At 74.1% G+C, this 56,706-nt stretch carries 53 protein-coding genes, 3 tRNA genes and 2 pseudogenes (2 of these 58 cut by a window edge); 23 read left to right on the forward strand and 35 right to left on the reverse strand.

What is annotated here, in order from left to right:
- Positions 1-1,232 carry the 5' portion of a DAK2 domain-containing protein gene (fakA, locus tag IEY96_RS06795; protein WP_189193931.1) on the reverse strand. It extends 391 nt beyond the left edge of the window, so 1,232 of the gene's 1,623 nt are visible here — the first part of the coding sequence; the start codon lies at positions 1,230-1,232; the stop codon falls past the left edge of the window.
- A 236-nt stretch (positions 1,233-1,468) separates the two neighbouring features.
- Between fakA and rpmB the strand changes: the two genes are divergently transcribed.
- Together rpmB and IEY96_RS06805 are read left to right on the forward strand one after the other, a co-directional pair.
- Entirely contained in the window at positions 1,469-1,660 is a 192-nt protein-coding gene (gene rpmB, locus IEY96_RS06800) for a 50S ribosomal protein L28 (protein ID WP_013284551.1), read from the forward strand.
- Positions 1,661-1,846: 186 nt separating this feature from the next.
- Positions 1,847-3,103 (forward strand): ATP-grasp domain-containing protein, encoded by a 1,257-nt coding sequence (locus IEY96_RS06805; protein ID WP_189193932.1) that lies wholly within the window; start codon positions 1,847-1,849, stop codon positions 3,101-3,103.
- A 6-nt stretch (positions 3,104-3,109) separates the two neighbouring features.
- Here the strand turns inward: IEY96_RS06805 and IEY96_RS06810 are convergent, their stop codons facing one another.
- Both IEY96_RS06810 and IEY96_RS06815 read right to left on the reverse strand, forming a co-directional pair.
- A complete protein-coding gene (locus tag IEY96_RS06810; RefSeq protein WP_189193933.1) occupies positions 3,110-3,577 on the reverse strand; it encodes a GNAT family N-acetyltransferase in 468 nt (155 codons plus the stop codon).
- Positions 3,578-3,640: 63 nt separating this feature from the next.
- A complete protein-coding gene (locus IEY96_RS06815) occupies positions 3,641-4,588 on the reverse strand; it encodes a thiamine-phosphate kinase (protein ID WP_189193934.1) in 948 nt (315 codons plus the stop codon).
- A gap of 164 nt (positions 4,589-4,752) precedes the next feature.
- On the opposite strand from IEY96_RS06815, the gene IEY96_RS06820 reads away from it, so the two are divergent.
- Both IEY96_RS06820 and IEY96_RS06825 read left to right on the forward strand, forming a co-directional pair.
- On the forward strand, positions 4,753-4,986 hold the full coding sequence (locus IEY96_RS06820) for an Lrp/AsnC ligand binding domain-containing protein (protein ID WP_013284547.1): 234 nt from the start codon (positions 4,753-4,755) through the stop codon (positions 4,984-4,986).
- On the forward strand, positions 4,987-5,601 hold the full coding sequence (locus IEY96_RS06825; protein WP_189193935.1) for a DUF3515 family protein: 615 nt from the start codon (positions 4,987-4,989) through the stop codon (positions 5,599-5,601).
- 31 nt (positions 5,602-5,632) lie between these two features.
- Here the strand turns inward: IEY96_RS06825 and IEY96_RS06830 are convergent, their stop codons facing one another.
- Together IEY96_RS06830 and IEY96_RS06835 are read right to left on the reverse strand one after the other, a co-directional pair.
- Complete coding sequence (locus IEY96_RS06830) at positions 5,633-6,727, reverse strand: D-alanine--D-alanine ligase family protein (protein WP_189193936.1); 1,095 nt, start codon at positions 6,725-6,727, stop codon at positions 5,633-5,635.
- Between the two features lie 311 nt (positions 6,728-7,038).
- Positions 7,039-7,269, reverse strand: a complete 231-nt coding sequence (locus IEY96_RS06835) for a hypothetical protein (protein WP_189193937.1) — start codon at positions 7,267-7,269, stop codon at positions 7,039-7,041.
- Positions 7,270-7,537: 268 nt separating this feature from the next.
- Between IEY96_RS06835 and IEY96_RS06840 the strand changes: the two genes are divergently transcribed.
- Together IEY96_RS06840 and IEY96_RS06845 are read left to right on the forward strand one after the other, a co-directional pair.
- Positions 7,538-8,383, forward strand: coding sequence for a helix-turn-helix domain-containing protein (locus tag IEY96_RS06840; RefSeq protein ID WP_189193938.1), 846 nt, complete (start codon positions 7,538-7,540; stop codon positions 8,381-8,383).
- 5 nt (positions 8,384-8,388) lie between these two features.
- Positions 8,389-8,589, forward strand: coding sequence for a DUF397 domain-containing protein (locus IEY96_RS06845; RefSeq protein WP_189193939.1), 201 nt, complete (start codon positions 8,389-8,391; stop codon positions 8,587-8,589).
- Between the two features lie 14 nt (positions 8,590-8,603).
- On the opposite strand, the gene IEY96_RS06850 is transcribed toward IEY96_RS06845, so the two are convergent.
- The 5 genes from IEY96_RS06850 to IEY96_RS06870 form a co-directional block, all read right to left on the reverse strand.
- Positions 8,604-9,656 (reverse strand): ROK family protein, encoded by a 1,053-nt coding sequence (locus IEY96_RS06850; RefSeq protein WP_189193940.1) that lies wholly within the window; start codon positions 9,654-9,656, stop codon positions 8,604-8,606.
- A gap of 111 nt (positions 9,657-9,767) precedes the next feature.
- A complete protein-coding gene (locus IEY96_RS06855) occupies positions 9,768-10,559 on the reverse strand; it encodes a putative protein N(5)-glutamine methyltransferase (protein ID WP_189193941.1) in 792 nt (263 codons plus the stop codon).
- A 172-nt stretch (positions 10,560-10,731) separates the two neighbouring features.
- Positions 10,732-11,841 carry a cystathionine gamma-lyase gene (locus IEY96_RS06860; RefSeq protein WP_189193942.1) on the reverse strand — a complete coding sequence of 370 codons (1,110 nt, stop codon included), beginning with the start codon at positions 11,839-11,841 and terminating at the stop codon, positions 10,732-10,734.
- Positions 11,842-11,848: 7 nt separating this feature from the next.
- Positions 11,849-12,856, reverse strand: coding sequence for an NAD(P)H-dependent glycerol-3-phosphate dehydrogenase (locus tag IEY96_RS06865; protein WP_189193943.1), 1,008 nt, complete (start codon positions 12,854-12,856; stop codon positions 11,849-11,851).
- Positions 12,853-13,578, reverse strand: a complete 726-nt coding sequence (locus IEY96_RS06870) for a lysophospholipid acyltransferase family protein (protein WP_189193944.1) — start codon at positions 13,576-13,578, stop codon at positions 12,853-12,855. The genes IEY96_RS06865 and IEY96_RS06870 overlap by 4 nt, the downstream gene beginning before the upstream one ends.
- Positions 13,579-13,689: 111 nt before the next feature.
- On the opposite strand from IEY96_RS06870, the pseudogene cofC reads away from it, so the two are divergent.
- The 3 genes and pseudogenes from cofC to IEY96_RS06885 all read left to right on the forward strand — a co-directional run.
- Positions 13,690-14,322 (forward strand): annotated as a pseudogene (cofC, locus tag IEY96_RS06875) (2-phospho-L-lactate guanylyltransferase); the annotation flags it as partial.
- A gap of 264 nt (positions 14,323-14,586) precedes the next feature.
- Positions 14,587-16,875, forward strand: a complete 2,289-nt coding sequence (locus IEY96_RS06880; RefSeq protein WP_189193946.1) for an RNA degradosome polyphosphate kinase — start codon at positions 14,587-14,589, stop codon at positions 16,873-16,875.
- Positions 16,876-16,915: 40 nt separating this feature from the next.
- A complete protein-coding gene (locus IEY96_RS06885; protein ID WP_189193947.1) occupies positions 16,916-17,797 on the forward strand; it encodes an NUDIX hydrolase in 882 nt (293 codons plus the stop codon).
- Positions 17,798-17,870: 73 nt separating this feature from the next.
- Here the strand turns inward: IEY96_RS06885 and IEY96_RS06890 are convergent, their stop codons facing one another.
- The 4 genes from IEY96_RS06890 to leuC form a co-directional block, all read right to left on the reverse strand.
- Positions 17,871-19,838, reverse strand: a complete 1,968-nt coding sequence (locus IEY96_RS06890) for an endonuclease/exonuclease/phosphatase family protein (RefSeq protein ID WP_189193948.1) — start codon at positions 19,836-19,838, stop codon at positions 17,871-17,873.
- A gap of 132 nt (positions 19,839-19,970) precedes the next feature.
- A complete protein-coding gene (locus IEY96_RS06895) occupies positions 19,971-20,579 on the reverse strand; it encodes an HU family DNA-binding protein (protein ID WP_189194262.1) in 609 nt (202 codons plus the stop codon).
- 160 nt (positions 20,580-20,739) lie between these two features.
- On the reverse strand, positions 20,740-21,327 hold the full coding sequence (leuD, locus tag IEY96_RS06900) for a 3-isopropylmalate dehydratase small subunit (protein ID WP_091312584.1): 588 nt from the start codon (positions 21,325-21,327) through the stop codon (positions 20,740-20,742).
- 15 nt (positions 21,328-21,342) lie between these two features.
- Positions 21,343-22,785, reverse strand: a complete 1,443-nt coding sequence (leuC, locus tag IEY96_RS06905; protein ID WP_189193949.1) for a 3-isopropylmalate dehydratase large subunit — start codon at positions 22,783-22,785, stop codon at positions 21,343-21,345.
- A 49-nt stretch (positions 22,786-22,834) separates the two neighbouring features.
- On the opposite strand from leuC, the gene IEY96_RS06910 reads away from it, so the two are divergent.
- Positions 22,835-23,521 carry an IclR family transcriptional regulator gene (locus IEY96_RS06910; protein ID WP_013284529.1) on the forward strand — a complete coding sequence of 229 codons (687 nt, stop codon included), beginning with the start codon at positions 22,835-22,837 and terminating at the stop codon, positions 23,519-23,521.
- A 154-nt stretch (positions 23,522-23,675) separates the two neighbouring features.
- On the opposite strand, the gene IEY96_RS06915 is transcribed toward IEY96_RS06910, so the two are convergent.
- The 4 genes from IEY96_RS06915 to IEY96_RS06930 all read right to left on the reverse strand — a co-directional run bounded on the left by IEY96_RS06915 (position 23,676) and on the right by IEY96_RS06930 (position 25,095).
- Positions 23,676-23,751 (reverse strand) — tRNA-Glu (locus IEY96_RS06915).
- 153 nt (positions 23,752-23,904) lie between these two features.
- Positions 23,905-23,977 (reverse strand) — tRNA-Glu (locus IEY96_RS06920).
- 136 nt (positions 23,978-24,113) lie between these two features.
- Positions 24,114-24,185 (reverse strand) — tRNA-Gln (locus tag IEY96_RS06925).
- Positions 24,186-24,291: 106 nt separating this feature from the next.
- Positions 24,292-25,095, reverse strand: a complete 804-nt coding sequence (locus IEY96_RS06930) for a fumarylacetoacetate hydrolase family protein (protein ID WP_189193950.1) — start codon at positions 25,093-25,095, stop codon at positions 24,292-24,294.
- Positions 25,096-25,263: 168 nt separating this feature from the next.
- On the opposite strand from IEY96_RS06930, the gene IEY96_RS06935 reads away from it, so the two are divergent.
- Both IEY96_RS06935 and IEY96_RS06940 read left to right on the forward strand, forming a co-directional pair.
- Positions 25,264-26,655 (forward strand): hypothetical protein, encoded by a 1,392-nt coding sequence (locus IEY96_RS06935; RefSeq protein ID WP_189193951.1) that lies wholly within the window; start codon positions 25,264-25,266, stop codon positions 26,653-26,655.
- 34 nt (positions 26,656-26,689) lie between these two features.
- On the forward strand, positions 26,690-27,574 hold the full coding sequence (locus tag IEY96_RS06940; protein ID WP_189193952.1) for a 3-methyladenine DNA glycosylase: 885 nt from the start codon (positions 26,690-26,692) through the stop codon (positions 27,572-27,574).
- A gap of 9 nt (positions 27,575-27,583) precedes the next feature.
- On the opposite strand, the gene IEY96_RS06945 is transcribed toward IEY96_RS06940, so the two are convergent.
- Positions 27,584-28,159, reverse strand: a complete 576-nt coding sequence (locus tag IEY96_RS06945) for a GNAT family N-acetyltransferase (protein ID WP_229791423.1) — start codon at positions 28,157-28,159, stop codon at positions 27,584-27,586.
- A gap of 118 nt (positions 28,160-28,277) precedes the next feature.
- Here IEY96_RS06945 and IEY96_RS06950 point away from each other — a divergent pair, with 118 nt between their 5' ends.
- A complete protein-coding gene (locus IEY96_RS06950) occupies positions 28,278-30,707 on the forward strand; it encodes a low temperature requirement protein A (protein ID WP_189193953.1) in 2,430 nt (809 codons plus the stop codon).
- A gap of 7 nt (positions 30,708-30,714) precedes the next feature.
- Here the strand turns inward: IEY96_RS06950 and arfB are convergent, their stop codons facing one another.
- From arfB to IEY96_RS06985, 7 genes are all read right to left on the reverse strand, one after another.
- Complete coding sequence (arfB, locus tag IEY96_RS06955) at positions 30,715-31,140, reverse strand: alternative ribosome rescue aminoacyl-tRNA hydrolase ArfB (RefSeq protein ID WP_189193954.1); 426 nt, start codon at positions 31,138-31,140, stop codon at positions 30,715-30,717.
- A gap of 9 nt (positions 31,141-31,149) precedes the next feature.
- On the reverse strand, positions 31,150-31,458 hold the full coding sequence (locus tag IEY96_RS06960) for a hypothetical protein (protein WP_189193955.1): 309 nt from the start codon (positions 31,456-31,458) through the stop codon (positions 31,150-31,152).
- A gap of 127 nt (positions 31,459-31,585) precedes the next feature.
- Positions 31,586-32,446, reverse strand: coding sequence for a S1C family serine protease (locus IEY96_RS06965; RefSeq protein WP_189193956.1), 861 nt, complete (start codon positions 32,444-32,446; stop codon positions 31,586-31,588).
- Positions 32,447-32,491: 45 nt separating this feature from the next.
- Positions 32,492-33,451, reverse strand: a complete 960-nt coding sequence (locus IEY96_RS06970; RefSeq protein ID WP_189193957.1) for a VWA domain-containing protein — start codon at positions 33,449-33,451, stop codon at positions 32,492-32,494.
- A complete protein-coding gene (locus IEY96_RS06975; protein WP_189193958.1) occupies positions 33,448-34,440 on the reverse strand; it encodes a DUF58 domain-containing protein in 993 nt (330 codons plus the stop codon). The genes IEY96_RS06970 and IEY96_RS06975 overlap by 4 nt, the downstream gene beginning before the upstream one ends.
- A complete protein-coding gene (locus IEY96_RS06980; RefSeq protein WP_189193959.1) occupies positions 34,437-35,486 on the reverse strand; it encodes an AAA family ATPase in 1,050 nt (349 codons plus the stop codon). The genes IEY96_RS06975 and IEY96_RS06980 overlap by 4 nt, the downstream gene beginning before the upstream one ends.
- 203 nt (positions 35,487-35,689) lie before the next feature.
- Positions 35,690-36,226, reverse strand: a complete 537-nt coding sequence (locus tag IEY96_RS06985) for a hypothetical protein (protein ID WP_189193960.1) — start codon at positions 36,224-36,226, stop codon at positions 35,690-35,692.
- Positions 36,227-36,636: 410 nt separating this feature from the next.
- Here IEY96_RS06985 and IEY96_RS06990 point away from each other — a divergent pair, with 410 nt between their 5' ends.
- Positions 36,637-37,572 carry an endonuclease/exonuclease/phosphatase family protein gene (locus IEY96_RS06990; protein ID WP_229791463.1) on the forward strand — a complete coding sequence of 312 codons (936 nt, stop codon included), beginning with the start codon at positions 36,637-36,639 and terminating at the stop codon, positions 37,570-37,572.
- A 7-nt stretch (positions 37,573-37,579) separates the two neighbouring features.
- Here the strand turns inward: IEY96_RS06990 and cimA are convergent, their stop codons facing one another.
- On the reverse strand, positions 37,580-39,160 hold the full coding sequence (gene cimA, locus IEY96_RS06995) for a citramalate synthase (RefSeq protein ID WP_189193961.1): 1,581 nt from the start codon (positions 39,158-39,160) through the stop codon (positions 37,580-37,582).
- Positions 39,161-39,468: 308 nt separating this feature from the next.
- On the opposite strand from cimA, the gene IEY96_RS07000 reads away from it, so the two are divergent.
- From IEY96_RS07000 to IEY96_RS07020, 5 genes are all read left to right on the forward strand, one after another.
- On the forward strand, positions 39,469-40,029 hold the full coding sequence (locus IEY96_RS07000; protein ID WP_151463499.1) for a peroxiredoxin: 561 nt from the start codon (positions 39,469-39,471) through the stop codon (positions 40,027-40,029).
- Between the two features lie 2 nt (positions 40,030-40,031).
- On the forward strand, positions 40,032-40,562 hold the full coding sequence (gene ahpD / locus IEY96_RS07005; protein ID WP_189193962.1) for an alkylhydroperoxidase, AhpD family: 531 nt from the start codon (positions 40,032-40,034) through the stop codon (positions 40,560-40,562).
- 88 nt (positions 40,563-40,650) lie between these two features.
- Positions 40,651-41,109 (forward strand): PRC-barrel domain-containing protein, encoded by a 459-nt coding sequence (locus IEY96_RS07010; protein WP_189193963.1) that lies wholly within the window; start codon positions 40,651-40,653, stop codon positions 41,107-41,109.
- A gap of 58 nt (positions 41,110-41,167) precedes the next feature.
- Positions 41,168-41,905, forward strand: coding sequence for a tyrosine-protein phosphatase (locus IEY96_RS07015; RefSeq protein ID WP_189193964.1), 738 nt, complete (start codon positions 41,168-41,170; stop codon positions 41,903-41,905).
- 314 nt (positions 41,906-42,219) lie between these two features.
- Positions 42,220-42,993: a maleylpyruvate isomerase family mycothiol-dependent enzyme gene (locus IEY96_RS07020; protein WP_189193965.1), complete on the forward strand. Its 774-nt coding sequence runs from the start codon at positions 42,220-42,222 to the stop codon at positions 42,991-42,993.
- Between the two features lie 2 nt (positions 42,994-42,995).
- On the opposite strand, the pseudogene IEY96_RS07025 reads toward IEY96_RS07020, so the two are convergent.
- A pseudogene (locus IEY96_RS07025) lies at positions 42,996-43,169 on the reverse strand (helix-turn-helix domain-containing protein); the annotation flags it as partial.
- Between the two features lie 102 nt (positions 43,170-43,271).
- On the opposite strand from IEY96_RS07025, the gene IEY96_RS07030 reads away from it, so the two are divergent.
- A complete protein-coding gene (locus tag IEY96_RS07030) occupies positions 43,272-44,462 on the forward strand; it encodes an NAD(P)/FAD-dependent oxidoreductase (protein ID WP_189193966.1) in 1,191 nt (396 codons plus the stop codon).
- Positions 44,459-45,349 (forward strand): RNA polymerase sigma factor SigJ, encoded by an 891-nt coding sequence (gene sigJ / locus IEY96_RS07035; RefSeq protein ID WP_189193967.1) that lies wholly within the window; start codon positions 44,459-44,461, stop codon positions 45,347-45,349. Before IEY96_RS07030 ends, sigJ begins: the two co-directional genes overlap by 4 nt.
- Positions 45,350-45,465: 116 nt before the next feature.
- Here sigJ and IEY96_RS07040 read toward each other — a convergent pair whose 3' ends face one another.
- Both IEY96_RS07040 and IEY96_RS07045 read right to left on the reverse strand, forming a co-directional pair.
- Positions 45,466-46,563 (reverse strand): branched-chain amino acid aminotransferase, encoded by a 1,098-nt coding sequence (locus IEY96_RS07040; protein WP_189193968.1) that lies wholly within the window; start codon positions 46,561-46,563, stop codon positions 45,466-45,468.
- Positions 46,564-46,769: 206 nt separating this feature from the next.
- Positions 46,770-47,801, reverse strand: coding sequence for a 3-isopropylmalate dehydrogenase (locus IEY96_RS07045; protein WP_189193969.1), 1,032 nt, complete (start codon positions 47,799-47,801; stop codon positions 46,770-46,772).
- Between the two features lie 152 nt (positions 47,802-47,953).
- Between IEY96_RS07045 and IEY96_RS07050 the strand changes: the two genes are divergently transcribed.
- Positions 47,954-48,829, forward strand: a complete 876-nt coding sequence (locus IEY96_RS07050) for an FAD:protein FMN transferase (RefSeq protein ID WP_189193970.1) — start codon at positions 47,954-47,956, stop codon at positions 48,827-48,829.
- Between the two features lie 335 nt (positions 48,830-49,164).
- Positions 49,165-49,521 carry a hypothetical protein gene (locus IEY96_RS07055; RefSeq protein WP_189193971.1) on the forward strand — a complete coding sequence of 119 codons (357 nt, stop codon included), beginning with the start codon at positions 49,165-49,167 and terminating at the stop codon, positions 49,519-49,521.
- A 61-nt stretch (positions 49,522-49,582) separates the two neighbouring features.
- On the opposite strand, the gene serA is transcribed toward IEY96_RS07055, so the two are convergent.
- From serA to IEY96_RS07080, 5 genes are all read right to left on the reverse strand, one after another.
- Positions 49,583-51,181, reverse strand: a complete 1,599-nt coding sequence (gene serA / locus IEY96_RS07060) for a phosphoglycerate dehydrogenase (RefSeq protein WP_189193972.1) — start codon at positions 51,179-51,181, stop codon at positions 49,583-49,585.
- A 374-nt stretch (positions 51,182-51,555) separates the two neighbouring features.
- On the reverse strand, positions 51,556-52,569 hold the full coding sequence (gene ilvC, locus IEY96_RS07065; protein ID WP_189193973.1) for a ketol-acid reductoisomerase: 1,014 nt from the start codon (positions 52,567-52,569) through the stop codon (positions 51,556-51,558).
- A gap of 57 nt (positions 52,570-52,626) precedes the next feature.
- Positions 52,627-53,142 (reverse strand): acetolactate synthase small subunit, encoded by a 516-nt coding sequence (ilvN, locus tag IEY96_RS07070; RefSeq protein ID WP_148797876.1) that lies wholly within the window; start codon positions 53,140-53,142, stop codon positions 52,627-52,629.
- The gene (locus IEY96_RS07075) at positions 53,142-55,028 is read right to left on the reverse strand and encodes an acetolactate synthase large subunit (protein ID WP_189193974.1); all 1,887 of its coding nucleotides are present in this window, start codon (positions 55,026-55,028) and stop codon (positions 53,142-53,144) included. The genes ilvN and IEY96_RS07075 overlap by 1 nt, the downstream gene beginning before the upstream one ends.
- Before the next feature lie 180 nt (positions 55,029-55,208).
- Positions 55,209-56,706: the 3' portion of a putative bifunctional diguanylate cyclase/phosphodiesterase gene (locus IEY96_RS07080; protein ID WP_189193975.1), read on the reverse strand. It continues 953 nt past the right edge of the window; only the last 1,498 of its 2,451 coding nucleotides appear in the window; its start codon lies beyond the right edge, outside the window; its stop codon occupies positions 55,209-55,211.

Here is a 56,706-nt window from a genome sequence, read left to right on the forward strand (position 1 = left end):
GCGAGGGCCTGCACCGGGGAGCGGGTGGGCACCACGCTCACCTTCACCCCGAGCCGGTGCGCCTCCCGGGCGGCCGCGCTCGCCACCGACTGGGTGTTGGGGTCGTTGGGCAGCACCACCACCCGGGCCGCGCCGGTGGCCCGGATCGCGTCGAGCAGCTCGCCGGTGGACGGGTTGGCCGGCACCACGGTGGCGCCCTCGGCGCCGAACAGCTCGGCGATGCCGGCGCCGGTGGCCACCACCACGGCGGCCCGGCCGTCGGGCAGCGGCGCCGGCAGCGGCGCGGCCGGGGCCACCTGGTCGGCGAACCGGGTCACCGTGATCCGGTGCGGCCGGCCGGCAACCACGCCGGCCTCGACGGCCGCCCCGACGTCGTTGACGTGCACGTGCACGTTCCACGTGCCGCCACCCGGGCCGCCGTCGCCGACGATCACCAGGGAGTCGCCGAGGCCGTCCAGCTCCCCCCGCAGCCGCGTGACGGCCTCGTCGGTGGCGTCGAGCAGGTACTGCACCTCGTAGGCGTACGCCGAAGAGCCGGTCTCCCGGACGGCGGTGGCGGGCGGGCGGGCCGCGGGCGGCGCGGGCGCCGGCTGCGGCGCGCTCTCGCCGGTGACCACCTCGACCAGCGCGTCGAGCAGCAGGCAGAGGCCGCGCCCGCCGGCGTCGACCACGCCGGCCCGGGCCAGCACGGGCAACTGCTCGGGGGTACGCGCCAGCGCGCGCGTCGCCTCGCCGGCCGCCGCCCGGGCCACCGTGCGCAGGTCGTCGGTGTCCGCCCGCTCGGCCGCGCGGGCGGCGGCGGCCACCACGCTGAGCAGGGTGCCCTCGACCGGGTGGGCGACCGCGGCGTAGGCGGCGGTCGTGGCGTCGGCCAGCGCGGCGGCGAGCTGCCGGCCGCGGACCGCCGGCGCGGCGGCGAGCGCGTCGGCGAAGCCGCGCAGGATCTGCGAGAGGATCACCCCGGAGTTGCCCCGCGCCCCGAGCAGCGCGCCCCGGGCCATCAGCCGCAGGGCGTGCCCGTGCGGGGTGTGCCCGTCGTCGGGCAGGGTCTCCAGGTCCATGGCGAGGGCCTGCTGGGCCGAGGTGAGGGTGAGCACCAGGTTGGTGCCGGTGTCGCCGTCGGGGACCGGGTAGACGTTGAGGTCGTCGATCTCGCCCTGGTGCCGCTGGAGGGCGGCCAGCCCGCTCGCGCACCAGCGGCGCACCGCGGCGGCGTCGAGGGTCTCCAGCACGTCGGGAAGCCTACTGGCGCGCACTGACACGCGCCGGATCCGGCCGCCTCCGGCCGGCGTGTCCGGTGGCCCCGGGCCGGCGCGGCCCACCGGCGCCCCGGGTACGCTGGGCGGGCTCCGTCGGCCACCCGACCGGGCCGGTTGGGCGTACCGGCCGGTCATCGGGTAACCTGGCCAGGTTGCCCGGGCTGCGCCTGGCGGCGACCCCATGAACGTTTCAATCCCAGGAGTATCCCGTGGCTAGCGTGTGCGACGTCTGTGGCAAGGGGCCGGGCTTCGGCCACAACGTGTCCCACTCGCACCGGCGGACCAACCGCCGCTGGAACCCGAACATCCAGTCGGTGCGTACCCCGGCCGGTGGTGGCACCACCAAGAAGTTGCAGGTCTGCACCTCGTGCATCAAGGCCGGCAAGGTCACCCGCGCCTGACGCGGTAGCACCGCCTTCACAGTTTCGCCGGATGCCGGCGGACCCCTCGGGTCCGCCGGCTTCTGTCGTGTCCCCGGCGCCGCGCTGACGGGTCGCCGACCGGACGGTGTCCGGCCGGGCCGGCCCGGTTAGGGTGCTGCTGCGCCGGCCGTCCGTTCCGGCGCCACGCGTGGGGAGGAACGACCGGTGGAGCTGGACCTGGGGCGGGAGCAGCTGGTGGTGGTCGGCGGGTCGTTCGGCTCGCTGCGCTGGTTCGACCAGGAACTGCCGCCCGGCAGCGTCGTCCTGGTCGAGGAGCCGGACGTGATCCGCCGCCGGGGCCTGGAGCGCTTCACCGCCGAACTGCCGATGATCGCCCGGCTGGTGCCGGCCGAGTACCAGACCGGCTTCGACGCCGACGCCCTGCTCGCCCGGGAGCCCGGCCTCGCCACCGCCCGGCTGGTCCTGCCCGGCCTGGAGTACGCCGTCGGCGCCGTGGCCCGCCTGGCCGACCGGCTCGGCCTGCCCGGCGCCGGGGTGGCCGCCGCGGACGTCTTCTCCGACAAGCACCGGATGCGGCTGCTCGCCGACGCCACCGGCCTGGCCAACCCGGCGTACGAGCTGGTCGACGACCCGGCGCGGGCGGCGGAGTTCGCCCGGGCGCACGGCGGCCGGTGCGTGCTCAAGCCCACCCGCCGCTCCGGCAGCCTGGGTGTGCAACTGGTCACCGACCCGGCGCAGATCGCCGCGCGCTGGGCGGCCAGCGCCACCCCGCCGGAGCCGGCCGAGGCCACCGAGCGCGGCCTGCCCACCGGCGTGCTCGTGGAGGAGCTGCTGGTCGGCTCGGAGCACAGCGTCGAGCTGCTGGTCGCCGAGGGCGAGACGATCTTCGCCAACGTCACGGACAAGCGGATCGCCGGCGGCCGGTACCCGGTGGAGACCGGGCACACCGTGCCGTCCGCGCTGCCGGGGGCGGAGCAGCGGGCGCTGCGGGACGCGGCGGTCCGGCTCGCCGAGGCGGCCGGCTTCCGCAGCGGCATGCTGCACAGCGAGTGGATCCTCGTCGACGGCGTGCCGACGCTTGTCGAGTGCGCCGCCCGGATGCCCGGCGACATGATCACCGCGCTGGTCTCGATCGCCTACGAGTTCGACTTCATCGAGGCGTACCTGCGGGTGCTGCGCGGTGAGCGCCCCACGCTGCCGGCGCGGCCGACCGGCGCGGCGGCCGTCGAGTTCCTGGTCGCCCCGCCCGGCCGGGTCACCGCCGTGGACGGCCGGCGCGGCGCCCTGCGGGTGCCCGGCGTGCTCGACGTGCAGGTCGAGGCGAAGGTCGGGGACCACGTGCCGGAGCTGCTCTCCTCGGCGCACCGCAGCGGGCACCTGCTGGCCTGGGGGGCCACCCCCACCGAGGCGGAGAGCGCCGCCCGCAAGGCCGCCGGCGAGATCCGGATCACCGCCGGCTGACCGGCGTCAGAGCGGGCGGCCGAAGGAGAGGCAGCCCGGGGCGTCCTGGTAGAAGCCGAAGTTCGGGATCCGCTCGTAGCCGGCCGACGTGTACATGGCGATCGCCTCGGGCTGCTTGTCGCCGCACTCCAGGATGATCCGCTTGCGGCCCTGCTCCCGGGCGGAGTGCTCCACCGCCGCGAGCACCGCGCGGGCCACGCCCCGGCCACGGGCGGCCGGCGCCGTGTACATGCGCTTCAGCTCGGCCGTCTCGCCCTCGTCGCCGTGGCTGCGCCAGCCGCCGCAGCCCACCGGCTGCCCGTCGAGGTAGGCGACCAGGAAGGTGCCGGCCGGCGGCTCGAAGTCGGCCGCGTCGACCGGCGTCTCGTCGCCGCTGCCGCCGTACCGCTGGCCGAGGTCGGCCAGGGCCGCCCGGATCAACGCCTGCGACTCGGGCGCGTCGAAGCGCCGCACCCGGATCTCGATCTCGCTCACGGACTGAAGCGTACGACCGGGACCGGGGCCGCCCGGGGCCCGATCCCCGGCATCGGACGCAGATCACTCCGTCCGGCGGAAGTGGTCCCAGCCCGCGGTGCCCGCGTAGGGCGCGCCGTCCACGGTCACCCCGGCGCCCTCGGTCACCCGGCCGACCGGCCGCCAGCCCGCGGGCAGCGTCGCGGTCGCCGGGAAGGTCGCCGCCAGGGCGTGGTCGTCGCCCCCGGCCAGGATCCATGCGTACGGGTCGACGCCGAGGGCCTGCGCCGCGTCGCGCATCTGCCGGGGCACCTCGAACGCCTCCCGGGTCAGGTCGACGGCCACCCCGCTGGCCTTCGCCACGTGCCCCAGGTCGGCCAGCAACCCGTCCGACACGTCGATCATGGCGGTGGCGCCGTTCGCGGCGGCCTCCGGGCCGGCCGCGTACGGCACCTCGGGGCGGCGGAACGCCTCCACGAGCAGCCGGGGGGTGCGGAACCCCCGGGACAGCACGGTGTAGCCGGCGGCCGCCCAGCCGGTCCGACCCGCGAGGGCCACCACGTCCCCCGGGCGGGCCCCGGAGCGGACCACCGGTGGCCGGCCGGCCAGGTCGCCGAGGGCGGTCACCGCGATGGTCAGCGTCGGGCTGGCGGACATGTCCCCGCCGACCACGCTCGCGCCCACCAGGGCCGCCTCGGCGCCCAGCCCGTCGGCCAGCTCCTCGGCCCAGGCCGGGTCGAGGTCGGTCGGCATGCAGAGGGCGACCAGCAGCGCGGTCGGGGTGGCCCCCATGGAGGCGATGTCGGCCAGGTTGGCCGCCGCCGCCCGGTGTCCCACGTCGCGGGCCCCGGACCAGTCCCGGCGGAAGTGCCGCCCCTCCACGAGCACGTCCGTGGAGGCGACCACCCGCCGGTCCGGCGCCGCGACCACCGCCGCGTCGTCTCCGGGGCCGAGCAGGCAGCTCTCCCCCTGGGCCAACCGGGCGGTCACCCGGTCGATCAGCCCGAACTCACCGACATTCGCGACCGTCATGCCGTCCCCTCGTCGCGCTCTTGTAGCTCCGCAGTCCCGCCACCACTACCCCGACGTGTGCTCGCTCACCGCGTCCCGCCGGCGACCGATACAGATCAGGGCCGCTCCGTAGGGTAGTTTCACCCTTCGGGCCGCCCCAGGCGGCGACGGACGGAGGTCGAGTCGTGGTACAGGCGTACATCCTCATCCAGACGGAGGTCGGTCGGGCGCGTGACGTGGCCGGTCTGATCGCGGACCTTGCCGGCGTGGTGCGCGTCGACGCCGTCACCGGGCCCTACGACGTGGTCGTCCTCACCGAGGCGAACACCGTCGACGAGCTCGGCAAACTCATCGTCAGCAAGGTGCAGATGGTGCCCGGCATCACCCGCACCCTCACGTGTTCGGTGGTGCGGCTGTAAGTGGAAGAAGTCACGTCCTCCCCCGCTTCCGACGAGTCCCGCCCGGCGCGTCGCGACCGGTCGAGCCGCAGCGCGGCGCTCTGGGCCACGCTGGTCGCGGTGCCGGTCACCCTGGCGGTGGCCGGCTTCACCTTCGCCAAGCTCGCCCCCGACACCCCGGCCGCCGCGCCGAGCCCGTCGGCGAGCGCCGTGCGGCCGCAGTCGACCGCGCCGGTCGAGCTGCCGGCCCCGGCCCTGGCCGAGCGTCCGGCCACGGTGTGCCGCGCCCTGGTGTCGCAGCTCCCGGCGACCGTCCGCGACCTCGCGCAGCGACCGGTCACCGCGGGCGCCGAGCAGAACGCCGCGTACGGCGACCCGGCGCTCACCGTGGCCTGCGGCGGCACGCCGCCGATCGTGCAGCCCACCGACGAGGTGTGGTCGGTGAACAAGGTCTGCTGGCACGCCGTGCAGGAGGCGGACGCCACCGTGCTGACCACCGTCGACCGGGAGACCCCGGTCCGGGTGCGCGTCCCGAAGCAGTACGAGCAGCCGCTCCAGTGGGTCACGCCGATCTCCGACGCGGTGGTCGCCTCGGTGCCGGCCGCGAAGACCGCCCCGTCCGGCTGCTCCGCCTGACCGTCGCCGGCCGGTCGCGACGCCCGCGGCGTCAGCGGCCGGCGCGGCGCAGCGCGGTGCGGATGAGCCGGTTGACCAGCTTCGGATACTCCAGCCCGCTGGCCGCCCACATCCGGGGGAACATCGAGGTCGGGGTGAAGCCCGGCATGGTGTTGATCTCGTTGAGGTAGACGTCCAGCTCCGGCGTGACGAAGAAGTCGGCCCGGGCCAGGCCCGAACAGTCCAGCGCGGTGAACGCGCGGGTCGCGTACTCCCGCACCTGCCGGGTCACCTGGTCGGGCAGGTTCGCCGGGATGTCGTACTCGCAGGCGTCGTCGATGTACTTGGCCTCGAAGTCGTACCAGTCGTGGCCCGAGACCACGCGCACCTCGGCCAGCACCGACGCCTCCGGGGCCCCGCCGGCCTCGCCCTCCAGCACGCCGCACTCGATCTCGCGGCCCACGATCGCGCCCTCGACCAGCACCTTGGTGTCGATCTCCCGCGCCGTCGCGACCGCCGCGTCGAGCTGCGCCCAGTCGTCGACCTTCGTGATGCCGAACGAGGAACCGGCGCGCGACGGCTTCACGAAGACCGGCAGCCCGAGGCGGTCCTTGTCCTCCTCGGTCAGCGTCATCCCGGCGCGCAGCACCACGTACGGGCCGACCGGGATGCCCTCGGCGGCGCAGAGCTTCTTGGTGAACTCCTTGTCCATGGCGGCCGCCGAGGCGAACACGTTCGCCCCGACGTACGGGATGTCGGCCATCTCCAGCATCCCCTGGATGGTGCCGTCCTCGCCGTACGCGCCGTGCAGCACCGGGAAGACCACGTCCACGTCGGCCAGCGCCACGGGGCCCTGGGTCGGGTCGAGCACCATGAGGCCGCCCACCGCCGGGTCGGCGCGCAGCACCAGCTCGGCGCCGGAGCCGGCGGTGATCTCCGGGAGCTTGCGGTCGGCGATGGCGAGCTGGCCGGGGTCGCCGCTGGCCAGCACCCACTGGCCCTGCCGGGTGATGCCGACCGGCACGACCTCGAACTCGTCGGGGTCGAGGGCGGCCAGCACGCTGCCGGCGCTCACGCAGGAGATGCCGTGCTCCGGGCTGCGGCCGCCGAAGACGATCGCCACGCGGGTCTTGCCTGGGGTGGTCACTGGAGTCACCTCTTCGTTCGCGACTGCGGCTGGCCGTGCTCGCCAGTGGCGCTCACCCGCTGACCTTACTGTGCGTGGCGAGTGCCGGTAGCCGATACCCGGGGAGACGACGCAACGACCGGCATCCGGTCAGTGCTCCATATACAGGGAGTAACCGGACGTGCGCGGGAGTGCAGAGGTGGACGGCGGCGACGTGGTCGCGTGACCGGAGCGGCGCATGCCGTGGTGAGCCCGGGCGGCCGGCGGCGGGACCTGCCACCGGCCGCCCGGCTCCCCCGCCCCCGTCACCGCGTCCCGGGGGCGGGCCCGGTTCAGTTCAGGTGGTCCGCGGTGCGTGGCCGGCGTCCGACCGCGATGACCTTGACCCGTTGCCGGCCGGCGCGGACCATGCCCAGCGCCATGAAGGCGCCGGCGATCCGGTCCGCCGCCTCCCGGTTGTTCGCGCCGACGACCTGCCGGCGACGCTCGGGGCTGGTGCGCTCGTTTCGCCAGGCCCCGTCGAGGGGGCGCACGTCGGTGAGGACCACGAGGAACCGGGTCATCCCCGCCCACCGCCGGGCTGGCAGGCCGTCACCGTCATCGCGTCTCCTCCGCGTCTGGCGTGCCGGTACGGGCACGCGGCGATCGGGTCGTGGGGGAGTAAAACCCGATCGCCGCGCGCCCCATCCCCTCCGGTCGCTCACCACCACCGTCGCCACGACAACCGGTGGTGAGGACGCCGTCACAGATTGACAGGTGGACACGCGTGAATGCAACTCTCATCGGATTTCTCTCATGCCCGTCCTCCCGTTGATGTGCGACCATCGATGCATGGCGCCGAAGACCGCCCGGGCCCGACGGCTCGGCATCGCCCTGCGGACCCACCGGGAGGCCGCCGGCCTCACCCTGGAGTCCGCGGCCGACGAGATCAACAGCACCCGCAGCACGCTGTCCCGCTACGAGAACGCGCAGACGCTGGTCAACCCGGCCACCGTGCGGGCGCTGCTCACCCTCTACGGGGTGGGCCCCGACGAGATCGCCGCGGCGGTGCAGCTCGCGAAGGACGCCCGCAAGCCCGGCTGGTGGGTCTCCTACTCGTACCTGCTCGACCGCCGGACCATCGACTTCATCGCCCTGGAGGCGGAGGCGACCGGGATCGCCAACTTCGAGCCGTCAGTGGTGCCGGGCCTGCTCCAGACCGCCGACTACATCCGCGGGGTGATGCGCGGCGGCCCGCACACGCTCAGCGACGAGCAGGTCGAGCAGCGGGTCAAGCTGCGGCTCGACCGCCAGCAACGGCTCACGGGTGACGATCCGCCGATCCTCGACGCCATCATCGACGAGGGGGCGTTACTGCGCCCGGTCGGGGGCCGGGCGGTGATGGGGGGTCAGTTGCAGCACCTGTTGAAGATGGCCGAGCTGCCCAACATCACCGTGCAGGTGATCCCACTGGCGGCCGGATACCACCGGGGCACGCGGGGGTCGCTGCACATCCTGGAGTTCGCGGATCCGGAGGACCCGATCATCGCCTCGGTGGAGACGGTCGCCGGACAGATGGTGCTGGACCGGCCGGGCGACCTGCGTACCTGCACCAAGATCATGGAGCACCTGCGGACCGTGGCGCTGAGCCCGGCGGCCAGCCGGGACGAGCTCCTCCGCCTGCTGAACGAGAGGTAGAAGCGATGAACGGCACGAACAGCGGCCGCCCCGTGGCGACCGGTTGGCGCAAGAGCAGCCACAGCGGCGATGAGGGCGCGTGCGTCGAGATGGCGCTGCTGCCGGAGGAGGTCGCGGTCCGCGACTCCAAGGACCCGGCCGGCCCGGTGCTGGTCTTCCCCCCGGCCGCCTGGGCCGCCTTCACCCACGCCCCGCCGCGCCCCTGACCGGGCGCCGCGGCTCAGCCGACGACCAGCGGGCCGGCGGCGGCCCCACCGCGGACCGCCTCCAGCGCCGCGATGGCCACCCCGCGCGCCCCGGCCATGTCCCGGTCCGGCACCAGGGCGAAGGTCGCCACCGCACGCTGCTCGGCGCGGAGCACGGTGTGCTCCCGCACGGTCGCCAGGAACCAGTCGCGGAACTCCGGCGCGGCCTCCACCACCCCGCCGCCCACGAAGTACGCGTGCGGGTCGGTGAAGTTGGCCGCGATGGTGAACAGCCGCCCCAGGGCCATGGCCTGCTGGGTGAAGACCTCGCGGGCCAGCGGGTCGCCCCGCTCGCCGTATCCGCGGACCAGCTTCGCCGCGCGGGCCGGCTCCTCGGCCGCCAGCGGATGCCCCGGGAACCGGCCCAGCCAGTACGGCAGCAGGTTGTTCTCGATGGCGGTGAGCGAGGCGACGCTCTCCGCGTCCCCGGCGAAACCGCAGGCGCAGACCGGCACCGCCTGGCCGGGCGCGAGCAGCCCGTCGAGCGGGATGTGCACATGCCCGAACTCGCCCGCCATGCCTGCCGCGCCGCCGACCACCCGGCCGCCCTCCACCACGCCGCCCCCGAGCCCGGTGCCGACGATCGCGGCGACCGAGGAGCGGTCCATCGCGTCGGCGCCGAAGTGCACGTGGTGCGCGTAGAGGGCCGCCGCGTTGCCGTCGTTGGCGTAGACCACCGGCAGGCCGAGCCGGTGCTCCAGCGCGCCGCGCACGTCGTAGCCGCGCCAGGCCGGCTGGGAGAAGTTGGTCGAGCCGCGCGAGGAGATCACCCCGGTGGCGCTGGCCGGGCCGGGGGTGTCCAGCCCGACCGCGCGGACCAGCTCGCGGGGCACCCCGGTCAGCGCCAGCACGCCGTCCAGCGCCCGGGCCAGCGCCTCGATCGCCGCCTCCGGCCCGGCCCGCACCTCGCTCGGGATCTCCACCAGCCCGTCCACCAGGAACCGGCCGTCGACCGTCAGCACGGTGGCGTTGTTGCTCGTGCCGCCGTTGTCCAGACCCACCACCACCGGCACACCCGCGCTGCCCACCGCCACCGCCTCCCGCCGAGCCTGATCCGAGGCTAGTGGGCGGTACGGCGTCCCGCCACGGTCGCGCCGCCCCCGCCCGGTCCGGGGGCCCGGCGGGGTCAGGCGCGCGGCTCAGCCGGGCCGGCGGGCGGTGACGGCGGTGGCCTCCCACTCGTCGTCGTGCACGACGGTCGGGGCCAGGCCGGCGTCGGCCAGGACCGCGCAGAGCGCCTCGGCCTGGCCGGCGCTCACCTCCACCGCCAGGTGTCCGCCGGGGGCCAGCCACTCGGCCGCGCCGGCGGCCACCCGGCGCAGCACGGCCAGCCCGTCCGCGCCGCCGTCCAGGGCCACCGGGGCCTCGTACAGCCGCGCCTCCGCCGGCATCATCGCCACGGCGTCGCTCGGCACGTACGGGGCGTTCGCCACCACCAGGTCCAGCCGCCCCCGCCACCGGGTGGGCAGGGGCGCGAACAGGTCGCCCTCGTAGACCGGAACGCCCAGCGGGTCGAGGTTGCGGCGGGCACACGCCACGGCCGCCGGGTCGATGTCGGCGGCGGCCAGCCAGCGGGGCGCCAGCCGCCCGTGCAGCACCAGAGCGGCGGCGCCCGAGCCGCAGCAGAGGTCCAGCACGGCGGGCGACGGGCCGGCCACCGCCGCGGCGGCGGCGGCCAGCAGGGCGGTCCGCCCGCGGGGCACGAACACCCCGGGGTCGACGGCGACCCGCAGGCCGCAGAACTCGGCCCAGCCGAGCAGGTGCTCCAGCGGCAGGCCGGCGACGCGGCGGTCGACGAGGTCGGCCAGCGCCTCGGCCGAGCCGGCGGCGGCGATCAGCAGCTCCGCCTCGTCCTCGGCGAAGACACAGCCGGCGGCGCGCAGCCGGCCGACGAGGGCGGGACGGTCGGGAGTGAACAGGGTGGGTGTCATGGCAGGCCTTTCGGGAACGCTCGTCGGCGCTCCCGGCGTCGCCTAACCCTGGTGCGACGCGGACTCGGAGGGAGCGCCGGTCCTCTGCTGGTGGATCGGTCTCACCTCCTCGAATCGGGGCCCGCGCGGGCCGCTGCTGCCCGTCACCCTATCGGAAGCGGGCACGCCGGTGTCAGGCCGCGTCCAGCGCGGCGGTCACGTCGGCCACCAGATCCGCGGTGTCCTCGATGCCGCAGGAGAGCCGGACGAAGCCGGGCGGGGTGTCGTCCCCCCACTGGGCCCGCCGGTCGGCCGTGGTGTGCAGCCCGCCGAACGAGGTCGCGGCGGCCACCAGGCGGGACGCGTCGAGGAACCGGGCCACCCGGTCGGCGTCACCCAGGTCGAACGAGAGCACGCCAGGCATCCGTCGCATCTGGACCGAGGCCACCGGGTGGGCCGGGTCGGTCGGCAGCCCGGGCCAGCGCACGCCGGTGACGTCGGCGCGGCCGGCGAGCAGCCGGGCCAGCGCCTCGGCGTTGGCGGTCTGCCGGGCCAGCCGCAGGTCCACGGTCGCCAGCGAGCGGTGCGCCAACCAGCAGTCGAACGCCCCGGGCACCCCGCCCGTGGTGGTCCGCCATGCGGTCACCGGGTCGAGAAGCTCGGCGGAGCGGGTCGCCACGTAGCCGAGGAGCAGGTCGGAGTGGCCGGTGAGGGCCTTGGTGCCGGAGGCGACCACCACGTCGGCGCCGAGGTCCAGCGGCCGCTGCCCGAGCGGGGTGGCGGTGGTGTTGTCGACCGCCACGAGGGCCCCGGCGGCGTGCGCCGCGGCGGCCAGCGCCGGCACGTCGGCCACGTCCAGGCCGGGGTTCGCCGGGGTCTCCAGCAGCACCAGCCGGACGCCCTCGAACGACGGGTACGGCCCGGCGGTCGGCACGAAGCCCACCCGCACCCCGATGCCCTCGAGGGTGGCGGTGGCGAAGGCCCGCACCGGGAAGTAGCCGTCGGCGGGGAGCAGCACGGTGTCCCCGGGGCGCAGCAGGGCCAGCAGCAGCCCGGTGATGGCCGCCTGGCCGCTGGCGAAGACCCGGCAGTCGCCGCCCTCCAGCTCGCCGACGGCGGCCTCCAGCAGCCGCCGGGTGGGGTTGTCCGGGCGCCCGTACCCGTTGGGGGTCGCCTCCGGCCCCCGCCACGGGTCCAGGTGGTACGGCGCCGCGAAGACCGGCCCGGGCAGGAAGGGCTGTCCCGGTTCCGGCGCGGGCAGCCCGGCGTGCACGCTGCGCGTGCCGTCCCCCCACTCGGTCATCGCCACCTCACTCGTACGATTCGGGCTTCGCGGTCCGGCTCATCAGGGCGTCCACGGCGAGCCGCGGGTCCATCCCCTCGTGGCAGATCCGCTCGATCTGCTCGGTGATCGGCATCTCCACCCCGTGCGCCCGGGCCAGGTCCCGGATGGCCAGGCAGCTCTTCACGCCCTCGGCGGTCTGCCGGGTGGCCGCCTGGGCCTGCTCCAGGGTCTCCCCCCGGCCCAGGTGCTCGCCGAAGGTGCGGTTGCGGGCCAGCGGCGAGGAGCAGGAGGCGACCAGGTCGCCCATGCCGGCCAGCCCGGCGAAGGTGATCGGGTCGGCGCCCAGCGCCACGCCCAGCCGGGCGGTCTCGGCCAGGCCGCGGGTCATCAGCATGGCCCGGGTGTTGTCGCCGAAGCCCATGGCGGTGGCGATGCCGTACGACAGCGCGATGACGTTCTTCACCGCCCCGCCCAGCTCGCACCCGATCACGTCGTCGTTGGTGTACGGCCGGAAGTACGGCGTCCGGATCGACGCCTGGACCAGCGCGGTCCGGCGGCTGTCGGTGCCGGCCACCACGGTCGCGGCCGGCTGTTCGGCGGCGATCTCCGGGGCCAGGTTGGGCCCGGAGACGACCACCACCCGGTCGGCCGGCACCCGGGCGGTCTCCATGATCACCTGGCTCATCCGCTTGGTGGTGCCCAGCTCGATGCCCTTCATGAGGGAGACCAGCGTGGCGTCGGAGTCCAGGTACGGGGTCCACCCGGCGAGGTTGGCGCGCAGCGTCTGCGACGGCACCGAGAGCACCACCACCTCGGCGCCGGCGATCGCCTCCTCGGCGTCCCTGGTCGCGGTGACCCGGTCGGGCAGCCGCACGTCCGGCAGGTAGTCCGGGTTGTGGCGCCCGGTCCGGATGGCCTCGGCCACCGAGGCGCGCCGGGCCAGGATGGTCACGTCCCGGCCGGCGTCGGCGAGGATCTTGGCGAACGCGGTGCCCCACGAGCCCGCTCCCAGCACCGCCACGTGCCCGGTCACTCGGTCACCTCGGGGGTACGCGTCCGGGCCGGCCGCTCCCAGAGCGGTGGTGGCGTGCCGCCGCGGATCTCGGCGACCAGGTCACGGATCCGCAGCATGATCGTGTCGGTCATCTCCTCCAGGATCGCCCGGGTCGGCGTGGCGCCCGCCCACCGGCTCAGGTCGATCGGCGGCCCGGCGACCACCGTCACCGGCGTACGCGGGCGCAGGCCGATGCGGGCGGTCCGCGGGTCGAACATCCGCTCCGGGCCGACCATGGCGACGGGGATCACCGGGGCGCCGGTGGCCAGCGCCAGCCGGGCCGCGCCGGTCTTGCCCTTCATCGGCCACAGGTCCGGCTCCCGGGTGGTGGTCCCCTCCGGGTAGATCACCACCGCGCCCCCCTCGTTCAACGCGGCGACCAGCTTGTCCAGCGACTTGACCGCCTCGACGGTGCCGCGCTCCACCGGGATCTGCTTGCAGCGGTGCAGGATCCAGCCGATCACCGGCACCTTGAACACACTGGCCTTGCCGAGGTACTGCGGCCAGCGCCCCGAGTCGTAGATGAAGTGGGCGGACACCAGCGGGTCCGCGTGTGAGATGTGGTTGGGCACGATGATGATGCCGCCGTCGCGGCGCAGGTGCTCCATGCCGCGCCAGGTGCGCCGCGTCCAGACGGTCAACACCGGCTTCACCAGCACCACGGCGAACCGTTGCCAGAATCCCAGCCTCCGCGGTGCCACCCTGCCTCCTCGTTCCACCCCACGCGCGCGCACGCCCCGGGACGAAATCATGCCTGCTCGCCCCCGGTCCGGCCAGTGAGGGTACCGCCGCCCGACTGGCAGGATTGTCACGTGCCTGAGCCGACCTGGACCGTGGTGGTGCCGGTGAAGCGCCTCGGGGTGGCGAAGAGCCGCCTGCGCGGGGCGCTGCCCGGCGTACCCCACGAGGAGCTGGCGCTGGCCCTGGCGGCCGACACGGTCGGGGCGGTGCGAGCCTGCCCGGCGGTGGCCCGGGTGCTGGTGGTGACCGACGACCCGCGGGTGGCGGCGGAGGCCACGGCGGCCGGGGCGGAGGTCGCGCCGGACCCGGCGGCCGGGTTGAACGCGGCCTTCCGGCACGGCGCGGCCGTTGCCGGCCCGCGCGCCCCGGTGGCCGGCCTGACCGCCGACCTGCCGGCGCTGCGCCCGGCCGAGCTGGCCGCGGCGCTGCGGGCCGTCCCCGCCGACGGGGTACGCGGCTTCGTGGCCGACGCCCCCGGCAGCGGCACGGTCCTGCTCGCCGCGCCGCCCGGAGTGCCCCTGGCCCCCCGCTTCGGCCCCGGCTCGGCGGCGGCGCACGCGGCGAGCGGGGCGCTGCCGCTGCCCGGCGGCTGGCCCACCCTGCGCCGGGACGTGGACACCGCGGCGGACCTGGCCGCCGCCGCCCGGCTCGGGGCCGGCCTGCGCACCGCCGCGCTGCTGGCCCGGGCCGGCGGGGACGTCGGGTACGGTGCTGGCATGCAGGGCACGGTGGCCACCTACGACGCGTCGACCCGCAGCGGGGTGCTGCTCCTCGACGACGGCACCGAGCTGGCGTTCCCGGCCCGCGCCTTCGACGCCTCCGGGCTGCGGCTGCTCCGGCTCGGGCAGCGGGTCCGCATCGAGCGGGACGCCGCCGGCGAGGTCGTCCGGGTGACATTGCCGACCATGGCGTGACCAACCTGCCCCGAGTTCATTTTCCGTTCACCGTTGTCGGGGAATCATGAGGTGGTGAGCACCCCTCGCGAGCACCCCGACGGTCCCCGACACGTCCTCGACCCCGACACGCCCCGCAACGGCGCGTCCACGCGCGGCGCCGACGGCCGGTTCCGCCGCGTACGCCCGCCCGAGGAGAGCGTCAGCCCCGACCCCGCCGCGGCGGCCTCCGCCGGGCTGGAGGAGTCGCTTGACCCGGTCGAGGGGCCGGGCCCTCAGGTGGAGCCGCCCGCGGCCCTGCCGCTGCCCGAGGACCGGTTCTTCAACCGGGAGATCTCCTGGCTCGACTTCAACGCGCGGGTGCTGGCGCTGGCCGAGGACCCCCGCACCCCGCTGCTGGAGCGGGCGAAGTTCCTGGCCATCTTCGCCAGCAACCTGGACGAGTTCTACATGGTGCGGGTGGCCGGGCTGAAGCGCCGGCTCTCCGCCGGCCTTCCGGTACGCGGCGGCGACCGGCTGCCGCTGCGGACCCAGCTGGAGCTGATCACCGAGAAGACCGCCGACCTGGTCTCCCGGCACGCCGCCTGCTTCGTCGACGACGTGCTGCCGAAGCTCGCCGAGGAGGACATCCGGATCCTGCGCTGGAGCGACCTCGACGACGCCGAGCGGGAACGGCTGCGCACCTGGTTCCGGGAGCACATCTTCCCGGTGCTCACCCCGCTCGCCGTGGACCCGGCGCACCCGTTCCCCTACATCTCGGGCCGGTCGCTGAACCTGGCCGTCTCGGTGCGCGACCCGGACGGCGGCTCGGAGCTGTTCGCCCGCGTGAAGGTGCCGAACAACGTGCCCCGGTTCGTGCGGGTGGCCCGCGACCAGCCGGGGGTGCGCTTCCTGCCGGTGGAGGACCTCATCTCGGTGCACCTCGGGCAGCTCTTCTCCGGCATGCAGGTGGTCGAGTGCCACCTGTTCCGGGTGACCCGCAACGCCGAGGTGGAGGTCGACGAGGACCGCGACGAGGACCTGCTCCAGGCCCTGGAACGGGAGCTGGCCCGGCGCCGGTTCGGCCCGCCGGTGCGGCTGGAGGTGGCCGCCTCCATCTCCGACCACATGCTGGAGCTGCTCGTCCGCGAGCTGGACATGGACGGCCACGACGTGCTCCGGGTCCGCGGCCTGCTCGACCTCTCCGCGCTCTGGCAGGTGTACGGCGAGGCCGACCGCCCGGACCTCAAGGACCCGCCGTTCGTGCCGGCCACCCACCCCCGGCTCGCCGAGGGCGAGGTGCCGCGCAGCGTCTTCGCCACCCTGCGGGACGGGGACGTGCTGGTGCACCACCCGTACCACTCGTTCGCGACCAGCGTGCAGCGCTTCATCGAGCAGGCCGCCGCCGACCCCGACGTGCTGGCCATCAAGCAGACCCTCTACCGCACCAGCGGCGACTCTCCCATCGTCGACGCGCTCGTCGACGCGGCCGCCGCCGGCAAGCAGGTGGTGGTGCTCGTCGAGCTGAAGGCGCGCTTCGACGAGGTGGCCAACATCGGCTGGGCACGCACCCTGGAGCGGGCCGGCTGCCACGTGGTCTACGGCCTGGTCGGCCTGAAGACGCACTGCAAGACCGCGCTGGTGGTACGCCAGGAGGGCAACCAGATCCGCCGCTACTGCCACATCGGCACCGGCAACTACCACCCGAAGACCGCCCGGCTCTACGAGGACTTCGGCATGCTCACCGCCGACCCGGAGATCGGCGCCGACCTCACCGACCTGTTCAACGTGCTCACCGGCTACAGCCGGCAGACCGCGTACCGGCGGCTGCTGGTGGCCCCGCAGGGCATCCGCAGCGGCCTGGTCGAGCGGATCGAGCGGGAGATCGAGCACGTCCGGCTGGGCATGCCGGGGCTGGTGCAGTTCAAGGTGAACGCGCTGGTCGACGAGGAGATCACCGACGCGCTCTACCGGGCGTCCCGGGCCGGGGTGCACGTGGACCTGCTGATCCGGGGCATGTGCACGCTGCGGCCCGGGGTGCCGGGGCTGTCGGAGAACATCCGCGTCCGCTCGATCCTCGGCCGGTTCCTGGAGCACTCGCGGATCTTCCGGTTCGGCAACAACGGCGACGCCGAGTTCTGGATGGGCTCGGCCGACCTGATGCACCGCAACCTGGACCGCCGGGTGGAGGCGCTCGTGCAGGTGAGCGACCCGGTGGCCCGGGCCGAGCTGGACCACGTGCTGACCGCCGCGTTCAGCCCCGAGGTCGACGCCTTCGAGCTGGCCCCTGACGGGAGCTGGCACCGGCGTACCGGCACCGACGACACGCCGCTGACCCACCTGCAGGACCTGCTCCTGCACCGGGTCGGCGGGAGGGCGGGCTGAGCGGACCACGACTCGCTCCGAGCGGGCATACGGTGAGCGGATGACGGACGACGAGCCGGTGCGGATCCGGGCCGCGGGCGGGGTCGTCTGGCGCCCGGCCGCCGGCGGCGTCGAGGTCTGCCTGGTGCACCGCCCCCGCTACGGCGACTGGTCGCTGCCCAAGGGCAAGCTGGACGCCGGCGAACACCCGCTGCGGGCCGCCGTCCGCGAGGTCGCCGAGGAGACCGACGTCCGGGCCGTACCGCAGGTACGCCTGCCCACCGCCCGCTACCGCAGCGAGGGCCGGCCGAAGGCGGTCGACTACTGGTCGATGCGGGCCGCCGCGCAGGGCGGCTTCCAGCCGGACACCGAGGTGGACGACGTGGCCTGGTTCCCCGCCGACCGCGCGGTACGCCAGGTCAGCTACCCGCACGACGCCGAGGTGATCGCCGCGTTCGCGGCGCTGCCGCCGGTCACCGCCACCCTGCTGCTGGTCCGGCACGCGCATGCCGGCAGGCGCGGCACCTGGACCGCCCCGGACACCGGCCGGCCGCTGGACGCCGAGGGCTGGGCCCAGGCGCAGGCCCTCGCCGCCCTGGTGGCGCTCATCCGCCCCACCCGCCTGGTATCCGCCGCGGCGCGGCGCTGCGTGCAGACCCTGGACCCGGCGGCCGCTCTGCTGGACCTGCCCATCGAGGTGGTCGGCGACCTCGACGAGCCGCGGCCCGGCCAGCAGCCGGACGAGTGCGCCCTGGCCGCCGCGGCCCGGCTCACCGCGCTCGCCGCCGCCGGGGAGCCGGTCGCGGTGTGCAGCCAGGGCAAGGTGATTCCGGGCGCGCTGGAACGGCTCACCGGCCGCTCCGACGACTACACCACCCCGAAGGGCGGCGGCTGGCTGCTCGCCTTCGCCGGCGACCGGCTGCTCGCCGCCGACCCCCTGTGAGGACGGGCGCTGTTGACGCCTCCGGTCGTGAAGGGGTCGCCTTCTCTCGCCGACGCGGTGGGCGGAGGGCTGTTCAGGGCAGGCTGAGGGTCACCGCGACCGGCAGGTGGTCGCTGGCCGTGCTGCGCGGGGCCGTCGCCCCGGACGCGGTGAGACCCGGCGAGACGAGGACGTGGTCGATCTGGGTGCGCGGGTCGTCGGCCGGGCTGGTACGCAGCGGGCGGGCCGCGACCAGCGCGTCGACCAGGCCGGCCCGGGTGAACTCGGTGAACGCCGGGTCGGCGGGCTCGGTGTTCAGGTCGCCGCCGAGCACCAGCGGGCGGCCGGCCGCGTACCGGGTGGCGAAGGCGGCGACCTCGCGGGCCTGGGCCACGGGGTCCTGCCCCGGCGGCGGTTGCAGGTGGGTGGCGACCACCGCGAGTTCCCGGCCGCCGAGGTCGAGCGTGACGCCGAGCGCCTGCGCCCCGGTCGGCGCGCCGTGCGCCGCGAGGGGTCGGGTGCGGCCGGCCCGCACCGGGTAGCGGCTCAGCACCGCGTCGCCCCACACCGGATCGGCGGCCGGCGCGAAGACGTACGGCAGGCGCAGCCGCCCGGCGAGCAGTGCGAGGGTGTCGTGGCCGCCGTTGAGCAGCCAGCCCCGGTCCACCTCGCTGAGCAGCACCACGTCCGGCCGGCTGCCGTCCACCGCCCGGGCCAGCGCGTCGAGGTCGAGCCGCCCGTCCAGCCCGAACCCCATCCGGATGTTGTACGCCACCAGCCGTACCGCCGCGGGTCGCGGATCGGGCGGTGCCGCGGGGTGCTCCGGGCGGTGCAGCACGCCCGCCACCCCCGCCAGCCCCGCCAGCCCGAGGGCCGTGAGGCGCCGGGCGTACCCGGTCAGGAGGGGGGCCGCCTGGGCGGGTCCGGTGGCGGCGGACACGGCGATCAGGCCGGCCGCGCCCACCGGCACCCAGCCGTTGGGATAGCCCAGGTCGTAGGCCGCGTAGTAGGCGACGCAAGCGACCGCGAACAGCAGCATCCCGCCGACGGCCGCCCAGCCCCGCCGCGCGGCACCGGTGTCGCGGCGGCCGGTCGCCCGGTCGGCGGCGGAGTCCGTCACCACGCCGTGCGTCGGGCCGGTGTCGGTGCGGGCGAGGCAGCCGCCGAGACCCACGGCGGCGAGCAGGTAGGCCCAGCCCAGCCAACCCGGCCGGTCGGTCGCGAAGAGCACCGCGCCCGCGAGCAGGACGGCCGGCCAGACCACCCGCCCGAGCCAGGCCGGAGGCCGGGTGAGCGCGGCCGCCAGGAACAACCCGACCGCGAACGCCGGGATCGCCGAGGCGGAACCGTCGGGCGACAGCGCCAGGCCGGGGAAGTCGGACGTGCCGTACCCGTAGGAGTACGAGGCGTTCCACACCGCCGGTGCGAGCGCCAGTTGACCGGCCACCAGCAGCGCCGGGCCGGCGAGCAGCCAGGCCCGGGCACCCGTGGGGCCGCCGTGCGGATCGGCGGCGGGCCGGTCCGGCGAGCCGTGCACCGACCCCGCGGACCAGCCCTCGGTCGCCACCGAGGCCGCCAGGAACGCCAGCACCAGCAGGACGCTCGCCGTCCAGCCGAGCGCGCCGCCCCGCCAGACCAGGTCCTGGGTGCCGAGCAGGGCGTGCCCGACGGCGGCCCCGGCCAGGCCGAACGCCAGCCCCGGCACCGGCCGGACGACCGTCGCGGCGGTCGCGGCGAGCCAGACCAGGCCGGCGAGCAGGCCGGCGCAGGCCAGCCAGAGCTGGACCCGGCCGCCCGGCGCGGCGGTCAGGGCGAGCCGGGTGGCGGCCAGCAGCCCGGCCGCGACCAGGCGCACGGGGCGCGCACCGAGCCGGCGGACCAGGACGGGCGCGGCGAGGGCGAGCACGAACCAGCCGAGGGCGAAGGCGCCGAGGAGTTCGGCCGGGGTCTCGGCTGCCTGGCCGAAGATGGTGATGATCGACGGCAGCCACACCCGCAGCACGTCGAGCAGGACCACGACGCCCAGGGCGAGCGCGACGGTGGGGAGGTGACGGTGGCGCACGGGCGCCCCTCTTCTCGTGACCGACGGGGTTTTCGGCACGAGGATTCTGCGGGTCCGCGCGAGGGCCGGTCAACGCGTACCCACGAAAAAGGGCGCCCACCGCGGACGGTGGGCGCCCTTCAGGCCGTGCGGTCAGCGCCGGGCGGCGGCCTTCTTGGCCGGAGCCTTCTTCGCCGGCGCCTTCTTGGCGGCCGTCTTGGCGGCCGTCGTCTTCTTGGCGGCGGTGGACTTCGCCGCCGCGGTGGTCTTCTTGGCCGCGGTCGTCTTGGTTGCGGCCTTCTTCGCCGGCGCGGCCTTCTTGGTCGCGGCGGTCGTCTTGGTGGCCTTCGCCGCCGTGGTCTTCTTGGCGGCGCCCGCCGCCGTGGTCTTCTTCGCGGCGGCGGCCTTGGCCCCGGTCACCTTCGCGCCCGTGGTCTTCGCGGCGGCCGTGGCGGTCTTCCTGGCGGCGGCCGTGGCCTTCGGCACCTTGCCGCTGGCCACCATCTCCTTGAAGCCCGCGCCCGCACGGAACGTGGGGACGGAGGTCTTCTTGACCTTCACCGCCTCGCCGGTCCGCGGGTTGCGCGCTGTTCGGGCGCCCCGGATGCGCTTTTCGAACGCTCCGAAACCGGTGATCGCCACCTTCTCGCCCTTGGTGACCGCCGCCTGGACCTCAGCGAGAACCGCGTCGAGCGCGGCCGTCGCCGTCTTCCGGTCCCCCAGGCGAACGGCGAGCGCCTCAATGAGCTCGGCCTTGTTCACGACTTCCTCCCGATTGTGCAACTGACTCGACGCGAGCCATTCTGCGCGCACGGTATGCCCTGTGCTGCCTGGACACAAACATTCGGTGGAAAAAAGCCCTTGTGTCGTAACGGATTCGCCCCCACCGGCGGGGCCGGTGGGGGCGAAAAGCTATCTGCGGTCAGGCGACCGAGGGCAGGAACGACGGGCGGGAACCCTCGTAGGCGCTGATCTCGGCCTCGTGCCGGAGGGTGAGTCCAATGTCGTCCAAGCCCTCCATCAGCCGCCAACGGCTGTGGTCGTCCAGCGGGAACGCCCAGGTGGCGTCACCGGCGTGGACCTGGCGGGCGGCGAGGTCGACAGTGATCGGCGTGGTCGGCTCGGATTCCACGAGATCCCACAGTTCTTCCACGGCTTTCAATTCCAGCTCGACCGGAAGGAGACCTTCCTTGAGCGCGTTGCCGCGGAAGATGTCGCCGAAGCGGGGCGAGATGACGGCCCGGAAGCCCCAGTCCCGCAGCGCCCAGACGGCGTGCTCCCGGGAGGATCCGGTGCCGAACTCGGGGCCGGCGATCAGAATCGACGCACCCGAATGGGCCGGATCGTTGAGGACGAATGACGGGTCCTCCCGCCACGCGTTGAACAGTCCGTCCGCGAATCCGGTCCGGGTCACCCGCTTGAGGTACACGGCGGGGATGATCTGGTCGGTGTCCACGTTGGATCGGCGCAGCGGCACGGCCGTGCCGGTGTGGGTGGTGAACTTGTCCATCTCTCGGCTGCCCTTCTACAGGTCGGCGGGGGCGGCCAGCCGGCCGACCACGGCGGTGGCGGCGGCGACCGGCGGGGACACCAGGTGGGTACGCCCGCCCCGGCCCTGGCGGCCCTCGAAGTTGCGGTTGGAGGTCGAGGCGGAGCGCTCGCCGGGCTTCAGGGTGTCCGGGTTCATGCCCAGGCACATGGAGCAGCCGGCGAAGCGCCACTCGGCCCCGGCGTCGGCGAAGACCTTGTCCAGCCCCTCCGCCTCGGCCGCCTCGCGGACCGCGGCCGAGCCGGGCACCACGAGCATGCGTACGCCGTCGGCGACCCGGTGCCCGCGCAGCACGTCGGCGGCGGCGCGCAGGTCCTCCAGCCGGCCGTTGGTGCAGGAGCCGACGAAGACCACGTCCACGGCCAGGTCACGCAGCGCGGTGCCGGGGGTCAGGTCCATGTACTCCAGGGCCCGGCGGGCGGCGACCCGCTCCGGCTCGGTGGCGAACTCCTCCGGGTCCGGGACGGCCGCGCCCAGCGGCACGCCCTGGCCCGGGTTGGTGCCCCAGGTGACGAACGGCGTGATGCGGCCGGCGTCGAGGGTCACCTCGGTGTCGAAGGTCGCGCCCTCGTCGGTGGGCAGCGTCCGCCAGTAGGCCACCGCCGCGTCCCAGTCGGCCCCCTGCGGCGCGTGGGGCCGCCCCTTGAGGTACGCGAACGTGGTCTCGTCCGGCGCGATCATGCCGGCCTTGGCGCCCCACTCGATGGACATGTTGGCGATCGTCATCCGGCCCTCCATGGAGAGGTTCCGGATCGCCTCGCCCCGGTACTCCACGATGTGGCCACGCCCGCCGCCGGTGCCGACCTGGGCGATCAGGGCGAGCACCAGGTCCTTGGCGGTGACGCCCGGGGCGAGCTGGCCGGTGACGTTCACGGCCATGGTCTTCGGGCGGGCCTGCGGCAGCGTCTGGGTGGCCAGCACGTGCTCGACCTCACTGGTGCCGATGCCGAAGGCGAGCGCACCGAACGCGCCGTGGGTGGCGGTGTGCGAGTCGCCGCAGACGATCGTCATGCCCGGCTGGGTGAGGCCCAGCTGCGGGCCGATGACGTGCACGATGCCCTGGTTCTCGTCGCCCAGCGGGTGCAGCCGTACGCCGAACTCGGCGCAGTTGCGGCGCAGCGTCTCGATCTGGGTGCGGGAGGTGGGGTCCGCGATCGTGAGCAGGTCGCCGCGCCGGGAGCGGAAGGCCGGGTCGTCGTACCCGGTCGGGGTGTTGTGGTCCTCGGTCGCGATCGTCAGGTCGGTGCGGCGGACCCGACGGCCGGCCAGGCGCAACCCGTCGAACGCCTGCGGGCTGGTGACCTCGTGGAGCAGGTGCAGGTCGATGAAGAGCAGGTCCGGCTCGCCGGTGGCGGAGCGGACGACGTGCGCGTCCCAGACCTTCTCGGCCAGGGTCCTCGGTTGAGTGACTCCCACCATCTGGACATCCTAAATTCTGGGAGGTAAATTTCGGCTTGTGGGACACAGTATGAGCGGTGTCGGCGTTCTCGACAAGGCGGTGGTCATCCTGGCCGCCTGCGTCGACGGCGCCAGCCTTGCCGAACTCGTTGAACGGACCAAGCTGCCCCGGGCCACCGCGCACCGGCTGGCACAGGCGCTGGAGATCCACCGGATGCTGGTCCGGGACACCCAGGGCCGTTGGCGCCCCGGCCCCCGGCTCGGCGAACTGGCCAACGCCGCACCGGACGTGCTCCTGACCGCGGCCGAGCCGCTGCTCGCCGCGCTGCGCGACGCCACCGGGGAGAGCGCCCAGCTCTACCTGCGCCGCGCCGACGAGCGGATCTGCGTGGCCGCGGCCGAGCGGGCCAGCGGCCTGCGGGACACCGTGCCGGTCGGCTCGGTGCTGCCCATGACGGCCGGCTCGGCGGCGCAGATCCTGCTCGCCTGGGAGCCGCCCGAGGCGGTCATGCCGCTGCTGCCCCGGTCGAAGTTCACCGGCCGCACCCTCGCCGAGGTACGCCGCCGCGGCTGGGCGCAGAGCGTCGCCGAGCGGGAGGCCGGTGTGGCGAGCGTCTCGGCCCCGATCCGCGACCGCACGGGCCGGGTCATCGCCGCCATCAGCATCTCCGGCCCCATCGAGCGCCTGGGCCGCCGCCCCGGCGAACGCCACGCCATGGCGGTGGTCCGCGCCGGCCAACGCCTCTCCGGCCTCTGACCCCTGTCCCCTGGGTCGTGCCCCCTGGGTCGTTGATCAAGAGGTTTGCGTCACGAATCGGCCCGGTCCTGACGCAAACTTCTTGATCAACACGAGCGGGTCCGGTGGAACGGCGAACGGCCCGTCTCGCGGGAGCGAGACAGGCCGTTCGGTGTGGTAGCCCCGACCGGATTCGAACCGGCGCTACCGCCTTGAGAGGGCGGCGTCCTGGGCCGCTAGACGACGGGGCCAGGCACTTTTCCTGCTTCACCGCCCTGACGAGCGGTGCGGCAGTAGTCTAGCGGCACCACGTCCGGCCCCCCGACGAGGGGGTGGGCCGCCGGAACGCGGGACCGCACACGAAACAGCCCGCCCCACGAGGTGGGACGGACTGTCAACGCTTGTAGCCCCGACCGGATTCGAACCGGCGCTACCGCCTTGAGAGGGCGGCGTCCTGGGCCGCTAGACGACGGGGCCAGAACTTCATGCTTCCGCGCCCTCGCGGGCGGGAAGCTGCACTCTATCAGAGATCATCTGCCGCCCCTCTCGCGAGGGGCGGAGCGGAACTCCGCCAGAATCCAGCGTCCGGGATTCTCGCGAATCCGCGGCTGCGCTGGGGTACCAGGACTCGAACCTAGACTAACTGAACCAGAATCAGTCGGGCTGCCAATTACCCCATACCCCATTGGCCCCTTGCGGCGCCGGGAATGAACTTTACCCTCCCGGTGCCGGCAGGCCAAATCCAACCCCCCGAACCGCCACTGAGCTGCGGAAACGAGGCGTCGGACGCATCAGGCGACCGGTACCACCGGGTTGGTGAGTTCGCCGATCCCCTCGATCCGCACGGTGACCGTATCCCCGTCGGTGAGCGGGCTAACCCCCGCCGGCGTGCCGGTCAGCACCACGTCACCCGGGAGCAACGTCATGACGTGGGAGATGTACGACACCAGGGCCGGCACGTCGAAGACCATGTCCTTGGTCCGGCCGAGCTGGCGTACCTCCATCTCCTCCGGGTTGCGACCGACCTCACAGCGGACCTCCAGGTCGGTGACGTCCAGCCCCGTGGTGATCCACGGACCGATCGGGCAGAACGAGTCGAAGCCCTTGGCCCGGGTCCACTGCCCGTCGGAGCGCTGGAGGTCCCGCGCCGTGACGTCGTTGGCGCAGGTGTAGCCGAAGATGGCCCGCTCGGCGGCGGCCCGGTCGGCCCGGCGCGCGCCCGGCGCGCCGATCACCACGGCCAGCTCGGCCTCGTGCTCGACCTGCTTGGAGAAGAGAGGCAGCCGGATGGCGTCCCGGGGACCGATCACCGAGGTGGACGGCTTGAGGAAGAGCAGCGGCTCCTTGGGCACCTCGCTGCCGTGCTCGGCGGCGTGTTCGGCGTAGTTGCGGCCGACGCAGACCACCTTGCTCGGCAGGATCGGCGAGAGCAGCCGGACGTCGGAGAGCGCCCAGCGGGCGCCGGAGAACTGGATCTGCCCGAACGGGTGGCCCTCGATCTCGGCGATGGTCAGGCCCTGCGGCCCGGCCTCCGGCTCGCCCTCGACGACCCCGAACGACATTCCCTTGGCATGAGCGAAACGAGCGATACGCACCCGGCCAATCTATCCCCGACGGCCGGCCGGGCCACGCCGGACGCGGCCTCCGGCCGGCAGTTTGGCGCGCCAGGGTACGCCGGCCCGCGCCGGCCGGGGCGGGATTGCCGGCTTCGTACCCGCCCGGCGGGCCCGGGCCCATAGCTTCGGGGCCGGAGGTTCGTTCGTATGCCTGCATCGAGACGACACCACAGGACCCTGGCAGTGCTCGTGAACTGCCTCGGCATCATGGCCGCCGTGCCGGCGCTGCCCGCGACGGCGCCCCGGGCGGCCGCCGCGCCCCCGCAACCGGCGGCTCCGCCGGCCGCGGCGGCCCGGGCCACCCCGATTCCGACCGGGATGCCCGCGGCGCCACCGGCGGTGCCGACCACCAAGCCGGCGCCGATCCAGCTGACCACGCCACCGGTCACCGTGGCGGTGGCGGCGGCCGGCACCCCGGCGCCGGGCTACCGGATCCAGGTCCGCAACGCCGGCCCCACGCCGGTGGAGACGACCGTCCGGCAGGAGCTGCCGACCGGGGCCCGGGCGACCGCCGTGACCGGTGGCGGCCGGGCCAACCGCCCGATCGGGTCGGCCACCGCCAGCGAGGTGACCTGGCGGCTGCGGCTGCCGGCGCGGAGCACCACCACGCTGAACACCGCGCTCACCGGGGCCGCCCAGGGCCGGCCCGTCACCGCGCCGACCTGCGCGTACGGCACCGACGGCACCCGACCGTACGACTGCGCCACGGCGACCTGGACGGCGCCCACGGTGCCGGCGGCGAAGGTGACCGCGGCCCCGGCCTGGCGCCGCCCGCCGGTGCTGCTGGCCGCGCTGGCCGCGCTCCTGGTCGTCACCGGCGGCGTGCTGTGGTGGGCGTGGCGGCGCCGGCGCTCCGGCCCGGCCCCGGCGGCCACCGGCACCACGCCCGGCCCGAACCGGCTCGCCGCCGGCGTCCCGCCGGTCGCCGGCGGGGTGGGCGGCCCGGCCGACCGCGGCACGGTCTACCCGCGCCCGGCGATGCCCGCCACCGCCGGACGGCGCCGACGGCCACCCGTCTGGCTGGTGGCCGGGGTCGCGGCCGCGGTGCTGGCCGGCGTGGTCGGCGCGGCGGCGTGGACGGCCACCCAGCGGGTCGCCGCCATGGACACCACCAAGCAGCCGACCAGCGGCGCCTGGGTGGGCAACAGCGTCACGGGCCCGCTCGGCGTCCCGCTGCGCGAGAGCGCGTTCGAGTTCACCGTCTACCGGCTGACCTGCGGCGCGGGAACGCAGCCCGCGGCACCGGCCGGCGGGCGGCAGTGCCTGGCCACGGTCGGGGTGCGCAACCTCACGCCCGGGGAGCAGACCTGGCACGGGCAGTTGCAGCGGGCGTACCTGCCCGGGGGCAACTGGGTGGCCACCGACGAGAGCGCCACCCGGGTGGCCAACCTCGGCCGGGACGTCTTCGCCCAGCCGGTCGCCGCCGGCTCCCGGGTGCTGCTGCCGCTCGTGTTCACCGTGCACGGCGCCGACCCACCGAAGCAGTTGGAGCTGCGCAGCGGGGTCTTCTCCGCCGGGGTGCGGGTGGACGTGCCGTGACCGGGGGCGGGGCGGCGGTCGTACCCTGGGGTCCGTGACCGCCGCCCTCGCCCCCGCCACCGCGCTCGACGCGGCCGACTGGCAGGCCCGGCGTCGCGCCCACGAGGAGCGGGTGGACGCCTGGCTGGCGCCGCACCTGGCCCGCCGCCGCTCCGGGGTGCGGCACCCCGTCGAGGACTTCCTCTTCACCTACTACTCGCACCGCCCGGCCCAGCTGCGCCGCTGGCACCCCGGCGCCGGGGTGGTGCTGCGCGACGCGGACCCGGCCGGGTTCGGCCGGGACTACCGCGCCACCGCCGCCGGGGTCACCCTCGACACCGAGGGGGTACGCGCGCGGCGCGCCGAGTCGATCGCCTGGATCCGTACGCTGCTCGCCGCGACCGCCGGCCGCCCGGCCCACTTCGGGTGCTTCGGCATGCACGAGTGGGCGATGGTGTACCGGCAGACCCAGGACGAGGTGCGGCACAACGCCTGGCCGCTGCGGCTCAGCCCGGCGGCCACCGCGGCGGTCGTCGAGGAGCGGGGCGTGCGGTGCAGCCACTTCGACGCGTTCCGGTTCTTCACGGCGCCGGCCCGGCCGCTCAACGTGCTCACGCCGACCCGGGAGAGCCAGCACGCGCTGGAGCAGCCGGGCTGCCTGCACGCCAACATGGACCTCTACAAGTGGGCGTACAAGCTCTCGCCGCTGGTGCCGTCGGAGCTGGTGGCGGACGCCTTCGCGCTGGCCCGGGAGATCCGCACGCTGGACATGCGGGCCAGCCCGTACGACCTGGCCGACCTCGGTCACCCGCCGGTCCGGGTGGAGACCCCGGAGGGCCGGGCCGAGTACGCCGCCGCCCAGCGGGACTTCGCCGGACGGGCCGCCGGATTGCGGACCCGGCTGCTGGCCGCCCTCGACGCGACCGACCGGCCGGGCTGACCGGGGCACTCAGCCGGCCGGGTGGCCCCGGTGCGTGGCCCACTCCTCGGCGAGGATCGACATGACGGTGGCGTCCACCCAGCCGTCGCCGTCGCGGAGGACCTGCCGCAGCGTGCCCTCGGCTACGAAGCCGACCTTCTCGTAGGCCCGGCGGGCGCGCGGGTTGAAGGCGAACACCTCGAGCCCGATCCGGTGCAGGCCGAGCTGCTCGAAGCCGTACCCGACGACGAGCCGGACCGCCTCGGTGCCGAGCCCCCGGTCCCGCCCGGCGGGGCCGATCAGGGTGCGGAAGTTGCAGCTGTCGTTGTGCCGGTCCCACTCGTTGAGCACCACCTCACCGACGCAGGCCCCGGTCGCCCGGTCCACGACGGCCAGGTCGAGCCGGTCGGGCTGGCTGTTGCGGGTGCCGTACCAGGCCCGCAGCCGGGCCGGATCGAGTCCCTCTCCGGGCGGGCTGCCGGTGAGCCGGGCGACCTCCGGGTCGGCCAGGATCGCCTCGAAGGCCGCGAGGTCGTCGTCGACGAACGGACGCAGCAGGACCAGGTCGCCGGTGAGGGTGGGCTTGACGGAGAAGTCGCTCGGCACGCGGCGAATTCTGGGCGACCGCGTGGCGGCCCTCAAACAGTTTTCCGGCGCGCCGGTCCTTGGGGGTGATTGGGACGGATCCCCGGTCGGCGCCCGGCGCGGTTGGCACAGTGAGGTGGTGGGCGGCGCCGGTCGGATCCAGCTGGCCGGCGAGGCGGGCGACGTCAGCCGGCTGGAACTCTTCCTCGACCTGATCTTCGTCTTCGCGTTCCTCAACGTCACCGGGGTGACCGCCGAGCAGCTCAACCTGGCCGGGCTGCCCCGGGGCCTGCTGCTGCTCGCGCTGCTCTGGTGGTGCTGGGCGCCGTTCGCCTGGCTGGGCAGCAGCATCCGGCTGGACCGCGGCGTCATGCCGGTGGTGGTGTTCGGGCTCAGCGCCACCTTGTTCGTGATGGGCCTGACCGTGCGGGAGGCGTTCCAGGACCGGCCCGGCGGGCTTTCCGGTCCGATGATCTTCGCCCTCGGCTACCTGGTCGTTCGCGGCACCACGCTGACCGTCGCCGCGCTGGCCGCCGCCCGGGAGGCGGGACCCCGCCGGCTGGCGCTGCGGGCGTGGCCGCCGCCGCTGGCTGGCGCGCTGTTCCTGCTCGCCGCCGCGCTGGTCCCGGCGCCGGTGCCGAACGAGGTGGGCCGGGAGTGGCTCCGCTTCGCGCTGGTGGGCTGCGCGATCGTCGCCGAGTACGGCGGGGCGATGCTGCTCGGCGCGGAGCTGTGGCGGATCGGCTCGATCCCGTACTGGGCCGAGCGGCACAGCCTGATCATCCTGATCGGGTTCGGCGAGACCATCATCTCGGTGGGGTTGAGCCAGGGGGTGGCGACGGCCCAGCCGCTGACCCCGGAGGTGCTGGTCGGGGCGCTGCTCGGGGTGGCGCTGGCCGGCGCGCTGTGGTGGACGTACTTCGACGTGGCCCGGTTCGCTGCCGAGCAGGCGCTGGAGCGGGTCGCCGGCAGGCGGCGCGCGCTGCTCGGCCGGGACGCGTACAGCTTCCTGCACCTGCCGATGATGACCGGGCTGATCCTGGTGGCGCTCGGCCTCAAGAAGGTGCTCGGCGAGCTTCAGGTGGACAGCGGAAAGCCGACCCCGCTGCTGACGCTGATGGTGCTCCACGGCGGGGTGGCGCTCTACCTGTCGGGGCTGGTGCTGTTCGAAGTGCGGACGCTGCGCATCCTGGGCCGCTCCCCGGTGCTCGGCATCCTGCTGGTGGCCGGGCTGGCCCCCGTCGCGCCGCACCTGCCGGCGCTGGCCGAGCTGGCCCTGCTGGCCGCCGCGGTGGGCGCGACCGCGCTGGCCGACCTGACCGTGTTCCGGCGCCGGCACCGCCGGTTGCACGCGCAGATCGGGCCGACCCAGGAGCACGCCGGGGTCACCCCGAAGGAGCTCTTCTTCGACCTGGTCTTCGTCTACGCGTTCCTCCAGTTGGCCGCGCTGATGGCCGACGACCCGACGTGGACGGGCCTGGCGCGCGGGCTGCTGGTGCTCGCCGTGCTCTGGCAGGGCTGGTGCGCGTACGCCTGGCTGGCGGCCGAGGTCCGCGCGGAGACCCCGGTGGTCCGCCTGGTCATGGTGCTGGTGGTGGCGCTCACGGCGATGATCACGCTGGCCAGCCCGCAGGCGATCGACGACTCGCGCGGCGGCCTGCCCGGGCCGCTGATCTTCGTCGCCTGCTACGCGGCCATCCGGCTGCTGCAGCTGGCCGCGTTCGGGCTGGTGGCGTGGCAGAACCCGGCCCGGCGGACGCCGCCGGTGCGGGCCGCCACGCCGACCCTGGTCGCACTCGGCCTGATGCTGGTCGCCGCGCTGCTGCCGCTGCCGGTCGGCGACGTCCGCCAGTTCTCCCCACCCCGGGTCGCACTGTGGCTGCTCGCCATCGCGGTCGACGTGCTCGGGAACGCCCGGGTGGGCCTGCGCTATCTCACCGTGCGCTCGGCGGAGCACTGGGCCGACCGGCACAGCCTGATCATCATCATCGGGCTCGGCGAGGCGGTGATCTCGATGGGCACCGCCGTGGCCTACACACCGGTCTCGGCCCGGATCGTAGTGGCGGCGTTCCTCGGCACCGCCCTGCTGGCCGCCCTGTGGTGGACCTACTTCGGCTGGGACAGCACCGAGGGGGAACGGGCGCTGGCGGCAGCCGACCTCCGCACCCGGACCCGACTGGCCCGCGACGCGTACACCTGGCTGCACCTGCCGATGGTGGCCGGGATCGTGCTGGTCTCGCTCGGCCTGCGCAAGACCATGTCGGTGCTGGGCAGCCGGGGCTTCTTCGAGCTGGGGCCGCCGCCGTACCCGCTGGCGCACGCCGCGCTCTTCGGCGGGGTGCTGCTCTACCTGCTGGGCGTCCAGGCGTTCCGGTGGCGGACGACCGGGCGCCGACCGCCGGCCCGCCAGGTGCAGGCCCTGGTCGTGGCGGCGCTGCTGCCGCTGACGGTCGGCCTGTCGGCGCTGCTCGCGCTGGCCCTGCTGGCCGCGGTCTGCCTGGCCCTCACGGCGTTCGAGGTGCTCCGCGACCACGGGCGGGCCACCGCCGGGCCGGTGCCGTCGCGCTGACCTGCGGTCAGTCGCCGTCCACCCGGCGGTCGCGCTTGCGCTGGGACTGTCGCTTCTTCTCGGCCAGCCGGCGCTCCTTGGCGGCCCGGGACGGGCGGGTGGGGCGGCGCGGCTTCGGCGGCGGCGCGACCGCCTCGCGCAGCAGGGCGGCCATCCGCTCGCGGGCCGCCTCGCGGTTGGCCAGCTGGGCCCGGTGCTCGCTGGCCGCCACGGTCAGCACCCCGTCGACCAGCCGGCCGGCGAGCCGGTCCAGGGCGCGGGCGCGCAGCGCCTCGGGCACGCTCGGCGATCCGGCCAGGTCGAAGCTCAGCTCCACCCGCGAGTCGGTGGTGTTGACCCCCTGACCACCCGGGCCGGACGAGCGGGAGAAGCGTTCCCGCAGCTCGGCATCGGGCAGCACGAGCCGGTCGGTCACCCGCAGTCCGTCGTCCACGCCCCGAGGCTAACGCCCGGCGCGGTGGCCCGGGGTGGCGGTCACGGTCGGGGTCGGGGTGGGCCCGGGATCCGCGCGTTCGTGGTCCGACCCGGCCGCCGCGTAGGCCGCCGCCCCGACCAGCAGCAGCGCGATCACGCCGATCTTGGTGACCACCGCACGGATCGCCACCCAGGCCGTGCGGCGGGCGCCCGGGACGCTGGTCCGGATGGTCTTGTAGTCCTTCCAGCCCCGCTGCGCGCGGGCGTACGACGCGCCGACACCGGCGCCGATGACCAGGCCCACCAGGAGGAGGGCCGCGATGACAGCTTGCTCCACCTCCGCCAGTATCCATACTCAGCGTAATATTTCCATGGCCCGATGGTCCCACGCCGGATATCCGACACTTCTCCCCTTCCGGCCGGACCTTTCGGCACGGCGGCGCAGCTCAGGGCTGCGGGGCCGATCAGCCGCCCCGGCCGATGATGGTGTCGGCGGTCTGCTGGACCTGGTCGATCGGAATGGCGAACCCGATGCCGATCGAACCGTTGCCGTCGATGGTGGCGATGGCCGTGTTCACCCCGACCACCTCACCCCGCGCGTTGACCAGCGGCCCACCCGAGTTGCCCGGGTTGATGGACGCGTCGGTCTGCACCGCGGTGTGCCGGCCGTTGCCGATGCGCACCTGCCGGTTGAGCGCGCTGACGATACCGGCGGTGACGGTGCCGGCCAGGCCGAGCGGGGAGCCGACCGCGAGCACCGGCTCGCCCACCCGGGTGGAGTTCGGCTTGGCCAGCGGCAGCGCCGACAGCCGCGCCGACGCCGGGACCTTCAGCACCGCCAGGTCGCTGGCCGGCTCCCGCCCCACCACCTCGGCGGTGAACCGGCGCCCGTCGGAGGTCTCCACCGTCACCGGTCCGGAGCCGCCCCGGGCCAGGATATGGTCGTTGGTGACGATGTGCTGCTCGTTGTCGATGGCGAAGCCCGAGCCGGAGGCCGACGCGCCGGACGCCCCGCCGACCATCACCGAGACCACCCCGGGGACGGTCTTCTCGGCGGCGGTGACCAGCTCCGCCGGCACCGGCGCGGCGGAGGCCGCCGCCGGGCCGGGCGCGTCCTGGTCGGCCGCCCAGGTGCCGGCCGCCGCCCCGGAGACGGTGGAGAGGGCCACGACCGCCGCCGCGCTCAGCAGCCGGCCGCGCCAGCTCCGCCGTGCCGCCTCCCGCTCGGACCCGGGTACGTCCCAACGCCTGCGTCCGTCCGGGTCCAGCTCCGGCGAGACGAACCACGGGCCGCGCGGCTCGCCGAGTCCGGTCTGCACTGCCATACCTGGGCTCCTCACGTGTCGTGCGTCGTCCGGTCGTGGTGCGGGTCAGGGCAGTCGGGAGAACCACCGCAGCGAACCGGCGGCGGCCCCCATGGCGAAGACCAGCCCGAGGCCGATGAAGCGGGCGGAGATGTCCTGCCGTTCCTTGCGGTAGCCCACCGAGGTGCCGATGTCCTCGTACACGGCGCGCAGCTCCTCGCTGGTGGACGCCTCGTGGAAGCCGCCGCCGGTCTCGTCGGCGACCGCCTTGAGGGTCTGCCCGTCGACCGGCACCTGGATCGCCCGCCCGCCCCGGTCCACCGAGCCGGACGGCGTGCCGAACGAGATGGTGTGCACCGGCACCTTGGCCGCCACGGCCTGCGCGGCCGCCTCCATGGGGTCCATCCCGGAGGTGTTCGCGCCGTCGGAGAGGATGATGATGCGCGCGGGCGGCGGGTCCTTCGCGGCCTTCGCGTCGAGGCTCTTCACCGCGCCCAGCGAGGTGCCGATTGCCTCCCCGATGGCGGTGCCCTGCACCCCGGTGATCCCCTCGGCGAGCCGCTCGATCCCCTCGTGCAGGGCGTCCCGGTCGGTGCTCGGCGGCACCAGCACCGCCGCGCTGCCGGCGAACGCGACCAGCCCCACGTTGAACTCGTCCGGGAGTCCGTCGACGAACCGGCGGGCGGCCTCCTTGGCGGCGGTCAGCCGGTCCGGGTCGACGTCGCCGGCCAGCATCGAGGTGGAGACGTCCACGGCCACCATCACGGTGGCCCGCTCGCGGGGCACCCGCACCTCGGCGTTGGGCCGAGCGAAGCCGACCACCAGCAGCGCGAGCATGGCGAGGAAGAGTCCCGCCGGGACGTGGCGGCGCCAGGCCGGCCGCTGCGGGGCGACCCGGTCCAGCAGCCGCAGGTTGGTGAAGCGGACCGCGTACCGGCTCTGCCGGCGCTGCATCACGAGGTAGCCGACGACCAGCGCGGCGACGCCGAGCAGGAGCCAGAGGCGGGCGGGCGACTGCCAGGTCACGCCGCACCTCCCCGGGCCGCGGCGGGCGCGGCGGCCAGCCGGCGCTGGGCATGTACGTGCCGGACGATGTCCGCGCTCCAGTCCCGGTCGGTACGCAGCGCCAGGTGCGTCGCCCCGCACCGGCGCAGCGCGTGCCGGACCTGGTCGCGCTGGGCCGCGGCGGCCTGCGCGTACCGCTCGCGCAGGGCCGGGTCGCCGGTCCACACCTCGCGGTGACGGCCGGTCTCCGGGTCGACCAGGGTGACCAGCCCGACGTCGGGCAGCTCCAGCTCGCGCGGATCGGTCACCTCGACGGCGAGCACCTGGTGCCGGACGGCCAGCCGGCGGAGCACGGTCTCCCACGCCGGGGCGGAGTCCGGGTCGTCGGGCAGCCCGTCGAGGAAGTCGGAGACGATCACCACCAGCCCGCGCCGGGTGGCCACCCGTTGCAGCCCGTCCAGCCCGTCGGCCAGGGCCGGCGGGGGCGTGCCCCGGTGCCCGTCGGTGCGCGGCGCGCCCAGCAGGGCGCGGAGCAGCCCGAGCAGGTGGGTACGCCCGCCCCGGGCCGGGAACCGGCGTACGCCCTCGGGGGTGAGCACCTGGCCGCCGAGGCGGTTGCCGACGCCGGCGGTGAGGAAGCCGACCGCCGCCACGGCGGCCACCGCCAGTTCCCGCTTGTCCAGCGTGGCCGTGCCGTACTCCATGCTGGGGCTGGCGTCGACCAGCAGCCAGGTGGTCAGCTCCCGGTCCGCGTCGACCTCGCGCACGTGCGGGACGGTGGTCCGGGCGGTGACCGCCCAGTCCATCCGGCGTACCTCGTCCTCGCCGGGGCGGTACTCCCGGCTGCCGGCCGCCTCGCTGCCCGGGCCGGGCAGCAGGCCGCGGTACTGGCCGTGCAGCAGCCCGTCGAGCCGCCGGGTGACGGTCAGTTCCAATCGGCGCAGTCGCTGGTCGGGGGCGAGGTCGGCCAGCCCGGGGTCGGGCAGGACGGGTGCGTCCCGGCGCCTCATGCCGCCGCCAGGTCGGGCGCCGCCTCCGGGTGCCCGGTGACCACCCGGGGTGGCGGCACCGCCTCGACCAACCGGCGGACCAGCGTCTCGGCGGAGACTCCGTCGGCCACGGCGTCGAAGGAGAGCACCAGCCGGTGGGCCAGCACGTCCACCGCCAGGTCCCGGATGTCCTCCGGGAGCACGTAGTCCCGGCCGTGGATCAGCGCCTGCGCCCGGGCCGCCGCCACCAGGCCGAGGGTGGCCCGTGGGCTCGCCCCGTACGCCAGCAGCGGCGCGATCTCGGACAGCCCGAACCGCCCCGGGTCCCGGGTGGCGAGGATGAGCCGGACCACGTACTCGGCGAGCGCGTGGTGGACGAAGATGTCGGCGGCGCGGCGCTGGAGCGCGCGCAGCCGGGACGGGTCGAGCACCGGGCGCGCGGTCGGCCGCTCGGTGCTCATCCGGTAGAGGATGGCCAGCTCGTCGGCGTCGCTCGGGTAGTCGACGACGATCTTCATGAGGAACCGGTCGCGCTGCGCCTCGGGGAGCTGGTAGACCCCCTCCGACTCGATCGGGTTCTGGGTGGCCAGCACGAGGAACGGGTCGGGGACCGGCCAGCTCCGGCCGCCGATGGATACCTGCCGTTCGGCCATCGCCTCGAGCAGCGCCGACTGCACCTTGGCCGGGGCCCGGTTGATCTCGTCGGCGAGCACCAGGTTCGCCATGATCGGGCCCAGCTCCACGTCGAACGCCTCGGTGGAGGCCCGGTAGATGCGGGTGCCGACGATGTCGGAGGGGACCAGGTCGGGGGTGAACTGGATCCGGGAGAAGCTGCCGCCGACCACAGTGGCGAGGGTCTGCGCCGCGAGGGTCTTGGCCACGCCGGGCACGCCCTCCAGCAGGCAGTGGCCGTCGGCGATCAGGGCGGTGAGCAGGCGGTCGACGAGGCGATCCTGCCCGACGATCACGCGTTTGACCTCGAAGAGGGTCTGTTCCAGCTCGACGCCGCTCGCGTCGGCATCGACCGGGCTGGGCACGCTGGCCAGGGTGTCCGAGATGTCCGTCACGGTGCTTGCTTCCCGTGCCGACGTACGGACAAACGTCGGATTATCGGCCCCTCGGCGTCCCTTTCCGGCCCGGAGCGGGACGTACTCCCCCGGCCGGACCGCAACGGCGCGGGCGGGCCCTGGCGCCCCAGGGCGGCGCAGACCGGGTCAGGCCGGGCCGGCCGGCCCCCGCACTCGGCGGGGGCCGGCGTGGCGGCCCGCGGTCAGTTGGCGATGACCAGGTGGAACGGCCGGTCGGCGTACCCGCCGGAGGAGCTGCGGGTCTGGATGAAGACGGCGTTCGGGGTCAGGTAGCGGGGCGCCACCGAGACCTCGCCGCCCGGCGGGACGTTCGCGGCGTCATTGGTGCCGATGGTCGCGTGCAGCGCCCTGAGGTGGACGTCGTAGTCGAGCGTCACCTGGTACTGCCCGGCGAACTGCCCGGGCACCGACGGCGAGAACTTCTTGGCGCTCACGACGTTCGCCGAGTGCTGGAGCAGGGTCCCGTTGGAGCTCACCACCGCCCAGGCAACCAGCCCCGGGGTCGGCGCGGCGAGGGTGGCGTTCAGCGCGGCCTTCGCCGCCCGGCTCTCGGCGGCGGTCACCGGGGGCTGGTGGCCGGGCTGCCGGGCGCCGGGCTGCCCGGCCTCGGCCGCCTTCGCCGCCGGGTGGGCGGCTGCCGCGATACCCCCGCCGGCCAGGGTGAGGGACAGCGCGGCGAGGGCCACCACCGTCGCCTTGCGCTTGAGGAATGTGGCCATGACAGATCTCCCTTGTGTGACCGTGGTGACACGGCCGACCCGCGTGCGGTGCGGGACGGCTGGATTCGACACGCCAGCCAGGCGCAGACAATTGCGGACCATCGGGGGATCCACGTCGTCAGCGCACCGTGAATGCCGTGCTGCACCTGGCTCTGAACTGGGCTTACTACGGAGAGTCGCGACGCCTCGACCACGTGGAACCTAGCACCGGAAAATGCGCACGGTCAATAGCTCGCATTTACCGCGCGCCATTCGAAAAACGCTTTCGACAATTGTGAGAAGTGAGCGTCCGACCATTCATGAAATGGTCCGTGGGGCACCGCCCCGAACGGCCGGACGGTAGCGTGACGGCCGTGATCACGACGAGTGCGCCGGGATGGGCCGGCACCCGGGTCCGCCGGGCCGCCACGATCGCCTGCTGGGTGGCGGTCGCGCCCGTGGCCGCCTGGGCGGTGCTCCGGCTGGCCGGGCTGGAACGGGGGCCGCTCGTGCAGGCGGTCGCCTTCACGCCGTACGTCGCCGCGGCCGCGCCGGCCACGGTGGCGCTGGCGCTCGCCCTCCGGCGCCGCGCGCCGGCGGTGGTCGCGGCGCTCGCCGCCCTGGCGCTGCTCGGCGCGGTGGCGCCGCGCGTCGTCCGTGACGACCGGCCCACGGTCGACGGGCCCGTCCTCCGGCTGCTCACCGCCAACCTGCTCAAGGGCGGCGCCGACCCGGCGCGGCTCGTCGAGCTGGTCCGGGCCAACCGGGTGGACGTGCTGACCGTGCAGGAGTTCACCCCCCAGATCGCCGCCGAACTGGACCGGCTCGGGCTGGCCACCCTGCTGCCCTACCGGGTGCTGAACCCCGAGGTCGGCACCACGGGCTCCGGCCTGTACGCGCGCCACCCGCTCAGCGGCACCGGCTACCGGCGCAACCAGGGCTTCTCCTTCACCCAGGCGTACGGGACGGTGGCCGTGCCGGGCGCGCCGCCGCTGCGGGTGGAGTCGGCACACCCGGCCGCCCCGTACGCCGTCGAGGTGGTGCCGGACTGGTGGACCGACCTGCGGGCCCAACCGCCGGCCACCCCGGGGGGCGGGTTGAGCATCCTGGCCGGCGACTTCAACGCCACCCTCGACCACGCGCCACTGCGCGACCTCATCGACACCGGCTACGTCGACGCCGCCGCCGCGGCCGGCGGCGGGCTCTCCGGCACCTGGGGCCCGTACGACGGCGACCCGATCCCGCCGGTCACCATCGACCACGTGCTGGTCGACCGGCGCATCGCGGTCCGCGCGGTCGACGTGTACGCCGTGCCGGGCAGCGACCACCGCGCCGTGCTGGCCGAGCTGCGGCTGCCCGCCGGGTGAGCCCGCCTCAGACCCGCGCCCGGTCCAGGCCGTAGGTGAGGGCGTCCACCAGGGCGTGCCAGCTGGCCTCGACCACGTTGGGGTGGACGCCGACCGTGGTCCAGTCACGGCCGGCCCCGGCGGTCTCGACCAGCACCCGGGTCACCGCACCGGTGCCGTGGCTGCCCTCCAGGATGCGGACCTTGTAGTCGGCCAGCTCGAACTCGCGCAGCTCCGGGTAGTGCCGGGCGAGCGCCACCCGCAGCGCCTCGTCGAGGGCGTTGACCGGGCCGTTCCCCTCGGCGGTGGCGATGACGCGCTCGCCGCGTACCCGGATCTTGACGGTGGCCTCGGAGACCACCGCGCCGTCCTCGCGGTGCTCGACCAGCACCCGGTAGGACTCCAGCGCGAACGGCCGGGCCGGCGCGGCGTCCGGCAGCTCGGAGCGGACCAGCAGCTCGAACGAGGCGTCGGCGGCCTCGAACGACCAGCCGCCGGCCTCCAACTCCTTGACCCGGTTGGTGACCCGGGACAGGGCGTCCGGATGGCCGGCCAGATCCAGGCCCAGCTCGCGGCTCTTGAGCTCGACGCTGGCCCGGCCGGCCATCTCGGTCACCAGGATCCGCATGTCGTTGCCCACCACCGAGGGATCCACGTGGTTGTAGAGCAACGGGTCGACCTTGATCGCGCTCGCGTGCAGCCCCGCCTTGTGGGCGAAGGCGGCGGCCCCGACGTAGGCCTGGTGGGTATCGGGGGCGATGTTGGCGATCTCGGCGATGGCGTGCGAGACCCGCACCATCTGTTCCAGGCAGCCCTCCGGTAGGACGGGCATGCCGAGCTTGAGCTGGAGGTTGGCCACGATCGCGAAGAGGTCGGCGTTGCCGGGGCGCTCGCCGTACCCGTTGGCGGTGCCCTGGACGTGCCGGACGCCGGCCTCGACCGCGGCGATCGTGTTGGCCACCGCGCAGGCGGTGTCGTTCTGGGCGTGCATGCCGAGCCGTTCCGGGGCGATCCCGGTGCGCGCGGTGAGGTCGGTGATCGCGGCGGTGACCTGCGAGGGCAGCATCCCGCCGTTGGTGTCGCAGAGGACGAACCGCTCGGCCCCGGCGGCGAGCGCCGTCTCAGCCACCGCGGCGGTGTACGCCGGGTCGTGCCGGTGGCCGTCGTAGAAGTGCTCGCCGTCGACGAAGACGCGCCGCCCCTGCGCCACCAGGTACGCGACCGTGTCGCGGATCATCGCCAGGTTCTCCTCGGCGGTGGTGCGCAGCGCCCGCTCGACGTGCCGCAGGTCCGCCTTGGCGACCAGCGCCACGGCCGGGGTGCCGGCGTCCAGCAGCCCGCGCACCTGCGGGTCGTCCTCGACCGCGACGCCGGCCTTGCGGGTGGCGCCGAAGGCGACCAGGATCGCGTGCCGCAGCTCCAGCTCGGTGCGGGCCCTGCGGAAGAACTCGGTGTCCTTCGGCACCGCGCCCGGCCAGCCGCCCTCGATGAAGCCGACCCCGAGGTCGTCGAGGAGGCGGGCCACCGCCAGCTTGTCGACCACCGAGTAGCTGAGCCCCTCGCGCTGGGCGCCGTCGCGCAGCGTCGTGTCGTACACCTGGAAGGTCATGGGAGTCCTCTTCTCGAACCTGCGGGGAGCAACAAAAAGACCCCCCGCGGATGCGGGAGGTCTGCGCGCTCGGCGAGGGGGTGGGCCGGCGCGCTAGCTGCCAATAATCAGGACGGAGCTGGTCACGGTTCGTACTCTGCCACCCCGCCCCTGTTTTGGGAGGCAAAATCCACATCGCGGGACGGACCCGTGATCGACTTAACACGGCACCCGCCCGGCGTCCGGGGGGAACCGGGCCGCGGGAAACATCTGGAACAGATCCAGTTACCGGCCCGGCGTCGTTGCCGGGCCGCCGTCAAGGAGGACCCGTGCTCACTGTCGGTGACCGCTTCCCCGAGTACGAACTCACCGCCTGCGTCTCGCTCGACGCCGACAAGGCGTTCGAGACGATCAACCACAAGACCTACGAGGGCAAGTGGCGCGTCGTCTTCTTCTGGCCGAAGGACTTCACCTTCATCTGCCCGACGGAGATCGCCGAGTTCGGCCGCCTCAACGGCGAGTTCGCCGACCGGGACGCCCAGGTCCTCGGCGTCTCCGTGGACAACGAGTTCGTCCACTACGCCTGGCGCAAGGACCACCCGGACCTGCGCGACCTGCCCTTCCCCATGCTCAGCGACATCAAGCGTGAGCTGACCGCCGACTGCGGCGTGCTCGGCGAGGACGGCGTCGCCCAGCGGGCCACCTTCATCGTCGACCCGGACAACGAGATCCAGTTCGCCATGGTGACCGCCGGCTCGGTCGGCCGGAACGTCTCCGAGGTGCTGCGGGTGCTCGACGCCCTCCAGACCGACGAGCTCTGCCCGTGCAACTGGAACAAGGGCGGCGCCACCCTGGACGCCAACGCGCTGCTCGCCGGCGCCGGGGCCTGACCATGGGTCTGGACGCGGTCAAGGCGGCCCTGCCCGAGTACGCCAAGGACATCCGGCTCAACCTCGGCTCCACCATCACCACCTCGACGCTGAAGCCGGAGCAGGCCTGGGGCACCGCCCTGGCCTGCGCCGTGGCGGCCCGCAACCCGGTGGTGCTGCGGGAGATCGCCGCCGAGGCGGCCGGTCACCTGACGCCCGAGGCGGTCGAGGCGGCCAAGGGCGCGGCCACCATCATGGCGATGAACAACGTCTACTACCGGGCCAAGCACCTCATCGGCGACGAGCAGTACGCCTCGCTGCCGGCCCGGCTGCGGATGCAGATCATCGCCCGGCCCGGGGTGGAGAAGGCCGACTTCGAACTCTGGAGCCTGGCCGTCTCGGCGATCACCGGCTGCGGCGTCTGCCTGGAGTCGCACGAGAAGACCCTGCGCGCCACCGGGTTCAGCCGCGACCAGGTGCACGAGGGGCTGCGCATCGCGGCAGTCGTGCACGCCGCCGCGGTGGCCCTGGACGCGGAGTCCGCGCTCGCCTGAACCGGTCGGTGTATCGATCTCCGTATCCGGGTAGGAAGGGATCCGACAGGCACATCCCCCAAAAGTCGAGAAAGGGAGTGTTGACGCCATGGAGCGGCTCGACCCTCGAACGACCCACGGGACGCCGGATCCGCTGACCCAGGGTGGTCAGGGCGCCTTCGCGGGCGGCACGCCCGCCGGGCGTTTCGATCCGTGGAGCTACCGGGACGACGCCGGGGTGACCGGCGTGGACCTGGTCGGCTACAAGGTGGAGGCGACGGACGGTGGTATCGGCAAGGTGGACCGGGCCAGCCACGAGGTGAACTCCAGTTTCCTCGTGGTGGACACCGGGCCGTGGATCTTCGGCAAGAAGGTCATGCTGCCGGCCGGTACCGTCAACCACGTCGACCACGACGAGCGGAAGGTCTACGTCGACCGGAGCAAGGACCAGATCAAGGCCGCGCCCGAGTACGACGAGACCACCGACACGGACCCGGCGTACCGGGACAAGCTCGGCGGCTACTACGACGACACCTACTCGTCGATCCCGCCGGGCACGGCCCGGTAACGGAGACACCTGCAACCAGCGGCCGGCGGGGCACATCGTGGCCCCGCCGGCCGTTACCGTGTCAGGGGTGGACGCCCTGGAGACCCCCTTCCCCGCGCTGTTCAACTTCCGCGACGTCGGCGGCTACCGCAGCCAGGACGGGCGCACCGTCCGGCACCGCCGGCTCTACCGCTCCGACTCGCTGCACCGGATCGACGAGACCGACCGGGCCGCGTTCACGGCGCTCGGCATCCGCACCGTCATCGACCTGCGCCGTCCCACCGAGGTGGCGCGGGACGGCCGGGTGCCGGCCTACGACGGGCTCACCTACCGGCACATCCACCCCGAGCACCAGGACTGGGCCGAGCAGATGTACCAGCCTGGCAGCAGCCTGCCCCGCTACCTCGCCGACCGGTACGCCGACCTGGCCCGCACCGGCACGGCCGGCCTGGCCGAGGCGGTCGGCCTGATCGCCGACAGCGCCAACGCCCCGGTGGTGGTGCACTGCGTCGCCGGCAAGGACCGCACCGGCATCGTCTGCGGCCTCACCCTCGCCGCGCTCGGCGTGCCCGACGAGGACATCGCCGCCGACTACGCGCTCAGCACCGCCGCGTCCGAGCGGTTCAGCGCCTGGGTCCGGGCCACCGTGCCGGACGCCGAGGAGCCGCCGCCGCCGTTCCTCGCCTCGCCCGCCGAGGCGATGATGCTCTTCCTCACCGAGCTGCGCGAGGGCTACGGCTCGGCGGAGGGCTACCTCCGCCACGCCGGCGTGACCGACGCCCAGCTCAGCGCTCTCCGCGCCCACCTCCTCGACTGACGCCGCCTCGCCCGCCCGCGAGCAGGCCACCGTGGACCTGCTGGCCACCGAACCGGAGCGACCCCGCGGGGTCAGAGGCGGTCGGCGCAGCCCCTAGTGCTCTGACCGGGAACGTTTACCGGGTTGGCGGCGGCGGGGCCGGAACCGGTTGGATGAGACGGACATCCGACGGGTTCGGGGGCGTGGTGGCGGAGCTGGTCAAGATCAGGAGGAGTTTCAGGACGGCTTCGGCGCCGGCGCTCCGCTCGGCTGTCGACGCGTTCGTCCGACAAATTCGCTACCCGGCGGCCGGAGCGCAGTGATACACAACCGAGGTGCAAAACACATTGGAGTTCCCCGAGGTCCTGCGGCTGATCGAAGACCGCTCGGCCGCGTTCCGCGCCGCGATCGCGTCCGCCCCCGACCTTGACGTCCAGGTCCCGACCTGCCCGGACTGGACGCTGCGCGAACTGGCGCAGCACCTCGGCGACGGCCGCCGCCGCCAGGCCGCCATCGTCGCGGCGGGCCCGGGCGCTGAGCCCCCGGCGAGGACGGACCCGAAGGGCGCCCCGACCGCGCCCCGCGACCGCGAAGCCCTGGACGCCTGGCTCGCCGAGTCGACCGAGCTCATGCTCGACGCGATGCGCGAGGCCGGCCCGGACCGCGGCTGCTGGACCTGGTGGGGCCGCTCGCAGGCCCCGGAGACCAGCGGAGCCGTGGCCCGGCACCAGATCCAGGAGATCGCCGTCCACACCTACGACGTCCAGCTCACCCTGGGGGCCGCACAGCCGCTGCCGACGGACGTCGCGGTCGAGGGCGTCGACGAGTTCCTGACGACCGTCGCGGCGACGACCGTCCCCTGGCCGTTCAAGCCGGCGACCATCGACCTGCACACGACGGAGGGCCGCTCCTGGCGCCTGACCCTCAACGCCGACGGCGTCCGCTGCGACGACCTCGCCGCCGACGCGGAGCCGGGCGACATGGCGATGCGAGGCGCAGCGAGCGAACTGGTCCTCTACTTCTACGAGCGCGTCCCGCTCGACAGCCTGGAGAACACCGGCGACACCGAGCCGATGGAGCAGCTCGCAGACTGGGACCCGAACGCGTAAATGGTGGCCGTCTGGACGACGAAGTCCTCGTCGTCAGGGCTGAGCAGGCGGGGACGGCCTCCCGCCCACCGAGGGTCCAGGCAGGCCGGGCCGATCTGGTTGAACCGGTGGATCACGTCCCGCACCGTGTCCTCGTCGGCCTGCACCAACTGGGCGATCACTGGAACTCGGTTGCCGCCGTAGCGCCGGCCGCGCACACGTTCCCGCGCTCGTGGCTGGAGTAGAGCCCGTCACATCGCGTCATGTCACGTCTCGACGATCCGCGGTGTCTTGGGGGCATGACCGAACACAACACACGCCACAAGGTCGTGGTCATCGGTGGCGGCTACGCCGGAACGCTCGCGGCCAACCGTCTGCGGATGCGCGACGACGTCGACATCATGCTGGTCAATCCCCGCCCGGAGTTCGTGGAACGCATCCGGCTGCACCAGTTCGTTGCGCGTACCGGCGAGGCCACGATCGACTACGGCACGCTGCTCGGCGCGGGCATCCAACTGGTCGTCGACAGCGCCACGTGCATCGACACCGCCGGCCGTACCGTGCGGCTGGCGTCGGGCCGCGCCCTGGACTACGACTACGTCATCTACGCGGTCGGCAGCACCGCAGCGATACCGTCATCGGTGCCCGGCGCGGCCGAACACGCTCTGCCCATCGCCGAATTCGAGTCCGCGCGGCGGCTGCGCGCAAGGCTGGAGGAGCTGCCCCTCGATGCTCCGATCACCGTGGTCGGTGGCGGATTGACCGGCATCGAGACGGCTGCCGAACTGGCCGAACAAGGACGCACGGTCACGCTGGTGTGTGGGCGCTCCCTGGCGCCCTACCTGAGCGCGTCGGGGCGCCGATACGTCGCCAGGTGGCTGACCCGGCACGGTGTCGCCGTGCTCGAGGTCGGCATGGTGACCGAGGTCCGGCCGGATGCGGTCCTCCTTGCCGACGGTGCGGTGCGCGCGAGCGCACTGACCATCTGGACGGCCGGTTTCGGTGTGCCTGACCTGGCGGCGGCGAGCGGGCTGCGCACCGACGCGCTTGGTCGGCTGCTCACCGACGAGACACTCACCAGCGTCGACGACGGCCGCATCGTCGCGGCCGGCGACGCCGCCGCACCGTCGGGCCAGCCGCTGCGGATGAGCGGCTACGCCGCCGGGCCGCTGGGGGCACAGGCCGCCGACACAGTGCTGAGCCACATTGCGGGGACCGAGCCGGCGGTGATCGACCTGGCCTTCACGGGAGCGTGCGTCAGCCTCGGCCGGCGCGCCGGCATCCGACAGGTCGCCCGCAAGGACGACACCCCGGTGAACGTCTACATCGGCGGCCGCATGGGCGCGGCGATCAAGGAGGTCACCTGCAAGTTCGTGGTTGCGAAGAGGATCCGCCGTGAGGCCCGTAAGCCGGGTTCCATGGGCTGGCCCACCGGCGGCCCGCGTCCCGAGCAGCCGACCACCGCTGCGCGGGCGGTCACCGCCCCGTGAGCACCGACGAGCACGCCGAGCGGTTCACCCTGTTGCGACCGCTGCTGTTCACGATCGTCTACGAGCTACTCGGCTCGGTGACCGAATCCGACGACGTGCTGCAGGACAGCTATCTGCGGTGGGCCGACGTGGACCTGGCGACGGTGCGGGACACCAAGTCGTATCTGGCACGGCTGGTGACCCGTCAGGCGCTCAACGCCTTGCGGGCGAGCGCGCGCCGTCGCGAGGACTACGTCGGCTCGTGGCTGCCCGAGCCGCTGCTGCTCGACGAGAACGACGCCTCGACCGATGTGGTGCTCGCCGAGTCGGTGTCGATGGCACTGCTCGTCCTGCTCGAAACACTCACCCCCGATGAGCGTGCGGTGTTCGTGCTGCGGGAGGTGTTCGGCTTCGACTACCACGACATCGCCATAACGGTGGGCAAATCCGTGGCGACGGTGCGCCAGGTGGCGCATCGCGCCCGCGAGCACGTACAGGCGCGGCCTAGGCGCTTCGAGCCCGTCGACGCCGCGACGGCCGCGCACATCACCGAGCAGTTCATGACCGCGGCGGCCACGGGTGACCTGGAAGGGCTGCTCGGGCTGCTCGCGCCGGACGTCACCTGGACCGCCGACAGCGGCGGCAAGGCCACGGCGGCCCGCCGGCCAGTGGTGGGCGCGGAGAAGGTGGCCGCGGTCCTCATGAGCCTGTTCCGCCTGGAGCGGCTGGCGGACCTGCGGATTGAGATGGTCAACTGCAACAACGCGCCCGCGCTGGTACTCAGCGGCGAGCGTCTCGAAGGCGTCTTCCTGATCGAGATCGCCCAGGGCAAGATCACCAACTTCTACGCCGTCCGCAACCCGGAGAAACTCCTCGCGGTGGCGGTTCCGCGTCAGATCAGCCGGTAGGTGGGGCCGGCCAGCCGCAGCACGTCGGCCTCAGCGCTCCCCTCTCGTCCCCCAACACAGCGCACGGCCGGCGCCGTCGAGGACGGGCCGGCCGTGCGGGTGGAGCGGGTGGACGGTCAGAGGACGCGGGTGACCCAGCCGTGCCGGTCCTCGGCGCGGCCGCGCTGGATGTCGACCAGCTTCTGCCGCAGCGCCATGGTGGAGCGGCCCGGCTCACCGCCGCCGATCAGGAACTCCCCGTCCGGGAAGCGCACCCCGCCGATCGGGGTGATCACCGCGGCGGTGCCGCAGGCGAACACCTCGCGCAGCCGGCCGCTGGCCGCGTCGGCCTGCCAGTCGGCGAAGCTGACCGGACGCTCCTGCACCCGGTGCCCCGACTCGGCGGCCAGGGTGAGGATCGCGTCGCGGGTGATGCCCGGCAGGATGGTGCCGGTCAGCGGCGGGGTGACCAGGGTGTCGTCGTCGTAGACGAAGAAGACGTTCATGCCGCCCAGCTCGTCGACGAAGCGCCGCTCCACCGCGTCCAGGAAGACCACCTGGTCGCAGCCGGCCTCGATGGCCTCGGCTTGGGCGGCCAGCGACGCGGCGTAGTTGCCGCCGCACTTGGCCGCGCCGGTGCCGCCGGGGGCCGCCCGGGTGTAGTCCGGCGAGACCCAGACCGTCACCGGCTTCACCCCGCCGGCGAAGTACGCCCCGGCCGGCGAGGCGATCACGCAGTAGAGGTACTCGTTGGCCGGGCGGACGCCGAGGAAGACCTCGCTGGCGAACATGAACGGGCGCAGGTAGAGGCTGGCGTCCTCGTGCTCCGGGATCCAGTCCTGGTCGATCTCGACGAGCCGGCGCAGCGACTCGACGAAGGTCTCCGCCGGCAGCTCGGGCATGGCCAGCCGGTGCGCGGAGGCGGCGAAGCGGGCCGCGTTGGCGTCCGGGCGGAACATGGTCACCGAGCCGTCGCCGGTCCGGTACGCCTTCAGCCCCTCGAAGATCTCCTGCGCGTAGTGCAGGACCGCGGCTGCCGGGTCCATGGGGATCGGCGCGCGCGCCTCCACCCGGGCGTCGTACCAGCCCTTGCCCTCGGCGTAGCGGATGGTCACCATGTGGTCGGTGAACACCCGGCCGAAGCCCGGGTTCGCCAGCAGGGCGGCCCGGTCGGCGGCGGATACCGGCGCGGGATTCGGACGGATCTCGAAATCGAGCTTGTCACCACCGCTCATCGCGCTGACCTCCCTGCGGGTCCACGGCATGCGGGATCGCACGCCGACGTCACTGGTGCCAGAAACTTACCCCGAACGGTCGTTCAGCGGATAGCTCCGCCCCGGCACATCGCGCGCGCCGGACGGGCGGCCCGGAACGGACCGGAACTCGGGCGGGCCCGGGTACGGGTCTGGCGGCCCGGATCCGGGCCGAGGTGACGGCCCGGTCAGGCTACGGCGTACCCGGCGAGCCGGTCGCCGACCTCCTCGGTGCGCAGCGGCGCGCCCGGCGTACGCCCGGCCAGCTCGGTGGCGACCGCGGCGGTGACCCGCGCGGCGGCGTCGGCGTGGCCGAGCTGGTCGAGCAGGAGCGCGGCGGAGAGCACGGCGGCGACCGGGTCGGCGACGCCCTTACCGGCGATGTCCGGCGCGGAGCCGTGCACCGGCTCGAACATCGACGGGTAGCGCCCCTCGGGGTTGATGCAGCCGCTGGCCGCCAGCCCGATGCCGCCGGTCACCGCGGCCGCGATGTCGGTGAGGATGTCGCCGAAGAGGTTGTCGGTGACCACCACGTCGTAGCGCGACGGGTTGGTCACCAGGAACATCGCGGCGGCGTCGACGTGCTGGTACTCGGTGGTCACGTCGGGGTGCTCGGCGGCGACGGCCGCGAAGGCGCGCGCCCAGAGCGAGCCGGCGTGGGTGAGCACGTTGGTCTTGTGCACCAGGGTGACCTTGCGCCGCTCCCGGCGGCGGGCCCGGGCGAACGCGTCGCGGATCACCCGCTCGACGCCGTGCCGGGTGTTCAGGCTCTCCTCGGTGGCCACCTCGGCCGGGGTGTCCCGGTGCAGCGAGCCGCCGGCGCCCGCGTAGAGGCCCTCGGTGCCCTCGCGGACCACCACGAGGTCGACCTCGCCGGGCTTCACGGCGGCCAGCGGGCCGGTCACGCCGGGCCAGAGCCGGGAGGGGCGGAGGTTGACGTACTGGTCGAAGGCGAACCGGAGCTTGAGCAGCAGGCCCCGCTCCAGCACGCCCGGCGGCACGGTGGGGTCGCCGACCGCGCCGAGCAGGATGGCGTCGTGCCCGGCCAGCTCGTCGAGGACCGAGTCGGGCAGCACCTCGCCGGTGCGGTGGTAGCGGGCCGCGCCGAGGTCGTACTCGGTGGCCTCGACCCCGGGGAGCACCGCGTCGATGACCTTGCGGGCCTGCCCGACCACCTCGGGTCCGATGCCGTCCCCGGCCACCACCGCAATGCGTGCCACCTGGCGCTCCCTCACCTCGTCGTTCTGCGCAACCGTACGTCGCCGTCCCGGCTCCCGGTACGCGTCTTCCAGCATTCGGGAAACCCGGATGCACAGGAGTCTCCCAGGCGGCATTCATGGTGCGGTCAAGTCCGCTGCCTAGGGTCGGTGTCATGCGGATAGAGGAGCAGCGGCGGGCCCGCTGGACGGACGAGCAGCCCCGCAACCGGTGGATCGACCAGTCCGCCTTCCGTCACCGCCGTCCCGACCTTCGCCTCGGCACCCGCAGTCACAAGCTGGAGCGGGCCGGCGGCGCCGCCGGTGACCGGATCAGCGTCCGGCACACCGTCCGCACCTCCACCGCGGAATACTCGCTGCTGCTCAACGCGCCCGAGTGGCTGGGCCGCCGGCGCGTCGGGGAGGCGCTCCGGGACGCGGTCGCCGAGCTGCGCGCCATCGACCTCACGTACGGGCCGAACCAGCCCGACAGCCTGGTGTCGAAGCTGCGCCGGGGCGAGATCAGCCCCGAGTCGTACCCGCCGCTGGCCGACCTGGTGGACCGCTGCACCGCGATGCGGGCGGCGACCGACGGGTGGTTCGACGCCTGGGCGGTGCCGGGCGGCTTCGACCCGGGCGGCCTGCTCGGCGGCTGGGCGGTGGAGCGGGCCGCGGCCCGGCTGCGCGCCGCCGGGGTGCACGACTACGCCGTGCTGGCCGGCGCCGACCTGACCGTTCGCGGCCACGCCGCGCACGGCGGCCCGTGGCGGGTCGCGGTGCACCACCCGACCGACGCGCGCCGGTCGCCGCTGGTGCTGGAGATGACCGCCGGCGCGGTGGGCACCTCCGGGGTGACCGGGCGGCGGGGGCACGTGGTGGACCCGCACACCGGCGAGCCCGCCGACCAGCTGGTCGCCGCCACGGTGGTGGGCCCGGACCTCGCGGTGGCCGACGCCTACGCCACGGCCCTGTACGCCGCCGGCCCGGCCGGGCTGGCCTGGTTCCGCAACGGCTCGGACTACCGGGCGCTCTTCGCCCACCGCCGGCACTGACCGCGCGGAACGCCGCCCCGCCTTCGCATCCGGGACGCCGTCCGCGATCGGCCCCCACGGTCTCGGCAACGACCGTGGGGGCCGGTCAGCGACGAGTGCGCGTGGCTCGCGCAATCGAGGGGTGCGGGCCGGTGGGTCGGACGGCCGACCGCGTCACCCGAAGACGGGCCGGAACATCGACTCAGCCAGTGACCGCACGGGTACGCTAGCGAATCGACGCAACTCGACGCAAGAGTCTCCACAGCGGACCGTCCGGCGTCCTGTCGGCAATCAGCGAGTTAACCTGCGGCGGGGCAGGGGTGACGGCGCGGACCGGGGATGGCACGCTGTCCGCCGTGAGTTTCGATCTGAGCGTGTGGGCCCTGCCGGCCGGGGCCACGCCCGACGAGGTGCGGGCGGCGGTGCAGCGGTGCCGCGAGGGGCGGCACGGCGAGCGATACCCCGACCCCCGGGTGGTCGCCTTCTACCGGGCCATCACGGCCAACTATCCCGACCGTCCGGCGGGCCCGGGCACGCCCTGGGAGGTCACCCCGTTGCACGCGGCCGGTGACCACGTGGAGATGAACCTCTTCCCCACCTGCGCGGACCAGGTGCTGCTGGACATCGAGCGGCTCGCCGGCGAGCACGACCTGATGCTCTTCGACGCCCAGGACGGCTCGGTCTACCCGCCACCGACACGCGTCACGTCCTGAGCCAACGGATACGACGAGGGGCCCGGCCGTCCGGCCGGGCCCCCGATCCGTCGTGGTCGGACTACTCGTCGCGCAGGTCCGCCGCGCTGGCCGCGACCGCGCCGATCGAGTCGGCCGCCGAGGTGAGCAGGTCCGCGCCGAGCGCCTGGTCGACGGTGAGCGTCATGAGCGTCTCACCACCGGCCTCGCGGCGGGCCACCTGCATGGCGGCGATGTTGACGCCGGCCTCGCCGAGCAGCGTGCCGACGGTGCCGACCACACCGGGCCGGTCGGCGTAGCGCAGGAAGACCAGGATGCCCTCGGCGCCGATCTCCACGTCGAAACCGTCCACCTCGGTCAGCTTCAGCACGTCCCGGGTGCCGGTGTGGGCGAGCGTGCCGGAGACGCTGACCGTCCGGCCGTCCGGCAGCGCACCACGGACCGTCACCAGGTTCGGGTGGTCGACCGTCTCGGCCTGGGTGGCGAGGGTGACCTCGACGCCGCGCTCCGCGGCCAGGTGCGGCGCGTTGACGTAGGTGACCTGCTCCTCCACCACCGAGCTGAACAGACCCTTGGTGGCGGCGAGCTTGAGCACGGAAACGTCGTTGGTGACGATCTCGCCGCGCACCTCGACGGTGACGCTGGCGGCCACCCCGCCGGCCACCGCGGTGAAGGCCCGGCCCAGCTTCTCGGCCAGCGGCAGCAGCGGCCGGACGTCCTCGGCGACCACGCCGCCGGCCTGCACGTTCACCGCGTCCGGCACGAACTCGCCCTGGAGCGCCAGCTTGACGCTCTTCGCCACGGCCAGACCGGCCTTGTCCTGCGCCTCGTGGGTGGAGGCGCCCAGGTGCGGGGTGGCCACCACGTTGTCGAAGGCGAACAGGGGCGAGGAGGTGCAGGGCTCCTTCGCGTAGACGTCGACGCCGGCGCCGGCGACCCGGCCCTCGGCGATCGCGTTCGCGAGCGCCTGCTCGTCGACCAGGCCGCCACGGGCGGCGTTCACGATCCGGACGCCCGGCTTGACGATCGCCAGTTCCTTCTCGCCGATCAGGCCCACCGTCTCCGGCGTCTTGGGCAGGTGGATCGAGATGAAGTCGCTCTCCCGGAGCAGCTCCTCCAGGCCCACCAGCCGGACGCCGAGCTGCGCGGCACGGGCCGGCTGGATGTACGGGTCGTACGCGATCAGGCGGGTGCCGAAGGCGGCGATGCGCTGCGCGAAGAGCACGCCGATGCGGCCCAGGCCCACCACGCCGACGGTCTTGCCCTGGAGCTCCACGCCGGTGTACTTCGACCGCTTCCACTCCCCCGCCTTGAGCGCGGCGCTGGCGCTGGCGGTGTTGCGGGCCACGGCGAGCAGCAGCGCGACGGCCTGCTCGGCGGCGGAGACGATGTTGGAGGTGGGAGCGTTGACGACCATGACGCCCCGCGCCGTGGCGGCGGGCACCTCGACGTTGTCCAGCCCGACGCCGGCCCGGGCGACCACCTTCAGCCGCGGCGCGGCGGCGATCGCCTCGGCGTCGATCTGGGTGGCGCTGCGTACGATCACCGCGTCGGCCTCGGAGAGCGCGGAGAGCAGGGCCGGGCGGTCGGTGCCGTCCACGTGACGCACATCGAAGTCGTGCGCGAGCACCTCGATGGCGGCGGGTGCGAGTTCTTCGGCGATCAGTACGACAGGATTCATCGGTCCTCGTAGACGCTCGGTTCTTGTGGTCGGCCGGGGCGTCGGGACGCCGCGCTGCGCCCTGCGCCGATCCGTGCCATGGCCGTCAGGTGCCGGCTGGAGCACCTCACCAAGGATGGTAGGGGGCGGCCCGCCCTCCGGGTCCCGGACCGCGAGGTGAGCGCCCTCACACAGGCTCGTCGCACGCCGGTCATCCCCCCTTCACCCGCTGCCCGGGTCGGGCCGGGACGGCCGAGGCGTTGGTCACCCGGTCCCACCAGGTGAACGGACCGCCGCGGGCGCTTCGTCGCGACGGCGCGAATGACGGCGGCCCGCGGCCCGACGCCGGGGAGAGCGTCGGGTCGCGGGCCGCCTCGGAGCTGCCCGACCCGGGGTCAGGCGGTCTCGGTGATGGGCCGGTCGACCCAGCTCATCATGGCGCGCAGCTTCTGCCCGGTCTCCTCGATCGGGTGCGCCGCGCCCTCGGCCCGCCACTTGGCGAAGTTCGGCCGGCCGGCCTCGTCCTCGGCCACCCACTCACGGGCGAACTCGCCGGACTGGATCTCGCCGAGGATCTTGCGCATCTCCTCCTTGACCCGGGAGTCGATGACCCGGGGGCCGCGGGAGAGGTCGCCGTACTCGGCGGTGTCCGAGATGCTGTAGCGCATCCGGGCGATGCCGCCCTCGTACATGAGGTCGACGATGAGCTTCAGCTCGTGCAGGCACTCGAAGTAGGCCACCTCGGGGGCGTAGCCGGCCTCGGTGAGCACCTCGAAGCCGGTCTGCACCAGCGCCGCCGCGCCGCCGCAGAGCACCGCCTGCTCGCCGAAGAGGTCGGTCTCGGTCTCCTCGGTGAAGGTCGTCTTGATGGCGCCGGCCCGGGTGCCACCGATCGCCTTGGCGTACGCCAGGGCCAGGCCGAAGGCGTTGCCGCTGGCGTCCTGCTCGACGGCGACGAGGCAGGGCACGCCCTTGCCGTCGACGTACTGGCGGCGGACCAGGTGGCCGGGGCCCTTCGGGGCGACCATCGCCACGTCCACGTCGGCCGGGGGCTTGATCAGGCCGTACCGGATGTTGAAGCCGTGGCCGAAGAAGATCGCCTTGCCGGGGGCGAGGTTGGGGGCGATCGACTCGGTGTAGAGGCCGCGCTGGGCGGTGTCCGGCGCCAGGATCATGATCACGTCGGCCTCGGCCGCCGCCTCGGCCGGCGTGAGCACGCGCAGGCCCTGCTCCTCGGCCTTCGGCCGGCTCTTGGAACCGGCGGGCAGGCCGATCACCACGTCGACGCCGGAGTCGCGCAGCGACAGCGCGTGGGCGTGGCCCTGGCTGCCGTACCCGATCACGGCGACCGTGCGGCCCTGGATCAGGCCCAGGTCGGCGTCGTCGTCGTAGTACACCTCAACGCTCATTGACTTCCCTTTCGTACGGCGGTGCCCGTCGGCCCGTCGAAATCTGGTGGGTGCGAATCAGGCGGCGCGCAGCGCCGGGCCGGCGGTGATCGAGCGGGAGCCGCGTCCGATGGCCACCGTGCCGGACTGGACCATCTCCTTGATGCCGAACGGCTCGAGGTCACGCAGCAGCGCGTCGAGCTTGTCGGGGGTGCCGGTGGCCTCGATGGTGAGCGTGTCCGGCGCGACGTCGACCACCCGGGCGCGGAACAGAGACACCGTCTCCAGCACCTGGCCCCGGGCGTTGCGGTCCGCGCGGACCTTGACCAGCAGCAGTTCCCGGGCCACCGAGACCTGCGGGTCCAGCTCGACGATCTTGAGTACGTTGACCAGCTTGTTGAGCTGCTTGGTGACCTGCTCCAGCGGGGACGACTCGGCGTTGACCACGATGGTGATGCGGGAGACGTCGGGGTTCTCGGTCTCCCCCACGGCGAGGCTGTCGATGTTGAACCCGCGCCGTGAGAACAGCCCGGAGACCCGGGCCAGGACACCCGGCTTGTTCTCCACCAGCACGGACAGCGTGTGCATCGTCATTACAGCTCGTCCTCGTCGAAGGCGGGGCGGACGCCCCGGGCGAACATGATCTCGTCGTTGCTGGTGCCGGCGGCGACCATCGGCCACACCATGGCGTCCTTGCCGACCACGAAGTCGATGACCACCGGCGCGTCGGTGATCGCCATGGCCGCCTCGATGGTCTTGTCCACGTCGGCGGCGTTCTCGCAGCGCAGGCCGACGCAGCCGAGCGCCTCGGCGAGCTTCACGAAGTCCGGGATGCGGTGCTTGTGGGTGCCCAGCTCGGTGTTGGAGTAGCGCTCCCCGTAGAACAGGGTCTGCCACTGCCGGACCATGCCGAGGTTGCCGTTGTTGATGACGGCGACCTTGATGGGGATGCCCTCCAGGGCACAGGTGGCCAGCTCCTGGTTGGTCATCTGGAAGCAGCCGTCGCCGTCCACCGCCCAGACCGTCGTGTCCGGCTTGCCGACCTTGGCGCCCATCGCCGCCGGGACGGCGTAGCCCATGGTGCCGAGGCCGCCGGAGTTGAGCCAGGTGTACGGCTTCTCGTACGAGATGAACTGGCTGGCCCACATCTGGTGCTGGCCGACGCCCGCCACGTAGACGGTGTCCGGGCCGGCGATCTCGCCCAGCCGCTTGATCACGTACTGCGGGGAGAGCGTGCCGTCGGCCGGCTCCTCGTAGCCCAGCGGGTAGCGCCCGCGCAGGTCGTCGAGCTGGTTCCACCAGTCGGCGAGGTCGGCTGCCGGCCGGGCCGCCTGCTCGGCGGTGACGGCCGCGATCAGCTCGTCGATGACGTGCCGGGCGTCGCCCACGATCGGGACGTCGGCGTGCCGGTTCTTCCCGATCTCCGCCGGGTCGATGTCGGCGTGCACCACGGTGGCGTCCGGCGCGAACGAGTCCAGCTTGCCGGTCACCCGATCGTCGAAGCGGGCGCCCAGCGCCACGATCAGGTCGGACTTCTGGAGGCCGTAGACCGCGGCGACGGTGCCGTGCATGCCGGGCATGCCCAGGTGCTGCCGGTGCGAGTCCGGGAACGCGCCGAGCGCCATCAGCGTGGTGACCACCGGGATGCCGGTCAGCTCGGCCAGCCGGCGCAGCCCCTCGGTGGCGCCGGCCTTGAGCACGCCGCCGCCGACGTAGAGCACCGGGCGACGGGCGCCGGTCATGAGCCGGGCCGCCTCGCGGATCTGCTTGCCGTGCGGGTGCAGGGTGGGCCGGTAGCCGGGCAGGTCCAGGGTGGGCGGCCAGGTGAAGGTGGTCGGCGCCTGGAGGACGTCCTTGGGGATGTCGACCAGGACCGGGCCGGGCCGGCCGGTCGAGGCCAGGTGGAACGCCTCGGCGAGCACCTGCGGGATCTCCTCGGCCGTCTGCACCAGGAAGTTGTGCTTGGTGATCGGCAGGGTGATGCCCTGGATGTCCGCCTCCTGGAAGGCGTCCGTGCCGATCGACGGGCGGGCCACCTGGCCGGTGATCGCCACCATCGGCACCGAGTCCATGTACGCGTCGGCGATCGGCGTCACCAGGTTGGTCGCGCCCGGGCCGGAGGTGGCGATGCAGACGCCGACCTTGCCGGTGGCCTGGGCGTAGCCGGTGGCCGCGTGCCCGGCGCCCTGCTCGTGGCGGACCAGGATGTGCCGGACGGTCGAGTCGTAGAGCGGGTCGTACGCCGGCAGGATCGCGCCGCCCGGGATGCCGAACACGACGTCGACGCCGAGCGCCTCGAGCGACCGCACCAGCGACCCGGCGCCGGAAACCGGGGCCGCTTCCGGCTGCCGTACGGCCGGGGCGGCCGGCGCGGCACCGGTGCGGGGGGCGGGGGCGTGGTCGGCGTCGCCGGCCGGCTCGGTGGCCGGGCGGGCGCGCCGGACGGAGTGGGCGAGGGTCTCTGGCGTGGGTCTCGTCATGGCGGTTCAGGCCTTCGGCTGGAGTGTGTGATGCGCTTCTCAGGATGGAACGCGGGCGTCCCGGCGATGGTCCGACGGCAACAAAAACGGCCCACGTGCAGATGCACGGGGCCAGCGCACTCTCGTTCGGGAGAGTGCGCTCAGGTAAGTACTCGCAGCGACCGGTTCGACGACATGCGGCTAAGCCTGACGCATCTCACGCGATGAGTCAACTGATCCCACATTTTGGTTCACGGACGTGGGCGTGTCGGCTCCCGGCACACCCTCCGCGCCCGGCACGACCTGCGAAGATCCCTCGTTCGAGGTACGCGGCGCGGGTATCTGGGCGGGTGGATTCGACCGCAGCCGGGGCAGCAACGGGGACGGCCCGATCCGGGGCGGCGGGGCCGGCGCGGCGGGCGGCGCCGAGGCGGGGCGGTTGCCGGGCGAGGTGGCCGCCTCCAGCATCGCCTCCAGGTGCTCGGCGGGTACGCCCCAGCCGAAGGCCGCGCCCTGCCCGAAGCGGCAACCGGCGGCCACCACGGCGGCCAGCTCGGTGGGGGTGGTGACGCCCTCGGCGATCACCTCCAGGCCGAGCTGGTGCCCGAGGCGCATGACGATGTCGACCATCGGGGCGAACGCCGGGCCGTCCCGGCCGACCGGGCGGACCGGCTCGTGCTCGGCGACCAGGCTGTGGTCGATCTTGAGAATGTCGATCGGGAGCCGGCGGAGCTGCCCGAGCGAGGAGTAGCCGGCACCGAAGTCGTCCAGCGCGATCCGCACCCCGGTGAGGCGCAGCGCGGTGAGCCGCCGGATCAGCTCGTCCAGGTCGGTGGCGACGGCGTGCTCGGTGACCTCCAGCACCAGCCGCTGCGGCGGTACGTGGTGGGCGCGCAGCGCGTCGGCGACCTGGACCACGTATTCCGGGGCGTGCAGCTCCCGGGGCGAGACGTTCACCGACACCCATACGTCGTGCCCGTCGGCCAGCCAGCGGGAGAGCTGGTAGCACGCCTGGTGCAGCACCCAGGCGCCCAGCTTGGAAATCATCCCGCACTCCTCGGCCAGCGGGATGAACTCGTCCGGCCGGACGTTGCCCAGCTCCGGGTGGTGCCAGCGGAGCAGCGCCTCGGCGCCGACCGGGCGGACCGAGGGCAGCGAGGCCACCGGCTGGAAGGCCAGCCGCAGCTCGTCGCGCTCGATCGCGCCGCGCAGCTCGTGCTCCAGCATGGTGCGCCGGCGCAGCAGCTGGTCGTAGGTGGCGTCGTAGCGCTCGATCCGGTTCTTGCCGCGCTGCTTGGCGTAGCGCAGCGCCAGGTCGGCGTTGCGCAGCAGCAGCTCGACGTCGGTCTCCCCGCAGGCGCCGGCCACCCCGATGCTGACCGAGAGGAAGACCGGCCCGTCGGCCTCCTCGTAGGGACGGCCGAGCACCCCGAGCAGCCGCTCGGCGACCGGCCCCGGGTCGGTCGTGCCGTGCATGAGCACGGCGAACTCGTCGCCGCCGAGCCGGGCGGCCAGGTCGCCCGGGCGCAGGTTGCCGCGCAGCCGCCGGCCCACCTCGGCCAGCACCGCGTCGCCCACGTCGTGGCCGCGCATGTCGTTGACGTTCTTGAAGCCGTCCAGGTCCAGCCCGAGCAGCACGCAGGGGACGCCGGCCTCGGCGCAGCGGTGCAGCGCGCGCAGCAGGCCGCGCCGGTTGGCC

The organism is Micromonospora fulviviridis (assembly GCF_014648395.1).
GTDB lineage: Bacteria > Actinomycetota > Actinomycetes > Mycobacteriales > Micromonosporaceae > Micromonospora > Micromonospora fulviviridis.

What these genes read in the sequence shown, in the direction of transcription:
- IEY96_RS06815 (WP_189193934.1), bottom strand. Translation starts at nt 4,588, where the DNA reads ATGACGGTCGCGAATGTCGGTGAGTTCGGGCTGATCGACCGGGTGACC.
- IEY96_RS06835 (WP_189193937.1), bottom strand. Translation starts at nt 7,269, where the DNA reads ATGACCCGGTTCCTCGTGGTCCTCACCGACGTGCGCCCCCTCGACGGG.
- IEY96_RS06840 (WP_189193938.1), top strand. Translation starts at nt 7,538, where the DNA reads ATGGCGCCGAAGACCGCCCGGGCCCGACGGCTCGGCATCGCCCTGCGG.
- IEY96_RS06845 (WP_189193939.1), top strand. Translation starts at nt 8,389, where the DNA reads ATGAACGGCACGAACAGCGGCCGCCCCGTGGCGACCGGTTGGCGCAAG.
- IEY96_RS06855 (WP_189193941.1), bottom strand. Translation starts at nt 10,559, where the DNA reads ATGACACCCACCCTGTTCACTCCCGACCGTCCCGCCCTCGTCGGCCGG.
- IEY96_RS06860 (WP_189193942.1), bottom strand. Translation starts at nt 11,841, where the DNA reads ATGACCGAGTGGGGGGACGGCACGCGCAGCGTGCACGCCGGGCTGCCC.
- IEY96_RS06885 (WP_189193947.1), top strand. Translation starts at nt 16,916, where the DNA reads ATGACGGACGACGAGCCGGTGCGGATCCGGGCCGCGGGCGGGGTCGTC.
- leuD (WP_091312584.1), bottom strand. Translation starts at nt 21,327, where the DNA reads ATGGACAAGTTCACCACCCACACCGGCACGGCCGTGCCGCTGCGCCGA.
- leuC (WP_189193949.1), bottom strand. Translation starts at nt 22,785, where the DNA reads ATGGTGGGAGTCACTCAACCGAGGACCCTGGCCGAGAAGGTCTGGGAC.
- IEY96_RS06910 (WP_013284529.1), top strand. Translation starts at nt 22,835, where the DNA reads ATGAGCGGTGTCGGCGTTCTCGACAAGGCGGTGGTCATCCTGGCCGCC.
- IEY96_RS06935 (WP_189193951.1), top strand. Translation starts at nt 25,264, where the DNA reads ATGCCTGCATCGAGACGACACCACAGGACCCTGGCAGTGCTCGTGAAC.
- IEY96_RS06965 (WP_189193956.1), bottom strand. Translation starts at nt 32,446, where the DNA reads ATGGCAGTGCAGACCGGACTCGGCGAGCCGCGCGGCCCGTGGTTCGTC.
- IEY96_RS06975 (WP_189193958.1), bottom strand. Translation starts at nt 34,440, where the DNA reads ATGAGGCGCCGGGACGCACCCGTCCTGCCCGACCCCGGGCTGGCCGAC.
- IEY96_RS06985 (WP_189193960.1), bottom strand. Translation starts at nt 36,226, where the DNA reads ATGGCCACATTCCTCAAGCGCAAGGCGACGGTGGTGGCCCTCGCCGCG.
- cimA (WP_189193961.1), bottom strand. Translation starts at nt 39,160, where the DNA reads ATGACCTTCCAGGTGTACGACACGACGCTGCGCGACGGCGCCCAGCGC.
- ahpD (WP_189193962.1), top strand. Translation starts at nt 40,032, where the DNA reads ATGGGTCTGGACGCGGTCAAGGCGGCCCTGCCCGAGTACGCCAAGGAC.
- IEY96_RS07010 (WP_189193963.1), top strand. Translation starts at nt 40,651, where the DNA reads ATGGAGCGGCTCGACCCTCGAACGACCCACGGGACGCCGGATCCGCTG.
- IEY96_RS07030 (WP_189193966.1), top strand. Translation starts at nt 43,272, where the DNA reads ATGACCGAACACAACACACGCCACAAGGTCGTGGTCATCGGTGGCGGC.
- IEY96_RS07040 (WP_189193968.1), bottom strand. Translation starts at nt 46,563, where the DNA reads ATGAGCGGTGGTGACAAGCTCGATTTCGAGATCCGTCCGAATCCCGCG.
- IEY96_RS07050 (WP_189193970.1), top strand. Translation starts at nt 47,954, where the DNA reads ATGCGGATAGAGGAGCAGCGGCGGGCCCGCTGGACGGACGAGCAGCCC.
- serA (WP_189193972.1), bottom strand. Translation starts at nt 51,181, where the DNA reads ATGAATCCTGTCGTACTGATCGCCGAAGAACTCGCACCCGCCGCCATC.
- ilvC (WP_189193973.1), bottom strand. Translation starts at nt 52,569, where the DNA reads ATGAGCGTTGAGGTGTACTACGACGACGACGCCGACCTGGGCCTGATC.
- ilvN (WP_148797876.1), bottom strand. Translation starts at nt 53,142, where the DNA reads ATGACGATGCACACGCTGTCCGTGCTGGTGGAGAACAAGCCGGGTGTC.
- IEY96_RS07075 (WP_189193974.1), bottom strand. Translation starts at nt 55,028, where the DNA reads ATGACGAGACCCACGCCAGAGACCCTCGCCCACTCCGTCCGGCGCGCC.